47 protein-coding genes and 1 pseudogene (1 of these 48 running past the window's edge) are annotated in these 57,671 nt (G+C 65.9%); 32 read left to right on the top strand and 16 right to left on the bottom strand.

The window, feature by feature from the left end:
• Positions 1–1,575 carry part of the coding region annotated (locus ON44_RS17755) for a cobaltochelatase subunit CobN (protein ID WP_040691421.1) on the top strand (this coding region is incomplete at its 5' end). 115 nt of the annotated region lie to the left of the window's left edge, so 1,575 of the 1,690 annotated nt are shown.
• Between the two features lie 172 nt (positions 1,576–1,747).
• Positions 1,748–2,278: a DUF8020 domain-containing protein gene (locus ON44_RS17750; protein ID WP_040691437.1), complete on the top strand. Its 531-nt coding sequence runs from the start codon at positions 1,748–1,750 to the stop codon at positions 2,276–2,278.
• Between the two features lie 113 nt (positions 2,279–2,391).
• Here ON44_RS17750 and ON44_RS17745 read toward each other — a convergent pair whose 3' ends face one another.
• Positions 2,392–3,366 carry a helix-turn-helix transcriptional regulator gene (locus ON44_RS17745; protein WP_040691419.1) on the bottom strand — a complete coding sequence of 325 codons (975 nt, stop codon included), beginning with the start codon at positions 3,364–3,366 and terminating at the stop codon, positions 2,392–2,394.
• 204 nt (positions 3,367–3,570) lie between these two features.
• Between ON44_RS17745 and ON44_RS17740 the strand changes: the two genes are divergently transcribed.
• From ON44_RS17740 to ON44_RS17725, 3 genes are all read left to right on the top strand, one after another.
• Positions 3,571–4,761: an alginate lyase family protein gene (locus ON44_RS17740; protein WP_040691418.1), complete on the top strand. Its 1,191-nt coding sequence runs from the start codon at positions 3,571–3,573 to the stop codon at positions 4,759–4,761.
• Between the two features lie 613 nt (positions 4,762–5,374).
• Positions 5,375–6,268, top strand: coding sequence for a class I SAM-dependent methyltransferase (locus ON44_RS17735; protein WP_040691417.1), 894 nt, complete (start codon positions 5,375–5,377; stop codon positions 6,266–6,268).
• Between the two features lie 492 nt (positions 6,269–6,760).
• Positions 6,761–7,906 (top strand): lipase family protein, encoded by a 1,146-nt coding sequence (locus ON44_RS17725; RefSeq protein WP_083897951.1) that lies wholly within the window; start codon positions 6,761–6,763, stop codon positions 7,904–7,906.
• A gap of 233 nt (positions 7,907–8,139) precedes the next feature.
• Here ON44_RS17725 and ON44_RS17720 read toward each other — a convergent pair whose 3' ends face one another.
• Both ON44_RS17720 and ON44_RS17715 read right to left on the bottom strand, forming a co-directional pair.
• Complete coding sequence (locus tag ON44_RS17720; RefSeq protein WP_040691412.1) at positions 8,140–8,943, bottom strand: SAM-dependent methyltransferase; 804 nt, start codon at positions 8,941–8,943, stop codon at positions 8,140–8,142.
• A 392-nt stretch (positions 8,944–9,335) separates the two neighbouring features.
• Positions 9,336–10,289, bottom strand: coding sequence for an SDR family NAD(P)-dependent oxidoreductase (locus ON44_RS17715; RefSeq protein ID WP_051182137.1), 954 nt, complete (start codon positions 10,287–10,289; stop codon positions 9,336–9,338).
• Positions 10,290–10,538: 249 nt separating this feature from the next.
• On the opposite strand from ON44_RS17715, the gene ON44_RS17705 reads away from it, so the two are divergent.
• The 4 genes from ON44_RS17705 to ON44_RS17690 all read left to right on the top strand — a co-directional run bounded on the left by ON44_RS17705 (position 10,539) and on the right by ON44_RS17690 (position 14,467).
• Positions 10,539–11,702: a sensor histidine kinase gene (locus ON44_RS17705; protein ID WP_245567208.1), complete on the top strand. Its 1,164-nt coding sequence runs from the start codon at positions 10,539–10,541 to the stop codon at positions 11,700–11,702.
• 22 nt (positions 11,703–11,724) lie between these two features.
• The gene (locus ON44_RS17700) at positions 11,725–12,369 is read left to right on the top strand and encodes a response regulator transcription factor (protein ID WP_040691407.1); all 645 of its coding nucleotides are present in this window, start codon (positions 11,725–11,727) and stop codon (positions 12,367–12,369) included.
• 444 nt (positions 12,370–12,813) lie between these two features.
• Positions 12,814–13,980, top strand: coding sequence for an epoxide hydrolase family protein (locus tag ON44_RS17695; RefSeq protein ID WP_040691406.1), 1,167 nt, complete (start codon positions 12,814–12,816; stop codon positions 13,978–13,980).
• Positions 13,981–14,089: 109 nt separating this feature from the next.
• On the top strand, positions 14,090–14,467 hold the full coding sequence (locus ON44_RS17690) for a PPOX class F420-dependent oxidoreductase (protein WP_040691404.1): 378 nt from the start codon (positions 14,090–14,092) through the stop codon (positions 14,465–14,467).
• A 1-nt stretch (position 14,468) separates the two neighbouring features.
• Here ON44_RS17690 and ON44_RS17685 read toward each other — a convergent pair whose 3' ends face one another.
• Positions 14,469–14,732: a helix-turn-helix domain-containing protein gene (locus tag ON44_RS17685; RefSeq protein WP_040691402.1), complete on the bottom strand. Its 264-nt coding sequence runs from the start codon at positions 14,730–14,732 to the stop codon at positions 14,469–14,471.
• A gap of 37 nt (positions 14,733–14,769) precedes the next feature.
• Positions 14,770–16,398 carry a hypothetical protein gene (locus ON44_RS17680; RefSeq protein ID WP_040691401.1) on the bottom strand — a complete coding sequence of 543 codons (1,629 nt, stop codon included), beginning with the start codon at positions 16,396–16,398 and terminating at the stop codon, positions 14,770–14,772.
• 197 nt (positions 16,399–16,595) lie between these two features.
• Between ON44_RS17680 and map the strand changes: the two genes are divergently transcribed.
• Positions 16,596–17,363: a type I methionyl aminopeptidase gene (map, locus tag ON44_RS17675; RefSeq protein WP_040691399.1), complete on the top strand. Its 768-nt coding sequence runs from the start codon at positions 16,596–16,598 to the stop codon at positions 17,361–17,363.
• Positions 17,364–17,369: 6 nt separating this feature from the next.
• Here the strand turns inward: map and ON44_RS17670 are convergent, their stop codons facing one another.
• Positions 17,370–18,092: a DUF8817 family protein gene (locus tag ON44_RS17670; protein ID WP_040691398.1), complete on the bottom strand. Its 723-nt coding sequence runs from the start codon at positions 18,090–18,092 to the stop codon at positions 17,370–17,372.
• Between the two features lie 109 nt (positions 18,093–18,201).
• Here ON44_RS17670 and ON44_RS17665 point away from each other — a divergent pair, with 109 nt between their 5' ends.
• Positions 18,202–18,750, top strand: a complete 549-nt coding sequence (locus ON44_RS17665) for a PadR family transcriptional regulator (RefSeq protein ID WP_040691397.1) — start codon at positions 18,202–18,204, stop codon at positions 18,748–18,750.
• A 44-nt stretch (positions 18,751–18,794) separates the two neighbouring features.
• Positions 18,795–19,178 carry a PPOX class F420-dependent oxidoreductase gene (locus ON44_RS17660; protein ID WP_040691395.1) on the top strand — a complete coding sequence of 128 codons (384 nt, stop codon included), beginning with the start codon at positions 18,795–18,797 and terminating at the stop codon, positions 19,176–19,178.
• On the opposite strand, the gene ON44_RS17655 is transcribed toward ON44_RS17660, so the two are convergent.
• From ON44_RS17655 to ON44_RS17645, 3 genes are all read right to left on the bottom strand, one after another.
• A complete protein-coding gene (locus ON44_RS17655) occupies positions 19,179–20,570 on the bottom strand; it encodes a metallopeptidase TldD-related protein (protein ID WP_040691433.1) in 1,392 nt (463 codons plus the stop codon).
• Positions 20,571–20,578: 8 nt separating this feature from the next.
• Positions 20,579–22,108: a TldD/PmbA family protein gene (locus ON44_RS17650; protein ID WP_040691393.1), complete on the bottom strand. Its 1,530-nt coding sequence runs from the start codon at positions 22,106–22,108 to the stop codon at positions 20,579–20,581.
• Positions 22,109–22,218: 110 nt separating this feature from the next.
• Positions 22,219–22,986, bottom strand: coding sequence for a glucose 1-dehydrogenase (locus ON44_RS17645; RefSeq protein WP_040691431.1), 768 nt, complete (start codon positions 22,984–22,986; stop codon positions 22,219–22,221).
• A gap of 87 nt (positions 22,987–23,073) precedes the next feature.
• Between ON44_RS17645 and ON44_RS17640 the strand changes: the two genes are divergently transcribed.
• Together ON44_RS17640 and ON44_RS17635 are read left to right on the top strand one after the other, a co-directional pair.
• Positions 23,074–23,397, top strand: a complete 324-nt coding sequence (locus ON44_RS17640; protein ID WP_218007596.1) for an ArsR/SmtB family transcription factor — start codon at positions 23,074–23,076, stop codon at positions 23,395–23,397.
• A gap of 76 nt (positions 23,398–23,473) precedes the next feature.
• Entirely contained in the window at positions 23,474–24,127 is a 654-nt protein-coding gene (locus ON44_RS17635; protein WP_083897950.1) for a TetR/AcrR family transcriptional regulator, read from the top strand.
• Between the two features lie 5 nt (positions 24,128–24,132).
• On the opposite strand, the gene ON44_RS17630 is transcribed toward ON44_RS17635, so the two are convergent.
• Positions 24,133–24,900: a TSUP family transporter gene (locus ON44_RS17630; RefSeq protein WP_040691389.1), complete on the bottom strand. Its 768-nt coding sequence runs from the start codon at positions 24,898–24,900 to the stop codon at positions 24,133–24,135.
• Positions 24,901–24,955: 55 nt separating this feature from the next.
• On the opposite strand from ON44_RS17630, the gene ON44_RS17625 reads away from it, so the two are divergent.
• The 10 genes from ON44_RS17625 to ON44_RS17585 all read left to right on the top strand — a co-directional run bounded on the left by ON44_RS17625 (position 24,956) and on the right by ON44_RS17585 (position 47,273).
• Complete coding sequence (locus ON44_RS17625; RefSeq protein ID WP_040691388.1) at positions 24,956–26,134, top strand: sensor histidine kinase; 1,179 nt, start codon at positions 24,956–24,958, stop codon at positions 26,132–26,134.
• 70 nt (positions 26,135–26,204) lie between these two features.
• Complete coding sequence (locus ON44_RS17620; protein ID WP_040691387.1) at positions 26,205–26,864, top strand: response regulator; 660 nt, start codon at positions 26,205–26,207, stop codon at positions 26,862–26,864.
• 84 nt (positions 26,865–26,948) lie between these two features.
• The gene (locus ON44_RS17615; RefSeq protein WP_040691384.1) at positions 26,949–27,425 is read left to right on the top strand and encodes an FxsA family protein; all 477 of its coding nucleotides are present in this window, start codon (positions 26,949–26,951) and stop codon (positions 27,423–27,425) included.
• A gap of 131 nt (positions 27,426–27,556) precedes the next feature.
• The gene (locus ON44_RS17610; protein WP_040691383.1) at positions 27,557–27,790 is read left to right on the top strand and encodes a ribbon-helix-helix protein, CopG family; all 234 of its coding nucleotides are present in this window, start codon (positions 27,557–27,559) and stop codon (positions 27,788–27,790) included.
• An 81-nt stretch (positions 27,791–27,871) separates the two neighbouring features.
• The gene (locus ON44_RS17605; protein WP_040691381.1) at positions 27,872–29,464 is read left to right on the top strand and encodes an amidohydrolase; all 1,593 of its coding nucleotides are present in this window, start codon (positions 27,872–27,874) and stop codon (positions 29,462–29,464) included.
• Complete coding sequence (gene lnt / locus ON44_RS17600) at positions 29,454–31,151, top strand: apolipoprotein N-acyltransferase (RefSeq protein ID WP_083897947.1); 1,698 nt, start codon at positions 29,454–29,456, stop codon at positions 31,149–31,151. The genes ON44_RS17605 and lnt overlap by 11 nt, the downstream gene beginning before the upstream one ends.
• Positions 31,152–31,536: 385 nt before the next feature.
• Positions 31,537–45,183: a non-ribosomal peptide synthetase gene (locus ON44_RS17595; RefSeq protein ID WP_040691379.1), complete on the top strand. Its 13,647-nt coding sequence runs from the start codon at positions 31,537–31,539 to the stop codon at positions 45,181–45,183.
• A complete protein-coding gene (locus tag ON44_RS50280) occupies positions 45,180–45,329 on the top strand; it encodes a hypothetical protein (RefSeq protein ID WP_157187204.1) in 150 nt (49 codons plus the stop codon). Before ON44_RS17595 ends, ON44_RS50280 begins: the two co-directional genes overlap by 4 nt.
• A 91-nt stretch (positions 45,330–45,420) precedes the next feature.
• Positions 45,421–46,407: a daunorubicin resistance protein DrrA family ABC transporter ATP-binding protein gene (locus tag ON44_RS17590; RefSeq protein WP_040691378.1), complete on the top strand. Its 987-nt coding sequence runs from the start codon at positions 45,421–45,423 to the stop codon at positions 46,405–46,407.
• A gap of 83 nt (positions 46,408–46,490) precedes the next feature.
• Positions 46,491–47,273 (top strand): ABC transporter permease, encoded by a 783-nt coding sequence (locus ON44_RS17585; RefSeq protein WP_040691426.1) that lies wholly within the window; start codon positions 46,491–46,493, stop codon positions 47,271–47,273.
• 24 nt (positions 47,274–47,297) lie between these two features.
• Here ON44_RS17585 and ON44_RS17580 read toward each other — a convergent pair whose 3' ends face one another.
• Entirely contained in the window at positions 47,298–48,227 is a 930-nt protein-coding gene (locus ON44_RS17580; RefSeq protein WP_040691375.1) for a zinc-binding dehydrogenase, read from the bottom strand.
• Positions 48,228–48,363: 136 nt separating this feature from the next.
• On the opposite strand from ON44_RS17580, the gene ON44_RS17575 reads away from it, so the two are divergent.
• A complete protein-coding gene (locus ON44_RS17575) occupies positions 48,364–49,011 on the top strand; it encodes a TetR family transcriptional regulator (RefSeq protein WP_040691373.1) in 648 nt (215 codons plus the stop codon).
• A 113-nt stretch (positions 49,012–49,124) separates the two neighbouring features.
• On the opposite strand, the gene ON44_RS17570 is transcribed toward ON44_RS17575, so the two are convergent.
• Positions 49,125–49,460, bottom strand: coding sequence for an RNA polymerase-binding protein RbpA (locus ON44_RS17570; protein WP_040691372.1), 336 nt, complete (start codon positions 49,458–49,460; stop codon positions 49,125–49,127).
• Between the two features lie 257 nt (positions 49,461–49,717).
• Between ON44_RS17570 and ON44_RS17565 the strand changes: the two genes are divergently transcribed.
• Complete coding sequence (locus tag ON44_RS17565; RefSeq protein ID WP_040691371.1) at positions 49,718–50,044, top strand: hypothetical protein; 327 nt, start codon at positions 49,718–49,720, stop codon at positions 50,042–50,044.
• A gap of 10 nt (positions 50,045–50,054) precedes the next feature.
• On the opposite strand, the gene ON44_RS17560 is transcribed toward ON44_RS17565, so the two are convergent.
• The 3 genes from ON44_RS17560 to ON44_RS17550 all read right to left on the bottom strand — a co-directional run bounded on the left by ON44_RS17560 (position 50,055) and on the right by ON44_RS17550 (position 52,552).
• The gene (locus tag ON44_RS17560) at positions 50,055–50,597 is read right to left on the bottom strand and encodes a YaeQ family protein (RefSeq protein ID WP_040691369.1); all 543 of its coding nucleotides are present in this window, start codon (positions 50,595–50,597) and stop codon (positions 50,055–50,057) included.
• Between the two features lie 28 nt (positions 50,598–50,625).
• A complete protein-coding gene (locus ON44_RS17555) occupies positions 50,626–51,702 on the bottom strand; it encodes a hypothetical protein (RefSeq protein ID WP_083897945.1) in 1,077 nt (358 codons plus the stop codon).
• Between the two features lie 163 nt (positions 51,703–51,865).
• Positions 51,866–52,552, bottom strand: coding sequence for a M23 family metallopeptidase (locus ON44_RS17550; protein WP_040691424.1), 687 nt, complete (start codon positions 52,550–52,552; stop codon positions 51,866–51,868).
• A gap of 183 nt (positions 52,553–52,735) precedes the next feature.
• Here ON44_RS17550 and ON44_RS17545 point away from each other — a divergent pair, with 183 nt between their 5' ends.
• Positions 52,736–53,059 carry an ArsR/SmtB family transcription factor gene (locus ON44_RS17545; RefSeq protein WP_040691422.1) on the top strand — a complete coding sequence of 108 codons (324 nt, stop codon included), beginning with the start codon at positions 52,736–52,738 and terminating at the stop codon, positions 53,057–53,059.
• Positions 53,060–53,069: 10 nt separating this feature from the next.
• Here ON44_RS17545 and ON44_RS17540 read toward each other — a convergent pair whose 3' ends face one another.
• Positions 53,070–54,056: a glycosyltransferase family 9 protein gene (locus ON44_RS17540; protein ID WP_040691368.1), complete on the bottom strand. Its 987-nt coding sequence runs from the start codon at positions 54,054–54,056 to the stop codon at positions 53,070–53,072.
• A 202-nt stretch (positions 54,057–54,258) separates the two neighbouring features.
• On the opposite strand from ON44_RS17540, the gene ON44_RS17535 reads away from it, so the two are divergent.
• From ON44_RS17535 to ON44_RS17515, 5 genes and pseudogenes are all read left to right on the top strand, one after another.
• Positions 54,259–54,669, top strand: coding sequence for a VOC family protein (locus ON44_RS17535; protein ID WP_040691367.1), 411 nt, complete (start codon positions 54,259–54,261; stop codon positions 54,667–54,669).
• Between the two features lie 68 nt (positions 54,670–54,737).
• Entirely contained in the window at positions 54,738–55,316 is a 579-nt protein-coding gene (locus ON44_RS17530; RefSeq protein WP_040691366.1) for an HdeD family acid-resistance protein, read from the top strand.
• A gap of 121 nt (positions 55,317–55,437) precedes the next feature.
• A pseudogene (locus ON44_RS17525) lies at positions 55,438–55,796 on the top strand (Rv2640c family ArsR-like transcriptional regulator).
• Positions 55,797–55,893: 97 nt separating this feature from the next.
• Positions 55,894–56,169, top strand: a complete 276-nt coding sequence (locus tag ON44_RS17520) for a hypothetical protein (protein ID WP_157187203.1) — start codon at positions 55,894–55,896, stop codon at positions 56,167–56,169.
• The gene (locus tag ON44_RS17515; protein WP_245567207.1) at positions 56,141–57,061 is read left to right on the top strand and encodes an SCO2523 family variant P-loop protein; all 921 of its coding nucleotides are present in this window, start codon (positions 56,141–56,143) and stop codon (positions 57,059–57,061) included. The genes ON44_RS17520 and ON44_RS17515 overlap by 29 nt, the downstream gene beginning before the upstream one ends.
• Positions 57,062–57,671 lie beyond the last annotated feature (610 nt).

Genomic DNA, 57,671 nt, shown 5'->3' with positions numbered 1-57,671 from the left:
CTCGACCTGGTCCTCGCCATGCTCCGCGCGCGCCAGCTCTGGGGTGGCGAATGGAATGTGCCGGGTCTGCGGGAGGCCTTGGGGCTGAACGAATCCGGTACCGAGGTGCGCGAACGGGTCGATGCGGTGGAGACCCAGGCGCGTGAGCTGCTGGCCGCACTGCAAGCCGCGGAGTGGTCCGTAGACGCCGTCGACGGACTTGTCGACTCACTGGACGCACCCGCCCCGACGTGTGCCGCGGTGCGAACCGTGCTGCGCTTCGCCGCGACCGAAGTCGTGCCCCGGCTGCGCCAGACCGGCATCGAAATCGACCGAATCCTGCACGCGCTCAACGGCGGTTTCATCCCCGCCGGGCCCAGTGGATCCCCATTGCGCGGCCTGATCAATGTCCTGCCGACCGGTCGGAATTTCTACTCGGTCGACCCGAAGGCGGTCCCGTCCCGACTGGCCTGGGAGACCGGGCAGGCCATGGCGGATTCCCTGCTCGATCGATACAAGGCCGATCACGGTGAGTACCCGCGTTCGGTTGGACTGTCGGTGTGGGGCACCTCCGCCATGCGCACCTCCGGCGACGATATCGCGGAAGTCCTCGCGCTGCTGGGCGTCCGCCCGGTCTGGGATGAGGCGAGCCGCCGGGTCACCACCCTGGAGGTGATATCGCTCGCGGAACTGGGCCGTCCGCGCATCGACGTCACGGTCCGCATCAGCGGCTTCTTCCGTGATGCGTTCCCGCATGTGCTCGCGCTGCTCGACGACGCAGTCCGTCTGGTCGCCGACCTCGACGAACCCGCCGAGTCGAATTACGTTCGCGCCCACGCCCAGAACGATCTCGCCGAACATGGCGACAAGCGCCGCGCCACCACCCGCATCTTCGGCTCCAAACCCGGCACCTACGGCGCAGGTCTGCTGCAACTGATCGACTCCAAGAGTTGGCGCACCGACGACGACCTCGCGCAGGTGTACACCGCATGGGGCGGCTTCGCCTACGGTCGCGACCTCGACGGCGCACCCGCCGCCGACGATATGCGCACCGCGTATCGGCGGATTACCGTGGCCGCCAAGAACACCGACACCCGCGAACACGATATCGCCGACTCCGACGACTACTTCCAGTACCACGGCGGCATGGTCGCCACCGTGCGCGCGCTGACCGGCAAGAATCCCGAGGCCTACATCGGCGACAGCACCCGGCCCGACGCCGTGCGCACCCGCACGCTCTCGGAGGAGACCTCGCGCGTCTTCCGCGCCCGAGTGGTGAATCCGCGCTGGCTCGAAGCGATGCGCCGCCACGGCTATAAGGGTGCGTTCGAAATGGCGGCCACCGTCGACTACCTCTTCGGCTACGACGCCACCACCAATGTCGTCGCCGACTGGATGTACGAAAAGCTCGCGGAGAGTTACGTTTTCGATGACGTGAACCGCAAGTTCATGGAGCAGTCCAACCCATGGGCGCTGCACGGCATTGCCGAGCGTCTGCTGGAGGCGGCGCAACGGGAGTTGTGGGAGCATCCGGAGCAGGCAACACTCGACCGACTGCGGCAGATCTACCTGGAGACCGAAGGCGAACTGGAATAGCTGGTAATGCAATACCCCAGTTCCTTGGGTATTTCGAATTATTTGATCTTGCAACGTATTTCGATTTCATGATTCCAGCGACGCCGAGTGTGTCGAGAGCGCATGATGATTGATGTCCGATGTCCGTTTCTCGGATACATCGATCGAATCGGCTGGATGATTGGAAATCGAAATGAAGATCAAAAAGTTGGTAGCGACAACGGTTTTGACCGTTGCCGCGACAGGCATCACCGCGGCCACCGCCTACGGCTCGCCCGAAGTATCGTCGGAAACAGTTCTCAACGGCGTGGATCACGGCGTCCAATACACCGCGGCGGTGGCGACGGACCGCTCCGATGCCACCATCACACTGGCCTCGGGCAAGTTCGTCCTGACGCCGGATGCCGGCATCACGGTGCTCGCACCCGACGGCTCCGTGGTCGCCACCGTGCCGACCACACTGCAGACGGTGGCGGGTCAGCAGGTGCAGGTCACGCCCGAAGTCGATGCCGCGGCAACGACATTGACATTGACGCCGGTCAACGCACCGGCACCGCAATCGGGTCCGGTGCAGTTCATCGGTGACGCGGGAACCACGGTCGCGGGTGTATTGATCGGATGCGCTGTCGGCGCGCTGATCGGGCTCCTGTTCTTTATCGTCGGATTCCTTCCCGGTTGTGTCATCGGAGGAATCATCGGCGGTATCGCAGGCGCCAATCAGTGACCAGGTAAATCGAGCTGTTCGACTAAGTCTCGAACGGGTACTCCCGGCCGGGCTTTCCGGAGAATTCGCCCGACCGGGGTTGCCGCTCATCGGAATTCAGGACATATCGCTTTTCAATTGTCGCCTGCGGCTTTCCGAAACCGTTCGGCGGTTGCGCGCAGCTGCGCGGATAGCTCCGGCGCGTCCAGGACTTCGAAATCGGCATCGAGCAGTCCGAGATACAACGTCAATGTATGTGGAGTGTCCGAACCGACCTGTATCACGCAGTGGTTCGGACCATCGGGTTCGACCGTGACGGCGGCGGGCAGCCGCGTACGCACGGCGGTAGCCGGGGCCGCCACCCGCACCCGGGCCCGGTAGCGCCATGTTGCCGCCCCGACGCCGCGCTGTATCCGTTCGGCCACTTCGGTTTCGGGAACACTGCGCGGGGTGAAGCGCGCGCCGTTCGGTGTCCGCGGCGTCATCCGGTCGACGCGAAAGGTGCGCCAGTCCGCACGCCCGATATCCCACGCCACCAGATACCAGCGGCCGTTCCAATGCGCGAGCCGATGCGGTTCCACCTCGCGCCGCGACGGTGGTCGTTGCTCGATTGCGTCGGAATGGGTTTCGTAATCGAACCGCAGCCGCTCGCTCGCCCGGATCGCCGCGGCGACGGCGGTGAGCACGCCCGCGTCCACATTCGACTGACCCGGATGCGGTACATGCACGGTGGCGGCGGTCAGCGCACGCACCCGATGCCGCAGCCGCGACGGCAGCACCTGTTCGAGCTTGGCCAGCGCCCGCACCGAGGTCTCCTCGATCCCGGTCACCGCCCCATTGGCCGCGGTCGCCAACCCCACCGCCACCGCCACGGCCTCCTCGTCATCCAAAAGCAATGGCGGCAGCGAAGATCCGGCCCCCAGCCGATACCCACCCGCAACCCCCGGCGTCGCATCCACCGGATACCCGAGCCTGCGCAACCGCTCGATATCCGTACGAATAGTCCGCGTCGAAACCCCGAGCCGCTCAGCCAACGCGGGCCCGGTCCAATCCCGATGCATCTGCAGCAACGACAACAACCGCAACAACCGCGCCGAAGTCTCCAACATCCCTCGATGATCCCAGCAATCGCGGAACAAAGCCTTCCGCGTTCGTGGAGTAGGCATCGATCGCCGTCGACGGACCCTGAAACCGGAGATTCCCGAATTGGGCACATGCGGCATCCCGCTGCGCGACGAGTTGGAGTTAGAGCGCGCTCGACCGAGTGCCCACCGGTGTGCAGCCGTTGCCGAGTCGCGGTACCGTCCGGCAACGTGAGACCGAGGTTTGGCATCGTCATCGCAGTTGCCGGGTTGGTTGTAGCCGCTTGCGGTGGTGTTACGGACGCGAATTCCGTACCGGCGAGCGCCAACCAATTCGTGCATCCGGGCGTGTTGGTCGACCAGGCGCAGCTCGAATTCGTTCGCGATCGGGTCAAGGCCGGCGCTGAGCCGTGGATCTCCGCGTCCCATGCGGTTGAGCAGAGTAAGTACGTGGATCTGTCCGCTGTACCCGTGCCGCGGCACGTCGTCGATTGCGGTTCGTACTCCAAGCCGGATAACGGCTGCAGCGACGAGATCCACGATGCTGTCTCGGCTTATACCGAGGCCCTTCTTTGGGCCTACACCGGCGACCCGCGCCGCGCGGACAAGGCCGTGGAGTTCATGGATGCCTGGTCGGCCACGATCCACGACCACACCAACAGCAACGCCCGAGTCCAAACGGCGTGGGCAGCCGAGATCTGGCCGAAGGCCGCCGAGATCGTCCGCCACACCAGCGACCGCTGGCCCGCCGACCATATCGCGCGGTTCTCGGACATGCTGCGCACCGTCTACCTACCCAAAATTGTCGACGGCGCACCGCGCGAAAACGGTAACTGGGAACTGTCCATGATCGACGGCGCCATGCAGAGCGCCGTATTCCTCGATGACAGGCACCTTTTCGAGCGAGCCGTCGCCATGTGGCGCAATCGAGTCCCCGCCTACATCTACTCGGCCAGCGACGGCCCCCTGCCGCTCGCACCACCCGGCGGCTTGCACGAGGGGCCCGACAAAATCACTCAATTCTGGTATGGACAAACGACTTTCGTCGACGGCCTGGCCCAGGAAACCTGCCGCGACCTGGCTCATACCCAATGGGGCCTCGGCGCCGCGATCGACGCCGCCGAAACCGCCCGCCATCAAGGCGTCGACCTATACGCCGCCGAACAACAACGCCTCACCGCCGCAATGGAATTCCACGCCCGCTACCTCACCGGCACTGCACCCCCGGACTGGTTGTGTGGCGGAAAACTGAATCGGATCACGTTCGAACCCACCTGGGATATGACCTTCAACCACTACCCCTCAGCCCTCGGCCTCGACCTCCCGGTGACCCGCCGACTACTCGACTCCCACCGCCCCACCGCAGTAGACCACTTCTTGGACTGGGAAACCCTCACCACCGCAGGCACCGAAAACCGTTGACACCGCGATTAACTCGCACCACCGGATGACAGACCCTTTCGCTATGCTCTGCGCATGCCCTTCAGCCGGGCATGCGGCCAAGTCGCCAGGGAGCCTTGGCAATCGGGGTGATCTCGACGTCCGATTGGCCGACGGCGGCGCGCTGATCGGCGAGTTTCGCTATCGCGGAATGGACACGATCAAACCCCGTGCGGTTGTATGACAGCCGTGATCCGGTTTCGATTCGGTCTGGTGCCTCTCGACGAGGTCACCCCATGGGGTGAGCGCAATGTGCTGCACTGGTTCGGCTTGGCAAACCTGGTTTCCTCGCGCGCTGAGCCGACGCATCTCCACGGACTGGGATGCCGTACGCGCCGGCGCCCGCATCATGGCCGGCCGAGGCATGGTGTGAATCGGAGGCTGTCGAGCTTCGAGCCCCTGGCGACCACCCGTGGCACGCGGTGGCCGTGCTCCCGAGACGCGGTCGTATGATCGAGTTCGTAACCAGCTCTACCCATCGACAGCAGCATATTTGCCACGCCGAACAAGAGGGCTCCCGCTTCCTCGCTCGAGCGTAATCCCGGATTCCGACTTGTCAGCCATGGCAATCAGGACACTTCGAGGGGACAGCATTATGCGTAGCGAAGGCGATACCTGGGACATTGTGAGCAGCGTCGGCATGACCGCGCTCGGCGTCGCGGCCGCTCGCGCTATCGAGACGAAACGGCCCGATGCTCTCGTCCATGACGAGTACGCCGCCCAGTTCGTGGTGGCATCCGGCGATTCGGATATGAACCGACTGATCAACGATCCGACGCTGTGGGCGCAGATCCCGTTCACCTCTGGATTCATCGGATATCGAAGTAGGTTCTTCGACGAATTCTTCCTGTCCATGGCGGCGGACGCAGTGACCCAGGCGGTGATTCTGGCTGCTGGGCTGGATGCCAGGGCCTACCGGCTGGATTGGCCGGCGGGCGCGGTTGTATTCGAGATCGACCAGCCCAAGGTGCTGGAGTTCAAACGTCAGGTGCTCACCGAATCCGGCGCCGTGCCGCGATCGGACCGGCGCGAGGTGGCCGTCGATCTGCGAGGCGACTGGCCCGCGGCGCTTGTCGAGGCGGGCTTCGATCCGAGCTCGCCCACCGCATGGTCGGCGGAAGGGCTGCTGCCATACCTGCCGGGCGCCGCACAGGATGCCTTGTTCGCACGGATCGGTCAGCTTTCGGTGCCCGGTAGCAAGGTGGCGGCGGAGACCGTCGGCAAGGGTGTCGATATCGCCCGCATCGCCGAGCAGGAGTCCGAACACTTGAAAGACACTCCGTTCGGCAAGGTCGACCTCGCGTCACTGTTCTACACCGACGAACGCACCGATCCGGCTGAATCGCTCGCCGCCCACGGCTGGACCACCTCATCCTTGCGCCTGCAGGAACTGGCCGAACGCTACAACCGTCCGATGGCATCGGTCGCGGAGCCACTGGCGGAAATGTTCGACAGCACGCGATATCTGACAGCTATCAAGCCATTCTGATTCGGCGGCGTCACCGCCTCCGGCCGCGTCCACATCTGTGAATTCGACCGGTTGCGAAGCGGCAGTTCATATTTGAACGATGCGATCTACCACGATCGCCGCCGGCGAACGGCCTACAGCTGGAGGTTCACCGAGCGGGTCTACGAGATCCGATACCTCGACAACTCGCCGCTGGTGGGGCTCACCGCCGGAAGAGAACGGACTGGGCATGGATGTATCCGACCCGTTTCGGCGAGCGACGAGCGGGCAGTGTCCGAGATCGACACGATCCCGCCCCGAAGCGTCATTTTCGGCGCATCCGGCTCTTTCCACATCGTGTCGCTGTAGATTTGCCGACGGTGGGATTTGGATTCAGCCTGGCTTGTCGACTAATACCGCGAACAATCCGTGGAGGTCAAGGTCGTGACTCGTCCGTTTCATCTTCGTTTCCTCGGCAGCAGGTTCAGCGGTTGGGCCGCTGTTATCGGTGCATTCGGCGTTGCACTCACGCTGATGCTGGCGACGACGGCCACCGCGGAACCGCTGTATCCGCAGCCCGATCCCGACCCGTTCTACGCCGCCCCGGCGGATCTGGGCGCGCACCAACCCGGTGACGTCCTCGACGTGCGGGCAATGCCGCCGGTGCCCCTCTTCCCCGGCGCCACCGTCACATTGGTCAAATTCCGGTCGACCGACTCGCACGGTGGGCCGATCGCGGCGACAACCACGATCCTCACCCCCTTCGGCCATCAGCCCGACGGGCCGCTGCTGTCGTATCAGCATTTCATCAACTCACTGGGCACCCGCTGCGCGGTATCGCACATGCTGTACAGCGGCGATGTGAATCTGTCGACGACGGCGTCGATGTTGAACGTCATGCTGCAGGAGGGGTGGAGTATCGCGATGCCGGATCATCTCGGACCGCAGTTCGCTCTCGGAGCGGCGCATTTGGGTGGCCACATCGTGTTGGACGGCATCCGAGCGGCGAAACGTCTGCCCGAACTCGCTGTGCAGCACAGCCCTGTCGCGATGGCGGGCTACTCCGGTGGCGGCTTGGCCACCTCATGGGCGGCAGTGCTGCAGCCGTCGTACGCGCCTGAGCTGCAGCTCGCGGGCGCGGCCATCGGTGGTGTCCCGGTGAATTTGGTGACGATGGCGCAGACGCTGGGCCTCGAGCCGCACCCGGCCTTCGGCCTGGCCATGGCGACCGCAATCGGTCTGGAGCGGGAGTATCCGGAGGAAATGCCGACCAGCTTATATCTGAACCCGCGTGGTATGGCGCTGCGTGACGCCATGGCCAATCGCTGCACCAATGAGATCCTCGTCATCGGAGCCAACGGCAGTGCGCGTGAGTTCGTCACCACCACTTCGGTCTTCGACAAGCCCGAAGCCCGGTCGGTGGTAGAGGACAACAGTCTGGAGATCTACCCCGGGGTGCCGGAAATTCCCATGTTCGAATGGCATTCGCCGAGCGACCCGCTGATTCCGGTCGATGCCATCAACATAACCAACCGCCGCTGGTGCAATGCCGGGGTGCAGCTGCAGACGCGGCTGGTGTCGGTGCCCGAGCATTTGTCCGCGGCGGTAGCGGGCGCTCCTGAGGTACTGGGGTGGCTCAACGGCCGCGTTCACGGAGAGCCCGCGCCTGTCGCCTGCTGATATCCGTATCAGATCCTGACGGGGCCTTGATCTTGATATCGACCGTTCATCCCGATCTTCGTGATGAGCCGCAGCACACCGGCGTGAGGCCGCGTGGATTGCCTCGACGGTTTCCTCGATGATCCAGGGGATGGCCAAGGCGAGGCTTCCTCGGGCCTGGGTGCCCCGGATGCGAGATTACTGAGCGCTTGCCGGGCCTTGTCCCGGGTCGGTGTCCTGGGTGCGGGGTTGTATTACTTGCGTGCAACGCCCGCGTAGGCGGACACTTGCGCGTCCATTTTCTTCGGGGGTGCGACACCGTCGAGGTGCCAGCGGTGCGGCACCTCTATACCTGGATCGACCAGCTCTAGTCCCTCGAAGAATCGCATGAATTCGTGTCGGCTTCGAACTTGGCATGGCAGGCCGCTGCGGCGGTAGATATCGACCACGGTAGCTATTGCCGTCGGATCGAAGTCTGGCGTGACGTGTGTCATCACTAGATACGAGCCAGGAACGAGCCTGTCCATCAGAGCATCGACTATTCCGTAGGGATCCTGCTCGTCGGGGACGAAATGCATAAGGGCGTTGAGACTGAGCGCGACCGGTTGGGTCAGGTCCAGTGTCTCGAGCAATCCCGGGGCGTTGAGAATCTTTTCGGGTGTAGTGACGTCGGCGGAGACGTAGTTGGTACGCCCGTCAGGTGAGCTGACCATCAATGCCCTGGCGTGGACGAGCACGATCGGATCGTTGTCGACGTAGACGACTCGCGCGTCAGGCGCGACCTGCTGGGCCACCTGATGCAGATTCGGCTCGGTCGGGATACCGGTTCCGATATCGAGGAATTGACGAATGCCCGCGTCTACGAGGAATCGTGTCACGCGGTGTGTGAAGGCCCTGTTCTGCTGCGCGGCCGCCCGCACTCCTGGCCAGATGGCCACGACCTGTTCAGCGGCTTTCTCGTCCGCGCTGTAATGGTCCTTGCCGCCGAGGTAGTAGTCATACATTCGGGCGGTGTGGGGCTGATTCTGCCGCAGGTCGACAGGAGAGCCGGGTTCCACGTCGGAGTCCTTTCGTGGTCGAGGTAACGTCAAGGTAGCGAGTGGGCGGTAGGTGGGCGTGTCGATTCAATCTCGTTGGGGGGGTGCATCTTGCGGCCCACTACAAGCGTGTGAACGCGCCGAGCACTTGTCGGCGGCGACGTCGGGTCGGCGAACAGGACTGGTCCCATGCTTGCCACGCTAGCCTATTCGGCACCTTTGATCTGGCCGCCGGTCCGCCCTACCGTCGGATCCGAGATCGCAAGCGTTGGACCGAGTTTCGAGCCTTCCCGCAGTCATTTGCGTCGGCGCTGGCCGGGCGAGAAGTTGTATGTGATCGTCGATTCCGAGTATCTTTGTGCGCCGCCACCAGCGCCTAGCACTCGCCGCGAGCTAAGGGCCGTACCTCTGTGTCACGCATGGGCCGTCTTACCCCCATCGATCACCAGTTGCGCACCGGTGAGGTACGGGTGCTCGTCGGACGCGAGAGTCAGTGCGAACGAGGCGATCTCCTGCGGGGTGGCGAGTCGTCCGAGACCGGGGATATTGGATTTGGCCCACTGCTTCATGAAGACCTGCCATGCGTCGTCGGGAATGGCTTCCATGCCGGCGGCGCGGCGGATCAGCTCGGTATCGGTGGTGCCGGGGATGAGGGTGTTCACGCGGATGCCGTCGGCGGCATAGTCGGGCGCCACCGACTGCACGAGTCCGGCCAGGCCGCGCTTGCTCGCGGTATAGGCACCACGGCCCGCGTCAGTGGCGATCGCATTGCTCGACGAGGTGACCACGATCGTCCCGCCACCAGCCCGAATGAGGTGCGGCACTTCGTATTTGATGGCCAGGAAGGTGCCACGCAGATTGGTGTGCACGACCCGGTCGAACTCTTCGGCGGAGTACTCGTGCAACTTCTTCTGAATGGTGATCCCGGCATTGTTGAACGCGACATTCAATCCACCGTAGGTCCGCACCGCGGCATCGACGAACCCGCGCACCTCATCCTCGATCAGCACATCGGCTCGAAAGTAGGTCGCCTCGCCACCGGCCGCCCGAATCTCCTGTTCCACAGCCTGCCCGCGATCAACTCGCCGGCCGCAGAACGCGACTCGTCCACCCTCGGCCGCGAATAATCGCGCCGCCGCCGCCCCGATCCCGGAAGTCGCCCCGGTGATCAACACCACCTTGTTCTCGAACCGCCGCAATCCGATGGGCTGAAACCGCGGCGGATTCGAATCCGCCCCCAGTGCAATGCCTCCGGCCAATCCGGCGGTCGCGCCGATCGCCAGCCCGGAGGCGGCCGCGATCCCAAGGATTCGGCGTCGGCTGGGGGCCGGTTTGTCGGGCCCAGGTTCGATCTCATCGTGCGTCATGGCTCTACCGTCGCTGTTACCGGACTTAGCCGAATCCGCCCGGAGGCCCACAATGCGGCCGCCGGGAGGATGGCCATCCACCACGGGATGGAGCCGGTCGGGGAGTTGCCTGAGGTCACCTACCGGTTGCCGACCGAGAATCGAAGCCAGAATGCAGTTCGTATGGCAGCGGCAGACCTGGCCTGAGGGAGGATGCTCTCCTCCAGGAGGAGGAGTCACGGCGAGTGGCTGCGGGGCATCATGGTTTGCGTGGCGGAATCGGCAGGTGTGACAAGGGGCATGGATTGGCTGCTCGATGTGCGCGCCTTGCCGGTTCGGATGGGTTTGCTGTTGGCAGCGGCAGTCGGCTGCCTGTTTTTGCTCTCGGATGCGCCGGAGCCCGTGGATTGGGTGATCGGCATGCTCGCGGTAGTCGCGACCGCGGGCGGCGTTAGATGGCCGTTCGCTACATCGCTGCTGGTGACCGGGCTGCTGGTGCTCGGCTTCGAGATCGGCGGTACCGGACCGCTGGTGCCCAAAGTGGGTGCGGCCATTGCGCTTATCGAACTCGCGGCGCGCTGTCGTGGATGGCAGCCGTGGGTGGCGGCGGGCGCATTGGGCGGGGCGTACCTGCTGCACCCGGCGGGGGAGGCCGCCGCGACCGGCTACCGGGCGCTCGTGATGGCGGGCGCGCCCATGCTGATCGGGAACCTGCTGCGCGCGGCGCGTGAGGGTGCGGATCGAGCCAGGCGGGAGGCGGGGGAGATCTCGCAGCGGCGTGAGGCCGATATCGCGGCCGCGCGGGCGTTGGAGCGGACCGCCATCGCCAGGGAGTTGCACGATCTGATCGCCCATCACGTCTCATCGACGGTGCTGCGCGTCGGGGTGGCCCGGCATGCGGTGCCGGATGCGCCGCCAGTGGTGCGCGAAGTACTCGACGACATTCATGCCAGCGGCACCGAAACCCTCGCCGATCTGCGGTTGCTCGTATCGGTGCTGCGGGATCCGGCGATGGCGGGCGAATCCTTCATCGCACCGACGGATCTGCCCGCCGCGGTTACTGCCGTGGCGGAACGAGCGCGGCAGCTGGGTTGCTTCGTGGAGGTGAAGATCGAGGATGCTGTCACCGACGTAGACGCGTTGCGGGCGTTGACATTGCTGCGATTGGCCCAGGAGGGCGTCGCGAATGTCGTGCAGCACGCGGGTTCGGGCGCGGCGGCGTGGCTGACCATCACGGCGCGTAAGGATCGGACCGTCGAATTTATGTTGTGCGATAACGGAATACGGTCCGCAACCGGATCCGGACATGGCCTCGGGCTGATCGGATTGCGTGAGCGGGTCGAGCTGCTCGGCGGTGAGTTCGTCGCCGGACCAGGCGATTCCGGATGGCGGCTCGACGCGTCCCTGCCGCCGGCGATTCGAGTGGCCTCGTGATAATCCGGGAAAGCGTGCGGCCATGACCATTCGTGTGCTGATCGTCGACGACCAGCAACTGGTCCGTGCGGGCCTGCGCATGCTCTGCGAAACCGATGCCGAACTCGAAGTGGTAGGGCAGGCAGCCAACGGCGGCGAGGCCGTGCGGCTTGCCGAACGGACAACTCCCGATGTCGTGCTGATGGATCTGCGCATGCCGGGCATGGACGGAATCCGTGCCACCGAACGGATTCTCGCGACCAGGCCGTCGATCCGCGTCGTTGTACTGACCACCTTCGACGATGACGACCACCTGTACCCGGCGCTCGCCGCGGGCGCATGTGGGTTCCTCGTCAAGGACGCTTCGCCCACCGATCTGCTCGACGGCATCCGCCGTGCCGCCGCAGGAGAGTCGCCCTTCGCGCAGAGCGTGCTGCGGCGATTGGTGGATTCAGCGGTGTCCGCACAGAAGAGCGCAACGACCGAGCGCGTTGTGCCGCAAGGACTTACCCAACGTGAAGCCGAAGTGCTTGCGCTGGTGGCGGCGGGCCTGTCGAACGCGGAGATCGCCGACCGTCTGCACCTCGGCGTCACCACCGTCAAAACCCACATCGGCAATCTGATGACGAAAACCGGTGCCACCAACAGGGTTCGACTCGCGGTCCTCGGCGCGACGAACGGGCATTGAAGCCGACTCGGTGCGGATACTGCGCCGCATAGCGCGCGCGTTCGAGGTACTGGCGGCCGAGGGACAGGCACCGCCGTCGCGGTCCCGCGCGGTGCGTAGCCACCGTTCGGTGCTCGTCGTCACCGTGCCCGGCTGGATGCGCCCGGATGTTCGGGTGGATAGCTGTGTTGCCGGGTATGGGGCCCGGTGCGGGGCGGGGTCGCCTGCAGGCGGTGCATCTCGATGTTCGTGTGACCGGTCGCGGTGCACCGCACACCCTCCGGCTGGCCCTCGCCGGAGGCGGATGCGTCGCGAGTAGCTAGATAGATATTTATATATGCGCATCAAATTATGTGAGTCGATCGCCGAGGTCAAGGTGCTATGCGCTCGCGAATCTCGACGAAGTCGGAAGAATCTTGATATTGCGGAAGCAAGTCTTCCGCAATGGGGTCGAGAGTGGTTCTCATGACGAACACAGCGACCATCCGCCCCTTCCGGATCGACATTCCGCAGGCCGAGCTCGACGAATTGCGCACGCGGCTCGCGAGCGCGCGGTTGCCCCATCCGGTGCCCGGCACGGAATCCGATTGGGGGCGTGGCATTGCGCCCGATTACCTGCGGGAGCTGGCCGAGTATTGGCGGGACGGGTTCGATTGGCGGGCGCAGGAGGCGAAGCTCAATGCGTATGACCAGTTCACGACCGAGATCGACGGGCAGATCATCCATTTCTTCCATGTCCGGTCGCCCGAGCCGGATGCGGTTCCGCTGCTGATCACGCACGGGTACCCGAGTTCGGTCGTCGAGTTCCTCGAGCTGATCGGGCCGTTGACCGATCCGCGTGCGCACGGTGGGGATCCGGCGGACGCGTTCCATGTCGTAATACCGTCGCTGCCGGGTTTCGGGTTCTCCACGCCGCTCGCATCGACCGGATGGGAGTTGGCGCGTACCACCGAGGCTTTCGCCGAACTCATGGCTCGGCTCGGCTACGAGAAGTTCGTCGCTCAGGGCGGTGATATCGGTGCGGGTGTGACGGGGCGCCTGGCCGCCACGCATCCGGAGCGGATCATCGCGACGCATGTGAACAGCGACCGGGGCTCACTCGGTCTGGTGGGCGAGCAGCTGCCGATGCCCGACGGTTTGACCGAGGACGAACTCGCCGCCATCGAGGCCGCGCGGGCTCGGTGGAACCAGCAGAAGGGCTACCTGGTCCTGCAGTCCACCCAGCCCAATGCCATTGCCGCCGCGCTGACCGATTCGCCGATCGCGCAACTGGCGTGGATCGCGGAGAAGTTCCAGGTCTGGACCGATCCGTCCCGCGCAACCGGCGAGGCGGTGGACCGCGACCTGCTGCTGACCAATATCAGCATCTACTGGTTCTCTCGCAGTGGCGCTTCGGCCGCGCAATTCCTCTGGGAGACAGCGCATTCCGGTATGGACTGGGTCGCGCCGTCGGGTGTGCCGCAGGGGTGGGCGGTATTCAATACCGATCCACTGATGCGTCGGGTGATGAATCCGGACGGGTATATCGAGCACTTCAGCGAGTACGCCGAGGGTGGTCATTTCGCTGCGCTGGAGCAGCCGCAACTCCTCGTGGACGATATCCGTACGTTCTTCCGTACCTATCGCGGCTGATCAGCTGTAATGGGGCGGGCGTCGGCTCGCCCCATTACGTCGTCATGCGTACGCGCGAGTCTGTCCGCATACGGATGTCGCGGCCGTCGCCCCGACCTACCGTTCAGGTATGACTTGGAACGAAGTGAGCACGAGCAGTTTCGCCCTGCTGACCACCTACAAGAAGGACGGCACGCCCGTCGGCGCCCCCGTATGGGTGGCTCCGGACGGTGAGCGGATCGTGGTGTGGACCAATTCGAAGACCTGGAAGGTCAAGCGGATTCGCCGCAATCCGGCGGTGACCCTGCAGATATGCGACGGTCGTGGCCGCCCGAAGAACGAGGAGAAGGTCGCGGGCAAGGCCGAGTTGCTGGATGCCGCGGGAACGCAGCGGGTGCGCGATCTCGTCTCGCGCAAATACGGGATCATCGGCACTGTGCTGATCCGTCTGCACAAGCTGTTCAAGGGCGCGGACGGATCCGTCGGGATCGCGATTACACCGGCGTAGGTCAGGCCGATTCCGCGAGCGCCGCCGAGCGCCAGGTATCGGCGAGTTCCTGCAGCGGAATCTCCAGGGCCGCCGCCAGCGATACGATCGTGCCGAATGCGGGCGTCGGCAGCCGTCCGGTCTCGATCTTGCGCAGCGTCTCCGGTGAAATTCCGGCGGCCTGGGCGATCCGAGCCGGGTCGCGGTCGGCGCGTGCGGCCCGCAGCCGGGCTCCGAGACGGCGACCGGCCTCGACCTGTGCGGGAGTCAGCGGAAGTCGGACCATGCGTCCACACTATGGACGGTATTTAAATACCGCAAGCTCAACCGTCGTACTTCACCCGGAACGGTCCGCCGATACTGTTGAACAGCAGATCCCCATTCGGAAAGAACTGGACCAGCGCGTAGGCACCGTTACCGAGATTGCTCTGCCCGAAGATGGTGCGGTGCACCGTCGTTCCGGACTTCCAGTCCAGGCCGGTCACCTCCCATCCGTTGGTCTTGGTGTAGCCGTTGACGAAAACCACGCCGGATTTGCTGCTCTCGGTGGGCACCATGCTGGTAGAGACGACATCGGCGCGCGACCACACCGATGACCAGCTGTGGTTGACCGGATCCCATTGGAACCGCTCGATACCCGACGGCGGCGCGAAAACCGGACCGCCCGCGAGCACATCGACGAGCCGGTCGGGTGCACCCTGCGGCCGGGCATTGTTGACCACGAATGCGCCGTAGCCGTCCACGACGACCGACTGCTCGCTCTGGATGAATTCGGGCTGCGGAGTCAGGCCGGCCGTCACCTGGATCTGGTCGGCGATCCGATTGGATTTGGTGCCCGGCCTCGGTTGGAACCCGTCGGGGATGGCGTCGCGCCAGAATGCGACCAGTTTCATCCGGTCGGCGCCGTCGGTGAGCACCACGAGCCGGTCGTCCTTGCCGTATCCCATCAGCGTGGGTGTCGATCCGGTGCCGATGCCGAACTTCACCGCGGGCGGCTGCTGTCCGAAATCGTAGGGTGATGCCCAAGCGCCGTCGTCGGCGGCGGTAGAGAGTTTGGATCCGGTCCAGACGACCTTGCGCATGATCTTGTCCGATGCGGCGTAGATCCCGCCCTTGTCATCCACGGCCATCGCATTGGAGACCACCTCGTCGGCGCCGAAATGGACCTGCTGCGGTTCGCCCTGCAGGCTGCGGTCGATGATCGACAGCCCACGGGTGCTGAGCACGGCCAATTTGCCGTCATAGGTCATATTCAGACCGACGATGGACTCGGGTTGACCGCCGAGGCCGGGGCCGCTGCCGAGCCAGGGTTTGAAGTCGAGGGTGCGCAGAACCCGTACGCCCGCTTCTGGATTGTTCGCATTCGTCAAGCCGAACACGACGATCTGCGCGTTCTGCGTGACGTAGTAGACCCGATTGTCCTTGTCCGCCAGGCTGTAGACGCCATTGGCGATGCGCGTCCAATCGACGCCCCAGTCGTTGTGCACGGCGGCCTCCACCTGACCCGGGTCGGTGAAGTTCTGGTCGAGCACGTGGTCCAACGGTTGCGACGGTATCGGTGTCACGCCCGGTGCGTCCGCACGCGCGATCTCGTGGAACATGCCGTTGCCGACCTGGACATAGACCACGCCCTGGGTGGAGGAGACCCACATGTGGTCCGGATCAGTGGCGGCGAGCGTCATGATGTTGACCGGTCCCGAGGTGATGCGCTGCTGCTGCTTCGGGTCGATATGGAACTCGCCCTGCGGCGTTTGGTACGGGAAGGTGTCGGACTGGCCAGGATCGATATGGGTGAGCCCATAGGTCGCGGCGGCGAGGTAGGGATTGCGTGCGGGGCCTGCGGCGGTGCCCGACTGGTTCTCGTCCTTCGCCGAATCGCCGCCGCAGGCGGGGATGGCAAGGGTCGCGGCCAGCGCGACGGCGACGACGAGTGCCTTGCGGCGGGGGCTCATCGCTTGCTCCTCTACGTTCGCTATCGGGGAGTCGATCGGGCGGAACGCATGCCGCTCGGAGCGGCGAACAACCAAACAAACCAATGCTTTTTCGCGTTCGCGAACATAACACATCGCCTGGTCACGCGGGGTGATTGGTATTTTTATACCGGTCGCCGCTATGCTTGGTATTAAAATACCGAGGTGGAGGTTTGGGCATGGTGGAGTTGAAGTCGCCGGGAGAGATCGAACGCATGCGGGTGGCGGGGCGCTTCGTCGCCGAGATCCTGGCGGAACTGCGCACGCTGGCCCGGGTCGGGGTGAATCTGCTGGAGCTGGAAGAGCATGTGCGGCAGCGTATTCGGGAGCGCGGCGCGGTGTCGTGCTATTGGGACTATGCGCCGTCGTTCGGGCGTGGTCCGTTCCGCAATACGGTCTGCCTCTCGGTGAACGATGCTGTCCTGCACGGACTTCCGTTCGATTATGCGCTGCGCGACGGTGATGTGTTGAGTATGGATCTGGCGTTGGGCATCGACGGGTGGGTCGCCGATTCGGCCACCAGCATGATCGTCGGCGCCGCAGATGTGGAGGATCTACGGCTGATCAAGGCCACCGAGGACGCGCTGGCGGCTGCGATCGCGGTTGCGTTGCCGGGCAACCGGATCGGCGATATCTCCGCCGCCATCGCGGCGGTCGCGCGGGCGAACGGCTACCCGGTGAATACCGAATTCGGCGGGCACGGACTCGGGCGGACGATGCACGAGGATCCGCATGTGCCGAATGCGGGACGCGCCGGTCGCGGATATCCGCTGCGACCAGGCTTGACCATTGCGATCGAGCCCTGGTTCGCGCGCACGACCGACCAGATCTACACGGATCCGGATGGTTGGACGCTCCGCTCGGCGGATGGCTCGCGGACCGCACACTCCGAACATACGGTCGCGATCACCGCGGATGGGCCGCGGGTGTTGACCGCCGCCGCATAGCCTGTCTCAATCCGTTTCGGAGAGCCAATCCGCGAGATCGGCGGCGGCGCGCAGCTCGGCCGCGACGCTCGCGCGTTCGGCTTCCGAAAGTGGTATACCCCTGAGTTCGGCGCGCACCTTCTCGGCTCGCTCGGAATCGCCGGTGGCGACGGCCAATTCGGTCAGTGCCGCAAGTGCCCGAGCCCTATCGACGGCCGAGGCTTCCACGCCGTAGCGACGGAGACCGACCTCGAGCACCCGGATCGCGGTCGCATCGTCATTCTTGAAATCGCGCAGGATGCGGACATTGTCCAAAACCCGTGCCAGGCTGTCGAGTTCGCGGGAGCCGCCGTAATCGACATCCTCGGGCTCGTCGCGCTGGATGTAGATGATGGTATTGCCCACGGGGTCGACCACGCTGAATCGGCTTTGACCGGACCGGAATCGGGTGATGCGTGGGCAACCCTTTGCGGGGACCTTCCCGTAGCGGGTGCGCAGCGCCGCGGTGAATGCGCCGTGTCGCTCGGCGACGTCGTCGAGCATGATCAGGCAGCCGACCTGTTCGGTGGGGAGTTCGGTGCCCGGCGGTGCGGCGGCGAAATGGACAGCACAGCCATTGGCCTCGATCGCGCCGTAGGCGTATGGCCGGGTCTGCTCGTGGGTCACCGCGTAGCCCAGTGCTCGATAGAAGTCGAGGGTGTCCTTCAGATCGCCGCTCCACAACACCGGAACCGCCGTATCGCTTGTCATCGCCCTGCCTCGCCGCCAGTAATCAATTTTGACTACCCGAGGTTAAGGTGGCGAAATCTCGGAAGTCAAATTTGAGTAGTATGGCCGTTTCGAGAGAAGGGAAGCTTGGATGTCGGCTGTGCGCTTGCTCGTCCTCGGCGTGATGCGGTTGCGTCAGCCCACCTACGGCTACGCCGTGCGTCGCGAACTGCTGTCCTGGCGTGCCGAAACCTGGACCAATGTGAAGCCCGGGTCGATCTATCACGCGCTGAAACAACTGACGCACGAAGGGAAATTGAGCGCGTTCGGCACCCAGGGCAGTACCCAGGGGCCGGGGCGGACCCTGTTCGAACTGACCGAGGCGGGGGAGGCCGAGTTCCGCAAGCTCATGGACGAGGCGCTGGTGAGTGTCGATATGGAAGAGCTCGGCGCGGGTATCGCGTTCATGGATGCGCTGCCGCGCGCGCACGTCATCGAGAAGTTGCGCGAACAACGCCGCAATGCCGCGGCGGTTCGTGACGATCTGATCGCCATGATCCCGACCTTCCCCGGCCGGTACGAACCGCCGCATGCGACCGATCTACTCGAGCTGTGGAGCGGCGTGTTCGACAACCTGTCGAACTGGACCGGCGGCGTTCTCGAGCGCCTGGAGGCGGGTGAATACCGGATGTCGGACTGATGGCAGGGCGCACCCGCCGGTCCGATGGCGGATAGGCTGCCCGCATGACGAACACACTGGGTGCGGTCGGCAAGGCCGACTACGTGCTGCTGACGACCTTCCGCAAGGACGGCACACCGGTTGGCACCGCCGTCTGGGCCGCCGAGGACAACGGCAAGCTGTATGTGTGGACCGAAACCAACAGCTGGAAGGTCAAGCGGCTGCGTAACAACCCCGCCGTCACCCTGCAGCCGTGCAACCCGTCGGGTAAGCCGCGCGGTGACGTCATCGAAGGCACCGGCCGGGTGCTCGATGCCGCCGATACCGAACGGGTGCGCAAGCTGATCAAGAAGAAGTACTGGCTCCTCGGCCCGATTCTGGTGACCGCGAGCAGTATTCGCCGCGGCAAGTCCGGCACGATCGGCCTCGAGATCACCCCGACCGCATAGTCAGGTCGCCTGGCTCACCGAGGACATGTGGAAGTCCGGAATTCGCAAGGACGGCATGGCGGTTCGGGTGAACCAGTCCTTCCATTCGCGGGGCAGCGTGGTCTCGGTGGCACCGGCTTCGGTGGTGCGGCGCAGCAGGTCGATAGGGCTTTCGTTGAAGCGGAAGTTATTGACCGCCGCGGTGACTTCGCCGTTTTCGACCAGGTAGACGCCGTCGCGGGTGAGGCCGGTGAGCAGCAAGGTCGCGGGGTCGACCTCGCGGATGTACCAGAGCGTGGTCAGCAGTAGGCCGCGCTCGGTGTTCGCGATCATCGCGTCGATACTCGCGCTCGATCCGCCGGTCAGCAGTAGGTTGTCACCGGGAACCGTGGTGGGAGCGTCGAATTCGGCGGCGGTGGCACGCGGGTAGACCAGCGATTCGATGACCCCATCGCGCAGCCAGTCCACGCGCCGGGCCGGCAGGCCGTTGTCGAAGACCGACACCGATTCCGACGACGACGAGGTCGCCACGAACGGACGATATTCGAGTCCGCCCGCGCTCGGATCGGAGTAGAGCGTCAGTGGAATATCGCTGAGCCGCTCACCGATTCGGGTGCCGCCCGCCTTCGCGAAGGCACTGTGCCCTTCGTGTGCGCCCCGGCCCTCCATGGACCAGGCCAGGTAGATCATCAGGTCCGCGACCGCGGAGGGCGGCAGCAGGGTTTCGTAGCGACCCGCGGGCAGCTCGACCCGGCGCTTGGACCAATCCAGCCGCCGCGACAATTCGGTGAGCAGTCCGGGTACGTCGACGTCGGTGAAGTCCGCGGTGCCGACACCGACCCACGCACTCGCGAGATCCGCACCCTCGCCGCGCTTTCCATTGATCTCCACCGAACCGGTGGGCTGCACGAAGCGGCGGCGGATACCGGTCGAGGTGCCCAGCCAAGTCGTATGCATCTGGTGGTAGGCGAAACCGTAGAGCCGATCCGTGCCGTCGAATCCGCCCGCCAAGTCGCGTGCGAGGTCGGTGAAGACCTCGATCCCCGTGCTGCCCGGTGCGGACGCCCAGTCACTTCCGGCATCCGGCAGACCATCCGAATCCGGATTCAGCAGTGGCATCGCATCCTTGGCCGGTTCGGCGGTGCGGGCCGCCGCCTCGCTGGCGCGGACCACCGCCTCGATCTCGGCCGGATCGACGCTGGTGGAGCTGAGGCTACCGACGCGCGCGGAGTTCGGGCCGTCGCGGAAGATCGAAATGACCGCCCACTCCCGGGAAATCGAGGAGCCATTGGTGGTCATCGAGTTGCCCGCCCAACGCAGCGACGCCTCGTGCGCATCGGTGACGATGACCATCGCCTCGTCCGCATGCGAGAGCGCCAGCGCCTGCTCGACGACCGCACCCGCGGGGATCATCACCTCGATCACTGACCTGCCTCCGTCCGGGTGTTGAGAATGTTGATGCCGCGCACCAGGATCGAAGGGCAGCCGTGGCTGACCGCGGCGACCTGGCCGGGTTGCGCCTTACCACAGTTGAACGCGCCGCCGAGGCGCCAGGTGGACGGTCCGCCGACCGCCTCCATCGCACCCCAGAAGTCGGTGGTGGTGGCCTGATAGGCGACATCGCGCAGCTGGCCGTCGAGTCGGCCGTCGCGAATGCGGAAGAACCGCTGACCGGTGAACTGGAAGTTGTAGCGCTGCATATCGATCGACCACGACTTGTCGCCGACGATATAGATGCCGTTCTCGACCCGGGCGATGAGTTCGGCGGTACTGGTGTCGTTTTCGCGATCCGGTTGCAGCGAGACATTGGCCATGCGCTGGATCGGCACATGGTGCGGTGAGTCCGCGTAGGAACAGCCGTTGGAGCGTTGCAGCCCCAGACGCGGGGCGAAGACCCGGTCGAGTTGATAGCCGACCAGTACGCCGTCGCGCACCAGATCCCAGCGCTGTCCGGCGACGCCCTCGTCGTCGTAGCCGACCGAGGCCAGCCCGTGCACCTCGGTGCGGTCACCGGTGACGTGCATGATCGGCGTTCCGTACTTCAGCGTGCCGAGCTTGTCCGGGGTTGCGAACGAGGTACCCGCATAGGCGGATTCGTAGCCGATGGCGCGGTCGTATTCGGTGGCGTGACCGATGGATTCGTGGATGGTCAGCCACAGGTTGGTCGGGTCGATCACCAGGTCGGTGGGTCCCGCGTCGACGCTGGGCGCCTTCACCTTCTCGGCCAGCCATCCCGGGATCTGCGCGAGTTCCTCGCTCCAGTCCCAGATTCCGTCCGCGCCGGTGACGTACTCCCAGCCGCGGCCGGCCGGTGCGGCGAGGGTGCGCATGGTCTCGAAGACACCCGCCGCCGCGTCCACGGTGATCGCCTCCAGTTGCGGGTGCAGGCGCACGCGCTGCTGAGTGATCGCGGAGCCCGCGGTGTCGGCGTAGAAGGTCTGCTCCTTGACCTGCAGCACCGAGGCGGTGACGTGATCGACGCCGTCGGCGGCGGACAGGCGGCCCGAATAGTCCTGTAGCACAGCGACCTTGTCAGCGGTCGGCACCGTGAACGGGTCCAGGTCGTAGGCCGAAACCCAATGCACATTGTCGTATCGCGGCTCGTCGGCGAGTTCGACGCGCTCACGATTGAGCGCGCGCAGGGTTGTCGCCACCGTGACCGCCCGCCGCGCCACCTCGGCCGCGGTCTCGGGAGTGAGCGCGGCATGCGAGGCGAAACCCCAGGTGCCGTCGACGATCACGCGCACGGCGAAGCCGAGATCGGTGGCATTGCTGATCGCCTCGACCCGGCCGTCACGCAGCCGGATCGACTGGGTGACCAACCGATGCACCCGCAGATCGGCATGCTGCGCGCCCGCCGCCCGTGCCGCCGACAGTGCGGCGTCGGCGAGCGCGTGCAGTGGTAACGCAAGGAACTCGGCGTCCACATCTTTGGAAGTCGCGATGCTCACCCGACCAAACTAGCCGGTCGGGCCGGCGAGCGCCGCTTCCGCTGCGCTCAAGCAGACCTTGTAGGCATGCATCGACTGCAATGCCGCACGAAATGCCCAGCGTCGCAGTTCTAGACCATGGCCGCAGGGGTGGCGGCGACGAGACCGCCGTCGATGAGCAGGTCTTGGCCGTTGATATAGGACGCCTCGTCGGAGGCGAGAAAGGCGACCGCGGCGGCGACATCCTCCGAGGTGCCGATGCGTCCTGCGGCCACCGTGCCGACGGCGGCGGCCTGCACTTGCGGTGATGCTTCCGCATAGAACGCGGGTGTCCCGGTGTAACCCGGGCTCACCGAGTTGACCCGGATTCGCCTAGGTGCCAGTTCGGCCGCCAGCGTGCGGGCCAGGTTGTGCACCGCCGCCTTGGTCGCCGAATAGAGTGCTGCGCCGGGCCCACCGCGATGCAGTGCGAATGATGCGTTGATCACGATCACGCCGCCATCGGCCAACAGCGGGAGGGTCTGCTGGATAGTGAAGAACGCGGCCTTGAAGTTGATATCGACCACCCGGTAGAACTCGGCCTCGGTGACATCGCCGATCGCCTGGAACCCGCCGACGCCCGCATTGGCGAAAACCACGTCGAGACGTCCGTAGCGGTCCTGGATCGCAGCCGTCAACGCGTCCAGATCGGCGAGATTCGCTGCGTCACCGGGGATGCCGAGGACACGATCGCCGCCGTTCAGCTCTTCGACCGCGGCGTCCAGACGGGACTTGTCACGCCCGGTGATGACAACCCGCCCACCCTCGTCGAGCAACCTGCGTGCGGTGGCCGAACCCATACCGCTGGTTCCGCCGGTGATAAGTGCGATCTTGTCGTCGAATCGGGGATTGCTCGCCATGGCGCGACCTCTCATACAGTTGGATAGTTCAAGAACATATGAACAGTTCGACTGTATGTCAACAATCGAGCTATTCTGGTCGGTGTGATGACGGCACATCCCGAGCGGGACCGGATCGAGTTGGCGAACGTGTTCGCCGCACTGGGAAATCCATTGCGCCTGCGGATCGTTCGCGTGCTCGCGGATGGGGCCGAGCACACCTGCGGTTCGATCGTGGACGGTGTGCCCAAATCCAATCTGACGCACCACTATCGAGTGCTGCGCGATGCGGGGATCATCTGGCAGCGTGCGTCCGGCCGAGAAACCTTGCAGTCGTTGCGCCGTGACGATCTCGACGCCCGTTTCCCGGGTTTGCTGGATTCGGTGATCGATGCGGCCCGCCGGGAGCACTCGCACGCGACCCGAATTTGATCACGGTTTGGCAGCATGGCGCGCGCGAAAGTCGTGGTTACCGTACCCAAGTCGGGTTATGCCGTACTGTGCCCGCGTGCCGCCATCCGCCCTCCGCGATCGCAAGCGAGAACGTACCCGCCGTGCCCTCCTCGAGGCAGCCGTCGAGCTTTTCGAGAACAGAGGCTATGAGGAGACCACGGTGGCCGATATCGCCGCCGCTGCCGAGGTCGGTACTCGGACCTTCTTCAACTACTTTGCGAGCAAGGAAGAATTGCTCTTCCCGGAACAGGACGAGCGGGTGCGCGCCGCGGTGGCTGCCATCGCGAGTCGTCGCCCCGGCGAGCGGCCCGTGGAAGTGCTGCTGCGCGCCTTGCGAGCGGCGGGCGACAATCCGGGCGAACACCTCGTCGATGATCTGAATGCGCGCATTGCCGCACTGCGCGCGCAGGTTTCGCGCACCGTGCCCGCGGTGAGCGGGCGGGCCGCGCATGCGCAATTGGTCGCGCAACGCGAGATCGCGCGACAGTTGCATATGGCATTTCCCGCCGAATTGGACGATGTCGGCGCCGCCGCATTGGTCGGTGCCGTGGTCGGCGCGGTTTCCGGTGCGTTGACGGTGCTGTTCCAGAGTCCGGTGGCCGGAGTGGACGGCGAGCGGTTGCACCGCCAGATCCACGAAACGACCTCACGGGTGCTGCAGCCCTGGCTCGCCTCGAATGCCAAGATGCACGCTGGACCCGTGCACTGATCGCCTCAGCCGAATTGCTGCCAGCCCAAACGGATCACCATGCCGATGACGACGACCAGCAGTACGACGCGCACGAACTCCGCGCCCTTGCGTAATGCCATGTGCGAGCCGATGATCGCGCCCGCCACATTGCCGACCGCCATGGCCGCGCCCAGCGCGAACATGATGTGGCCGGTGACACCGAAGTAGATCAGCGCACCGAAATTGGATCCGCAGTTGATCACCTTCGCCATCGCGGCCGCGCGCACGAATTCGGTACCGAGCAGGGTGGCGAAGGTAATGATCAGGAAGGTGCCCGTGCCGGGGCCGAGTAGTCCGTCGTAGAAGCCGATCAATCCGGCGGCCAGGGCGATCACGAGCACGAACTTGCGCCGAGTCGGTGGGTGCGTGGCCAGGGTGATGCCGATCGACGGGCGCAGCGTGACGAAGATGGCGACGCCGACCAGCACGACCATCACGATCGGGATGAACAGGTCCCGATCGATGAGGGACACCGCCGCCGCACCGGTCGCCGCGGTGACCGCCGCGATCGCCGCCGCGGGCAGCAGCGTGCGCCACTGCATGGGAACTTTGCGCGCGAACGTCATGACCGACGCGCTGGTGCCCGCGACCGCGGCGAGCTTATTGGTGCCGAGCGCGGTCTGTGGCGCGATGCCCGGTGCGACGAGGAACAGTGTCGGCAGGATGATCAATCCGCCACCGCCGACTACCGCGTCCACCCAGCCCGCGGCGGTCGCGGCGATTAGTAAGGCCGCCCAGTCTGCAAAATCCACCCGGCCAGCCAACCAGATGGTTGGATCGGGCCCGCTCCCACCTAGGCTGATATTCGTGCGCCGGTTCAGTCTGTGGCTTCGCGGCAAGCCCCTCATCTCGGATTCGATGCTGGCCGCCGTCCTGATGCTGCTCGAGATTCTCGGGGTCAGCAATTCCGACAGCAAACTGGCATACCTGGGAATCGGTGTGCTGTTGCCGGTGCCGGTCGCATTTCGGCGGCTGTATCCACGGGCGATGGCGGCCGCGATGCTCGGACTCTCGATCGCCTCGACGCTGGTGAGCTACGCGTCCGAGGACAAGGCCGACCATATCGCGCTGTTCGGGCTCGGCATCATGCTCTACACACTGGTCGCGTATGTCGGTCGCAAGGAAGGAGTTTGGTACGCACTCGGCCTTGTCGCCGACTGCACCAGCTCATTTCTGTTGCTGCACAAGCCAGCCGGTTCGGATCTGATCTTCACCGCGATGTTCTATGCGCTGTGCTGGACGCTGGCCGAGTTCATCGGCGCGCGCCACGCCTACGACCAAGAGGTGGCGGCGCGGCTCGCGGTCGCCGACTACGACCGGGAACGCCGTGCGCACGATGCCGTCTCCGCCGAGCGCACCCGCATCGCCCGCGAACTACACGACGTCGTCGCCCACGCGGTGAGCGTGATCATCGTGCAGGCCGACGGCGCGAAGTACGCGCTGCGCCGCGATCCGGACGTGGCCGAGCGGGCATTGACCACGATCGCGAGCACCGGTCGCGAGGCCTTACGGGAATTGCGCCGAACCGTGGCGCTACTGCGCATCGAGCACGCCCCGGATCAGTTGCCGCAGCACGGAACCGCGGGTCTGGCGAAGGTGGTCGAGATGATGCGCGATACCGGACTCGCGGTGGAACTCGAAATGACGGGGGAACTCGACGATATCGCCCCCGAGGTGAGTCTCGGCATGCACCGCATCGTGACGGAATCGCTGACCAACACGCTCCGGCATGCGGGTTCGCACCCGAAGGCGTGGGTGCGGGTGCAGCGGCGGGAAGCCGATGTGGTCATCGAAGTCACCGATACCGGGGGAGTTCCGGTGCAGGAGCAGGCGGCGAGCCCGATCGTCGGCGGCGGTATGGGACTGGTCGGCATGCGCGAACGCATCGCCGTACTCGGCGGCACACTCGAAGCGGGTCGCACCTCCGATGGCACGTGGCGGGTATACGCGACCATCCCACTGGTGCGCGGCAACGAAAGCGGTTAGCCGCAGGCTTCTTTCGAAGCCGCGCGCACGGTGCGAAAAACACGCTGGACGGGGCCGATAGATTGGGGGCGTGCCGATTACCGTTCTCGTTGTCGATGATCAGGAGCTCATGCGCATGGGTTTGAAGATGGTGCTCGGTGCGCACCCGGACATCGAGGTGATCGGCGAGGCCGAGAACGGGGCCGCCGCGATATCCCGTGCCAAGGAGTTGCGGCCGGATGTGGTGCTGATGGATGTGCGGATGCCGGTCGTCGACGGAGTATCCGCCACACAACGCATCGTCGAGGCCGGTGACGGCTGCAAGGTGCTGGTGATGACGACCTTCGACCTCGACGAACATGCGTTGGGCGCGCTGCGAGCGGGTGCGAGCGGGTTCCTGTTGAAGGACACACCGCCCGAGGATCTGGTCTCGGCGATCCGGAGTGTGGCGGGCGGTGATGCGGTGGTGTCGCCGAAGGTGACCAAGCGACTGCTGGACCGGCTCATCGCCGACGACCCGGGTGGTATGCGGGATCCGGCGGTACTCGAGGTGCTGACCGCCCGTGAGCGTGAGGTGCTCGAGCAGATCGCGGCGGGGCGGTCCAATGCCGAGATCGCCGAGCAGCTGTACCTGTCCGAGGCCACCGTCAAGACGCATGTCGGGCGGGTGCTGACGAAACTCGGTCTGCGCGACCGGGTTCAAGCGGTCGTGCTGGCCTACGAGACCGGGTTGGTGCGACCCGGCGGGTGAGATCTCAGCGAGCTATCAGGGTGGGTCGGGAGAAAAATCGGACCGTGCGACGTTGAAGCGGGTAGATCGTCCGAAAGGATCGCCATGCCCGTCGTACTGTTCGTGCTCTACGTCATCGTCGAGATCGCCGCGCTGATCGGCGTCGGCCAGCTCATCGGTGTGATGCCGACCATCCTGCTGCTCATCGCCGGGTCCGCGGCGGGCATGCTGCTCATCGGTTCCCAAGGTCGTCGCGTCTTCGAACAATTCCGGCGCGCCGGACGCGGGGAGATCAACCCGGGCACCGCGGTCGCGGACGGCGCGCTCGTCGCCACGGGCGGGTTCCTGATGTTCATCCCGGGCCTGGTCACCTCGTTCTTCGGGCTGCTCCTGCTGCTGCCGCCGACCCGCTTCCTGGTCCGTCCGCTGGTTGCCGCGGTCGCCGCGCGCCGCTTCAGCCGTCTGGCCGCGGCGATGCCGTATCGCGGCGTGATCATCGACGGTGACGATGTGGTCGACGGCGCGGTTGTCAGCGAGTGGTACGACGACCCTCGCCCCTCGACTCGCCCGGCTCTTCCGTAGCGACTGCTTGGCAGGTCGTTCGAAAGTGTCGGCCGGCTGATCGGGTTCACGCCTGGCCTCTTACATAAACCGTGCCAACTATCACCCTCGTGCCCATTTCGTGAGACGGATCAAAGGACTAGGGTGGCCGGATGGCGACCGAAGAGCTCACCGTCACGGTGAGTGAGGAGCTGGCAGCGGCGGTGCGGCAGGCCGCGGCGGCTGCGGGACAGTCGATTTCCGGATTCACGGCTGCGGCACTGCGGCTGGAACTGATCGCGGTGGAGGCGGGTATGCGAGCCGCACCCGGCGGCGCGCCGCCGAAATACGCGGAGGTCATGGCGGTGCTCGCACAACCCGCGGACGTTTCGCCGCCGACCATTTAGAGGGACCGGCAAGCAGTCGCTACGGAGCAGAGGCTGTCCGACTCGGCGGACTGAAACACCCATACGGCAGACTGGTCTCTCGTGAGTACCCAGTTGCTGATCGGCGGTCGTTTCTACAGTTCGAGTTCACCCGACGCGACGGCAATGGCCGTGACCGACGGCACTGTGGTGTGGCTGGGCGCCGAGCAACCGGGACGCGCGCTGCATCCGGATGCGGAGATCATCGACCTCGACGGCGCTTTCGTTGCACCGGCATTCGTCGATCCGCACGTGCACGTCACGGCGCTGGGCTTGAAACTGACCGGCCTCGATCTGTCGGTGGCGCGTTCACTCGAACACTGCCTGGAACTGCTGCGCGCATTCGCGGCGTCGCATCCCGACGGTGCGATTCTCGGCGACGGCTGGGACGAGACCGGATGGCCGGAAGGTCGACCGCCGACGATCGAGGAGATCGACGCGGTGGTGCAGCCGGGGCGGCAGGTCTATCTGTCGCGGGTGGACGCGCATTCGGCGGTGGTGTCGTCGGTGTTGTTGACTGCGGCAGTCACCGCCGCGGCGGGTTTCACCCGCGGTGCGCCACTGCGCGCCGACGCGCACCATCTGGTGCGCACCGCAGTTCTCTCGGGATTGGATCGCGCACAACGGGATCGGGCGCGCAAGGCAGCACTGGATACGGCGGCCGCGCACGGTGTCGTGGCGGTACACGAATGCGGGGGACCGGAGATCGCCGGGCGCACCGATATTCGTGAGTTATTGGACTTCGAGCACGGTGTGGAAGTCCGAGCCTATTGGGGTGAGGCGGTGCGCACCGCGGATGAGGCGCGGGCGCTGGTCGCCGAACTCGGGGTGCATGCGCTCGGCGGCGATCTGTTCGTGGACGGTTCGATCGGCTCGCACAGCGCTCGGTTGCGCGCGCCCTATGCCGATGACGCCGGAACCGGTCTGGGCTACCTCGACGCCGACACAATCGCCACGCATGTGCGCGCCTGCACCGAGGCGGGCATTCAGGCCGGATTCCATGTCATCGGCGATGCCGCGATGGACGCTGTCGTCGCCGGATTCGGGCAGGTGGTCGACGAACTCGGCGGCCCGGCCGTCGCGTCCCGCGCGCACCGCGTCGAGCATGCGGAGATGGTCGATGCCGATCAGATCGCGAAACTGGCCGCCTGGGGCGTAATCGCCAGTGTCCAACCGGGTTTCGACGCGACCTGGGGCGGCCCGGACGGCATGTACGCCACCCGCCTCGGCTCCGAACGCGCCGCCACCCTGAATCCCTTCGCGGCCATGGCCGCGGCGGGCATCGCCCTCGCCATCGGCTCGGACGCACCGGTTACCGCACTCGATCCCTGGTCGGCGGTCCGCGCCGCGGTCAACCACCGCACCCCCGGCCACGGTCTCTCACCTCGTGCCGCCTTTGCCGCTGCCACCCGGGGGGCCTGGCGCGCGGGCGGTATCCGCGACGGCGTCGCGGGCACCTTGGTCCCGGGAGCTCCCGCCTCCTACGCGATCTGGGACGCCGCCGACCTCGTCGTCGCAGCAGCCGCCGACACCGTCCAGCGCTGGTCCACCGATCCGCGCTCCCGAGTCCCCGGCCTACCCCCGCTCGACGCCGACGCATCCCTGCCCACCTGCCTGCGCACCGTTCACCGCGGAGTCACCATCCATGAGGCCTGAAACACCCGGCACGGCTCTGCGCCGCGTGGCGGTCGCACTCGGTCGGTATTCGGTGCTGGGTCGGTCGGTCGCGGCGGTGATGTCGGGGCTGTTGATTTTCGGGAGTTTTCCGCCGAGGCCGTTCTGGTTTCTTGCGCCTATCGGGATCGTGGTGCTGACGCTGACCATACGCGGCGCCGCGCGGATGCGTGGGGGGTTCGGGTACGGGTTCCTGGCGGGGCTGGCGTTCTTCGTGCCGCTGTTGCCGTGGACCGGAATCTATGTGGGGCCGGTGCCGTGGCTCGCGTTGTCGACGGTGTGCTCCTTATATATAGGACTATTCGGGCTATTGGCGCGATTGTTGTTCTCGCTGCCGGGATGGCCGGTGTGGGTGGCGTTGACGTGGACGGCCACCGAGTGGCTGCGATCGAGCTTTCCGTTCGGCGGATTTCCGTGGGGGCGTTTGGCGTTCGGTCAGGCCGACGGGTGGTACCTCTCGCTGGCCATGGTCGGGGGCGCGCCGCTCATCGGATTCGCGGTGGCGCTCACCGGAACCGCGGCGGCGGCAGTGCTGGTGTACGTGTGGACTCGCGTGACGGTCGTGCCGACCGACGATCAGTCGCCCGCCGAGTCGGGTCATACCACCACGACTCGCATCGGAATTATCGCCGCGGCGGTCACTTTGGTTACCATCCCGGTCACCGGAGCGATCCTCCGGACCGCGCTGCCCGGCCCGGAGGAGGGCGACCGGACGATCACGGTCGCCGCCATCCAGGGCAGCGTGCCGCGGCTCGGGCTGGACTTCAATGCCCAGCGACGCGCTGTACTCGACAACCATGTCCGGCGCACCGAGGAATTGGCTCGAGCAGTCGCGCATGGGCAGGCGCGCAAGCCGGACGTGGTGATCTGGCCGGAGAACTCATCGGATATCGACCCGCTGCGCAATGCCGACGCGGCCGCGGAGATCACCGAGGCGTCCGAGCAGATCGGCGCGCCGATACTCGTCGGCGCGGTACTGGTGAACGGCGATCGGACGACGACGAACTCGGTCATCGTCTGGAACGGTGCGGCAGGTCCGGGGGAGCGGCACGACAAGAAGATCATCCAGCCGTTCGGTGAATACCTGCCGATGCGCAGCTTCTTCCGCCTGTTCTCCGAGTACGCCGACCGCGCCGGATTCTTCGTCCCGGGCCACGGCGACGGCACCGTCCACGCGGACCCTTTCGAGCGACCTACGGGCAGTCGCAACGGCGACGGCATCGATATCGGCGTCGCGACCTGCTACGAGGTCGCCTTCGACCGCGCCTTCCGCGATTCCATGCACGCGGGCGCGCAATTGCTGACCGTGCCTACCAATAACGCCACCTTCGGCGACAGCGAGATGACCTATCAGCAGCTGGCCATGTCCCGGGTCCGCGCCGTCGAACACGGCCGCGCCCTCGTGGTCGCCGCCACCTCCGGTGTCAGCGCCATCATCACCGCGGACGGCACAGTCCAGCAGCAGACACCCAAGTTCGTACCCGCCGCGCTGGTCGCCGAACTGCCGTTGCGGAGCGACACGACACTCGCGACCCGATTCGGCGCCGAAGCGGAACTTCTCTCGGTTATTCTGTCCGCTGCTGCCGTCGTGGTGGCAGTTATCCGGCGGCGAAAGACCCGCGGTAGGTACGCGAACAACCAGGCCACCATGGACCAGCCGGTCGGCTGAGCTCGCGAGATCGGTTGAGCGCGATGAGTAGGGCTTTTCCCTAACCAAACAATCGGTATGTTTCGGGGCTGCGAAACCATCTCCAGGTCTGTCCCGAGCGTTAGCGTGCAGTTCGCCAGCTTGCGATAAGAGCTGGCGTAGGTCGTCGTTTTCCGGTGTTTATGCCGCTCAAACCGCAAATTTGGAGAGTTTGCGGGAATGTAGCTTGTGAAAGTGCCTTGCTGCCAACGTCGTTCGAAGTGAAACAAATCCGCAACGCTGGCCATCCGTTGCATTCGATGCTCCGAATCTATGGGCGTGGATCACGTCCTACGGCTGGCGCGTGCGCGCCTGCGGTGGCGGTGCTCGGGGAGTTGTGCATCAACAGCGGCAGAAGGAGTGATTGATGAAGTCATTGGCCACGGATCGCGTCGACCAATGCTCTTCCGGTGAATTCTCGGCACAACCATTCGCACTGTCGCCGGCGCAAACAGCCCTCTGGTACGCCCAACGTATCCGCCCGGATGTCCCGCTGACCATTGCGCAGTATGTCGAGATCCACGGAGACCTGGACGTCGGACGCCTGCTGTACTCGATCGAACGTTTCGGTGTAGAAACGCAGGTCGGACATGTGCGTCTGATCGAGATCGACGGCGTCCCGCATCAGGTGATCGACCACACCCGCCGCCCCGGCTGGGGCCGGATCGATCTGCGTGACGAGCCTGATCCGCATGCTGCCGCGCTGCGCTGGATGAACGAGCACGCCAGTTCGCCGATCGACTTCGAGCGGGATCCACTCACTACGAACATCGTGTTGCGGACCGGCGAATCCGACTACATCTGGTATGCACGCGGCCATCACATCGTGATCGACGGCTACGGCGCGATGAACGCACTCACCCGCACCGCAGAGATCTATACGGCGGTGGAGAACCGCACCGAACCGGAGGCATCCCGAGCCACACCGCTGGCCAAAATCTATGCGGACGAATCCACATACCGCGACTCCAGCCGGTTCCGCAACGATCGCGACTATTGGCTCGAGCAATTAGCGGGCGCGGGTGGACCGATGACTCTGTCCAACGTGAACGGCCTCACCGCCGCCCCCGACGCGGGGCGGCGGCGTGCTTGCGCGGTCCTCGACGAACGCGCCGAGGGCGCCATGAACGCGGCCACGGCCGAACTCGAGACCCACAGCTCGACCATGTTCGTCGCCGCACTGGCCGCCTACGTGCGCTCGGTGACCGGCAATCCCGACGTGGTGCTGAGTCTGCCGGTATCGGCGCGGACCACGGTCGCGCTTCGCCGCTCCGCCGGCGTGGTCTCGAATGTGGTGCCGATTCGGGTGCGCTTCGATGCCGATACCACCGTTCGCGATGTGGTGCGCGCCGCCGAATTGCAGATCACCGGAGCGTTGCGGCACCAGCGTTACCGGCACGACGACATCCGCCGCGATTGCGGCTACTCCCGCGATGCGCGCGGGTTCTTCGGCCCGATGGTCAACATCATGCTGTTCCACGACGAGCTGAAGTTCGGCAGTCTGCTCGGCTCGCTGCATGTGCTGGCCACCGGCCCGGTCGAGGACCTGTCCATCAATCTGTACAACGGCGAGGGCGGTCGCATCCATATCGACTTCGAGGCCAATCCGCGGCTCTACGCGGAGTTCGAGGTCACGGCGCACCACGGCCGGTTCCTGGACTTCCTGACCCGATTCCTCGCCGCCGATCCCGATACGCACGCCGAGAGTCTCATCGCCATTACCGATGACGAGCGCGAGCGCGTGCTGCACACATGGAACGCGACCGAGACCGCGCCGCAACAGGGGACCCTGTCCGGCCTGTTCGCCGACCGCGTGATGATCTGCCCGGATGCGGTCGCGCTCGAATTCGGTGACGAGACACTGACTTACCGCGAACTCGATGAGCGTGCCAACCAATTGGCCCGACTGCTGATCGCGCGCGGCGCGGGCCCCGAGCAGGTGGTGGGCCTGTACCTGCGGCGCAGCATCGAACTCGTCGTGGGCATGTACGCGATCGTCAAGGCAGGCGCGGCCTACCTGCCGCTGGATTCGGATCATCCGGTCGAGCGGATCGAGCAGATCCTCGAACAGGCCGATCCGGTCTGTGTATTGACCACGGCCCGAGACGAACTCCCGCTGCCTGCGGGCGCGGACACGGTCGCGATCGATACCGTCGACCTCACGGATTTCGACGCCCACCCGATCACCGACACCGACCGTCGCTCCCCGCTGCGTGCCGATCATCTCGCCTACGTGATCTTCACCTCGGGATCGACCGGAAAACCCAAGGGCGTCGGTGTAACTCACGCCGCGATCGTCAACCGGCTGCGCTGGATGCAGCACGAATATCCGCTGGACGGCACCGACGCGGTACTGCAGAAGACCCCGGACACCTTCGACGTTTCGGTCTGGGAATTCTTCTGGCCCTTGCAGATCGGCGCGCGACTCGTCGTCGCGACGCCCGACGGACATCGCGATCCCGGCTACCTGGCCCGGACGATCGCCGAAAAGTCCATCACCGTAGCCCATTTCGTGCCGTCCATGCTTTCGGTGTTCGTCACCGATACCGATGTGCGCGGCTGCACCACGCTGCGCCGGGTGTTCTGCAGCGGTGAAGCGTTGCCCGCGGCCACCGTCCGTGATTTCCATGCCGCCCTGCACGGGCCGGAACTGCACAATCTGTACGGGCCGACCGAAGCTGCCGTCGATGTCACCTACTGGCCGTGCCCGGCCGACCCGGATAGCGTGCCGATCGGCTCACCGGTGTGGAATACCCAGACCTACGTCCTGGACGCGCGCCTGCGGCCGGTGCCGCCGGGGGTCGTCGGCGAGCTGTATCTCGCTGGTGTCCAACTGGCGCGCGGTTATCTCGGCCAATCTCGGTTGACCGCTGATCGTTTCGTGGCCAACCCGTTCACCCCGGGCGCCCGGATGTACCGCACCGGCGATCTGGCGCGCTGGCAGGGTGATCCGGATCTCGGTGGCCACCAAGGGAATTCGGGTCGGGGTGTCCTCGAATACCTGGGTCGCAGCGACTTCCAGGTGAAGATCCGCGGTCTGCGCATAGAACTCGGCGAGATCGAGGCGGCACTGCTTGCCGACGAACGGGTCGCCCGCGCGGTCTGTGTCGCCCACCACGGCCGTGCCGGCGACGAACTCGTCGCCTATGTCGTTGCTACCCCGGCCTTTTCGGACCACTTGGACAGCGCCGCGCTGCTGAATGCCTTGCGTCGCACGTTGCCCAGCTACATGGTGCCTTCGGTGCTGATGGTGCTCGGCGAACTACCGTTGAGCGCGAACGGCAAGATCGACCGCAAGGCGCTGCCAGAACCCATCGCTGCCCGCCCGTCCGGCCATCTCACCGCCGAGCCCCGCACCGAGGTGGAGCGGGTCCTCGCCGGCATCTTCAGTGAAGTTCTCGGCATCGACGGCATCGGTGTCGAGGACGGCTTTTTCGATCTCGGCGGCAATTCGCTGATCGCCGCCCGCGCGGTCGCGCGGATCAATGCCGCCCTCGGTACCGGGCTCACTATCCGCGACCTGTTCGAGGCATCGACCATCGCCGCGTTGATCGAGCGCTTCGCCGCCCACAACCCGGACGCGTCCTCCCCGAAGCTGGTACCGGCCGAACGGCCGCAACGGATTCCACTGTCGCTGGCTCAGCAGCGGCTGTGGATCCTCAATCGCTTCGCCGAACATGCCGCCGCCTACAACATGCCGCTTGCCGTCCAGATCGATGGACCCCTCGATCTGGCGGCGCTGCGTGCCGGACTCGTCGATGTGATCGAACGGCACGAATCCCTGCGCACCACCTTCCCGGATGCGCCGGAAGGTCCGTACCAGCTCGTGCATCCGGCCACCGATATCCCGCTCACCCTGGACCCGATCGACGCGACCGGCGCCGATGTGCAGGAACTCGCCGAGGAGTTCGCCGGATACGGTTTCGATCTGCGCAGTCAGGCCCCGATCCGGGTGGCCCTGTGGACCACCGGACCGGATCGGCACGTATTCCTCGTCGTGCTGCACCACATCTGCGGCGACGGTTGGTCGATCGCACCGCTCGCCAGGGATTTGATGGCAGCGGTAGCCATGCGTGCGAAGGGCATCGCACCGCAATGGAACCCGCTGCCGGTGCAGTACGCCGATTTCGCCCTGTGGCAGCGCGAACTGCTCGGCGACGAAGCCGATCCGGCGAGTGCGCTGAGCCGTCAACTCGCCTACTGGCGCGCGGCTCTCACCGGTCTGCCGGATCAGCTCGACCTGCCGCTGGATCGTCCGCGCCCGCTGCGTCGCTCGACCGACGGCGGGCGGGTGGAGTTCACCATCGCACCCGAGATCCGCCGCGCCGCAGGCGAACTCGCGGCCAGCGGGGGTGTCAGCATGTTCATGGTGCTGCACGCCGTACTGGCCACCCTGCTCGCGCGGCTGTGCGCGAGCACCGATATCGCGATCGGGACCCCGATCGCGGGCCGCTCGGATCCGGCGCTCGACGATCTGGTCGGCATGTTCGTCAACACACTGGTGTTGCGGACCGAGGTCGATCCGGCCGCCGGATTCGACCAGATGCTCGATGTGGTCCGCGAAACCGATCTCAATGCCTTCGCCAATGCGGATGTTCCGTTCGAGCGGCTGGTCGAACTCGTCAATCCCGAGCGTTCCGCCGCCAGGCATCCGCTGTTCCAGGTGATGCTGTCCTATGACCGCGCACCGGATCTGAGCATCGATCTGCCCGGTGTGCAGGCGCAGGTGCTGCCGATCGCCGCCGATATCGCCAAATTCGATCTGCAGCTGGAACTGCACGACGGTATCGCCGATGGCCCGCTGCACGCCGAATTCGGCTATGCCACCGATATTTTCGACAAGCGCACGGTCGAATCGTTCGCTCGCCGGTTCATCGCGGTGCTCAGTGCCGTCGTCGCCGAGCCGAACCGGCCGGTCGGCGATCTGGAGATCCTGGACCGGCGCGAGGCCGCGAAGCTCGCGCCGATTGCCGGTGCTCCGGGCGAGCCCTCGATCACCTTGGCGCAGCTGTTCACCGACATCGCCGAGCGGCTGCCGGACGCGGCCGCCGTGCGCTACGAGGGCGTCGACACCAGCTACCGCGAACTCGACGAGATGTCGAACCGCCTGGCGCGCACGCTTATCGAACACGGCGCCGGACCCGAGGTCGTAGTGGCGATCGCCTTGCCGCGCAGCCTCGATTCCATCGCGGCCATCTGGGCCGTGGCGAAAACCGGTGCGGCATATGTGCCGATCGATCCGAGCTACCCGGCCGAGCGGATCGGGCATATGATCGCCGACTCCGGCGCCATGCTCGGGCTGACCGTGCCGGAATCCCTGGCCACCATGCCCGCCTGGCCTGCCGCAGGCGGTAAGCACCGCAAGCACTATGTCGATTGGCTGGTACTCGGTTCCGACGAACTGGCCACCGAATCCGCCCGCTACTCAACCGATCCCGTCACCGATGCGGACCGTCACTACCCGCTGCGCACCGGACATCCGGCCTACCTGATCTACACCTCGGGTTCCACTGGAAAGCCCAAGGCCGTGATCGTCACCCACGCCGGTATCGCATCGCTGGCACAGGAGCAGATGTATCTGTTCGGTGTCACGGATTCGGCACGCACGCTGCACTTCTCCTCGCCGAGCTTCGACGCCTCGGTGCTGGAGATCCTGCTCGGGTTCGCGGCGGGCGCCACCATCGTCGTCGCACCCGCGGGCATGTACGGCGGTGTGGAACTCGCCGATCTGCTGCGCACGGAGCGGGTCACCCATGCCTTCATCACGCCGGCCGCGCTGGCCACCGTGCCGGAGGAGGGTCTCGACGAGCTCGAGGCCGTCATCGTCGGCGGTGAGGCGTGCTCGGAGGAACTGGTCGAACGGTGGTCGGCCGGGCACCGCATCCACAATATGTACGGACCTTCCGAGGCGACCGTCGCCGCCACCGCCAGTGGTCCGATGCAGGCGGGCCGTCCGGTGCCGCTCGGCATGCCGGTGCGCGGCATGCGCTTGTTCGTGCTGGACGGTCGACTGCATCCGGTGCCACCGGGCACCCCGGGCGAGCTCTACCTGTCCGGTCCGGGGCTGGCCCGCGGCTACCTGGGCCGATACGGCCTTACCGCACAGGGCTTCCCGGCGAACCCGCACGGTAGGCGCGGTGAAAGGATGTACCGTACCGGCGATCTCGTGGTCTCGGATCCGACCGGACAGCTGCGCTTCCTCGGCCGTGCCGACGACCAGATCAAGATCCGCGGCTTCCGCATCGAACTGCGCGAAATCGACCATGTGCTGCGTGCCCATCCAGGTGTGAGCGCCGCGCTCACCGTCGTGCACACCGACGAACACGGCCAGACCCGCCTGGTCGCCTATGTGACCGCGGACGAACCGATCGAGGCCGCCGCTATCGCCGAGACCGCGCGTCAGCGGCTGCCGGGCTACATGGTGCCTGCCTCGATTACCGTACTCGACGAGATGCCGGTCACCCAGGCCGGCAAGCTGGACCGAAAGGCCCTGCCCGCACCGGTTTTCGCGGCCGCGGGTACCTCGCGTGCGCCGAGCACGCTGCTGGAGCAGCGCGTCGCCGCCGCGTTCGGTGAAATCCTCGGCCACCCGATGACGGGCGCGGAGGACAGCTTCTTCGAGGTGGGCGGCAACTCGCTGCTCGCCACCCGCCTCGCCGCCGCACTGCACGCGGAATTCGGCGTCGACCTGCCGGTGCGGCTGATCTTCGAGGCACCGACGGTGGCCGGTATCGCGGAACGGATAACGGAAGCGCCCCGGACGCAACGGGCGGCGCTGGCTGTGCATGCCCCACGTCCGGGACGCATTCCATTGTCGCTGCCCCAGCAGCGACTGTGGTTCCTCAATCGATTTTCACCCGAATCGAGCGCCTATAACATCGCATTCGTCATTCGGATCGACGGCGATCTGGATGCGGCGGCACTGCGGGCGGCGCTGACCGATCTGGTCGAGCGGCACGAGGTGCTGCGCACGGTCTTCCCGCAGGACAAGCTCGGCGCCCAGCAGTCGGTGCTGCCGACCGCCAAGGCCATGCCGGTGGTCGAGCCGGTGGCGACCGACGAGAGCGCCGCCGAGCAGACACTGCGGGCCATGGCCCGCACCGGATTCGATCTCACCAAGGACATCCCGCTGCGGATCACCCTGCTGCGCACCGAACCTCGGCGTCATCTGCTCGGCATCGTGGTACACCACATCGCCGCCGACGGTTGGTCGCTCGGCCCGCTGACCCGGGATCTGGCCGCCGCCTATACGGCAAGGCGCGAGGGTGGCGCACCGAATTGGACGCCACTTCCGGTGCAGTACGCCGATTTCGGGCTGTGGCAGCGCGCCTACCTCGGTGACGAGGCAGATCCGGACAGCCTCGCGGGCGAGCAACTCGCGTACTGGCGCACCGCACTGGCGGATCTGCCGGACGAACTGCCGCTGCCCTACGATCGGCTGCGGCCGGCCACACCGACACAGGAGGCGGGTTCGGTGCGCTTCACCGTGCCCGAGCCGGTGCAGCGGGCGCTGGCCGAACTCGCGCGAGAGCAGGGCGTCAGCATGTTCATGGTGCTGCGCTCGGCCCTCGCGGTCATGCTGCGGTTCATTACGGGCGGTCGGGACATCGTGATCGGCACGCCGGTCGCGGGGCGCACCGATACCAAGCTCGACGAGCTGGTCGGCATGTTCGTCAACACGTTGGTGCTGCGCTCGGACGTCGACCCGGACATTCCGTTCGCGACGCTGCTGCGCGCGGATCGGGACAACGGGCTGGCTGCCATGGCGCATGCGGACATTCCGTTCGAGCGCATCGTCAAGGAGTTGGGGCGCGATGCGCGCGGCCTCAGTCGTCATCCGCTGTTCCAGGTGGCGCTGACGGTGCAGGACGGGCCGGTTCCCGCACTCGAACTGCCCGACCTCGCGCTGCGTGCCGAGGAACTGGATATCGCGCTGGCCAAATTCGAGCTGGAGCTGCGGGTCGATGTCGGCGCACGCGACGCCGGACCGCGCGGGTCGCAGCGTGGCTTCGAATTCGTCTACGCCGCAGAGCTTTTCGATGCATCGACCGTCAGGACGATGGCCGATCGCTTCCTGGCGGTGTTGGCGGCGATTACCGCCGCGCCGCAGGCGCTGGTCCGCGATATCGACGTACGCACCGAATTCGAGCGACGCCAGCTCACCCCGGCCACCGGCGGTGCGACCACGCCGCAGTGCACGCTGGCCGCGTACTTCACCGCCACCGCGCATATGCATCCGCAGCGCACGGCAATTCGCGCGAGCGGCACCTCGCTGACCTACACCGAGGTCGACGGGCACTCGAATCGGTTGGCACGCGCACTGATCGAGCGCGGGCTCGGCCCGGGGGACCGAGTGGCACTCGGCCTGACCCGCTCGGTCGACTCGGTTATCGCCATGCTCGCGGTCGCCAAGTCCGGCGCCGCATTCGTGCCGGTGGATCCGAACTATCCGGCCGATCGCGTGCGGCACATGCTGGTCGACTCCGGGTGCAAGGTGGGTGTCACGCTGTCCGAGCACGCCGATCGGCTGCCCGCGACCGCGGGCACCGACTGGCTACTGCTCGATGCTCCCGAATTCATCGAGGAACTGGACGAATTCGACGACTGCCTGGTCGACGACTACGAGCGCCATCGTCCTGTCGAGATCACCGATCTGGCCTATGTGATCTACACCTCGGGCTCGACCGGCAAGCCCAAGGGCGTGGCCGTCACGCACAGCGGTCTGTCGAACTTCGGCGACGAGGTCCGCGAGCGGATGCGGATCGACAAGGATTCGCACACGCTGCACTTCTCCTCCCCGAGCTTCGACGCGGCCATTTTCGATCTGCTGCTCGCGATCGGATCCGGTGCGACCATGGTGATCGTCCCGCCGGATATCTACGGCGGCGACGAACTCGCGGCGCTCATCGAGCGCGAACGCGTCACCCACACGTTCATCACCCCGGCCGCGCTGGCCACCATTGATCGGGAACGGTGGTCATTGCCGAGCCTGCGTGCGGTGATGGTAGGTGGCGAGGCCTTCGGCCCCGAATTGGTGGCCCGCTGGGCGCCGGGACGGCAGATGTTCAACGGATACGGGCCGACCGAAACCACGGTCGTCATCACGATCTCCGAGCCGATGGCGATCGGCGAACCGATCACCATCGGCACCCCGGTGCGCGGTGCGCGGGCGCTGGTGCTCGACGAGCGGCTGCGTCCGGTGCCGGTCGGTGTGCCCGGCGACCTGTACCTCGGCGGATTCGGTGTCACACGTGGGTATCTCGACCGGTTCGAGCTCACCGCGACGCGATTCGTCGCCGACCCCTTCGGACCACCGGGGTCGCGGGTGTACCGCAGCGGTGACGTGGTGCGCTGGAATGCCGCGGGCGAGATCGTCTACCTCGGTCGCAGCGACCATCAGGTGAAGGTGCGCGGCTTCCGCATCGAACTCAACGAGATCAGCAATGCGCTCGCCGCACATGAACACGTGCGGTTCGCACACACCGAGGTGCGCCATATCGCGGGTGCGGATCGGATCGTCTCGTTCATCCAGCCCGTCGAGGACACCACACCGGATGTCGAGGCGGTGCGCGCCCGTGTCGCCGAACAGCTTCCCGCACATATGGTTCCGGTGAGTATCACGGTGCTGGACGGGATTCCGCTGACCCCGACCGGCAAGTTGGACGTCGCCGCATTGCCGGAACCGCAGCTGACGGTGCGCACGGCGCAGCGCGCACCCGCGACCGATGCCGAGCGGCTGGTGGCCGAGGTGATGGGTGAGTTGGTCGGTGTCGAGGGCGTGAGCGCCGACGACAGCTTCTTCGATATCGGCGGAAATTCGCTGCTGGCAACCCAACTCGTGGCCCGGCTGGCCGCGGCGACCAGTACCCGGCTCGAGGTGCGCACCGTCTTCACCATGCCGACGGTCGCCGAACTCGCGACGCTGCTCGATTCCGGATCCGGTGCCGACGCCCGGCCGGAGCTGGTGCGCCGCGATCGGCCGGAGCGGATTCCGTTGTCGGCGGCGCAGTATCGACTGTGGTTCCTGAACCGGTTCAACCAGATCGGCGACAGCGCGGGTCATGCCACCGGGGCCTACAACATCCCCGTGGTGCTGCGGTTGCGCGGTGAGCTGGATGTCGATGCGCTGGTGCGGGCATTGCATGCGGTGCAGCGGCGGCACGAGACGCTGCGGACGGTGTTCCCGGAGATCGATGGGGTACCCGCGCAGCAGATTCTCGACCCGGCCGACGCGGCCGTCGCGCTGTTCGCCGCGACGCTGCCGCTCTCGGAAATCCCCGGTGCCGTACAGGATTTCGCGACTCCGGGATTCGATCTCGCGTCGACGGTGCCGATACGCGCCGCGCTCATCACGATCGGCCCGGACGGATCCATCGAAACGACACCGGGGGAGACGACCGAGCACGTTCTGGTGCTGGTCGTCCACCACATTGCGATGGACGGTTGGTCGCTGGCTCCGCTGGCCGCCGATGTGGCCGCCGCCTACGCGGCCGCATGCGAGGAAAAGACGCCGGACTGGCCGGAAGCGGAGATCCAGTACGCGGATTACACGCTCTGGCAGCAGGACACGCTCGGCACCGAGGACGATCCCGATTCGGTGGTGCACCGCCAGCTCGACTACTGGCGGCACACCCTGGACGGAATTCCGGAGCTGCTGAACCTGCCCACGGACCGGCCGCGCCCGCCCGCGCCGACCTATCGCGGCGGCATCGTCGAATGCCGGATCGACGCATTGACCCATCGGGAACTGCGGACGATCGCCACCAGCAATAACGTCAGTATGTTCATGTTGCTGCACGCCGCCCTTGCGGTACTGCTGCACCGGATGACCGCGACCGACGACATCACCGTCGGCACGCCGATCGCCGGTCGCGGCGGCCACCCCGAGCTGGATCGGATGGTCGGCATGTTCGTCAACACGTTGGTGCTGCGCACCCGGATCGATCCGGACGCCAGGTTCACCGACCTGCTGCACGCCGTGCGCGATATCGATCTGGATGCGTTCGCGCATGCGGACCTGCCGTTCGAGCGGCTCGTCGAGGTGCTGAATCCGTCCCGGTCGCAGGCACATCACCCGATGTTCCAGGTCATGCTCTCGGTGCAGAACCACCCGGTGCGGGTTCTCGATCTGCCCGGGCTGCGCATCGAGTCCGAGGATGTCGACACCGGGATCGCGAAGTTCGATCTGCAGTTCACACTGACCGAATCACACACCAGTACAAGGGAACCCGGCGGCATCAACCTGTCGGTCAACTACGCGAGCGATCTGTTCGACGAGCAGACCGCACAGCGGCTCGGCAGGCGACTGGTCCGGCTGCTCGCCGGCGTTGCCGCGAATCCGACCACCGCCGTCGGCGATCTGGAGCTGCTCGATCCCGCCGAATGGTCCGGGCTGGCTCCGGTGCGCGGGGCGGAAGCGGACCGGCCCGTCACCTTCCCCGAGGTGTTCGAGACCGCGGCGAATGTCGACCGCAGGGCCATCGCGCTGCGTTCGGGCGACACCCAGGTGAGCTACGACGCGCTCGACCGGTGGACGAACCGGCTGGCACGAGTGCTCATCGAACGTGGTGTCGGCCCGGAAACGCTGGTGGCGCTGGGGATTCCGCGCTCGGTCGAATCGGTGGCGACGATGCTCGCGGTGGCCAAGGCGGGTGCGGCATTCGTGCCGGTCGACCCGCTGTATCCGGCGCAGCGGATCTCTCATATGCTCACCGATTCCGATGCGGCACTGGGTATCACGCTGGCCGCGCACCGCGACCAGATGCCGGGCGATGCCGAGTGGATCGTGCTCGACGATGCCGAATTCCGTGGGCGGGTGCTGGATACGTCTGACGCGCCGATCAGGGTGGGCGAGCGGACCAGTGTGCTGCGGGTGGACAATCCGGCATACGTCATCTACACCTCCGGCTCGACCGGCACGCCGAAGGGCGTCGTGGTCACCCACGGTGGCCTGTCGAACTTCGCCGCGGAGACCGCGGAGCGGTTCGAGGTGCACCCCGGTTGCCGGGTTCTGCATTTCGCGACACCGAGCTTCGACGCCGCCATGCTCGACCTGCTGCTCGCACTGGGCGGTGCGGCGACGCTGGTGATCACGCCACCTGGTGTGGTCGGCGGGGCCGAACTGGGCAGGGTGTTCATCGACGAGGGGATCACGCACGCATTCATCACCACCTCGGCACTGGGCACGGTCGATCCGACCGGCGTCACCGAACTGGCGCATGTGCTGGTGGGTGGCGAGGCGCTGCCGCCGGAGCTGGCCGCGCGCTGGGCACCCGGACGCAATCTGTACAACGCGTACGGGCCGACCGAGACCACCATTGTCACGGTGATCTCCCAGCCCATGACCCCGGGCGGGCCGATCACGATCGGCGGGCCGATCCGCGGCGTCAACGCGACCATCCTCGATGGGCGGCTGCATCCCGCGCCGGTCGGGGTGACCGGTGAGCTGTATTTGGCGGGTAGTGCGCTGGCACGGGGCTATATGAACCGGCCGGGGCTGACCGCGCAGCGGTTCATCGCGAATCCCTACGGCAAGCCGGGTGAAAGGATGTATCGCACCGGCGATCTCGTGCGCTGGTTCGGGCACGACTCCGACTCGGCCCGCGAAATCGAATACCTCGGCCGCACCGACCATCAGGTGAAGATCCGCGGCTTCCGCATCGAACTCGGCGAGATCGACGCCGCGCTCGCGCGGCACGACGCGGTCGAGTTCTCGACGACCATCGGTTATCGGACCCCCGCCGGTGCGACGGCATTGGTGTCGTATGTGAAGCCGTGCGATGGAATTACGCCGAAGACGGCCGAGCTCACCGAACATCTCGCGGCGCGGGTGCCGAATTACATGGTGCCCCAATCGATCATGCTGATCGACGAGGTTCCGCTGAGCCCGGTCGGCAAGCTCGACCGAAATGCGTTGCCGGAACCGGTTTTCAGCGCGAGCGAAGGCTATCGGGCGCCGACTACCCCGACCGAGGTGCAGCTGTGCGCCGCCTTCGCGACGGTGCTCGGTATCGACACGGTGGGTGTCGAAGACGGATTCTTCGAACTCGGCGGCAACTCACTGCTGGCCACGAAGGTCGTGGCTGAGCTGCGCGCCAACGGGATCGATCTCCCGGTGCAGCTGATGTTCGGCGACTCCACCCCGGCTGCCATCGCGGCCCGGCTGGACGGGGCCGGTCACCCCGGCGCGGCCATTGCCGCGACGCTGGCGCCGGTACTGCCGATCCGGGCTCGCACCGCCGCGAGCCGGGCCCCGCTGTTCTGCATCCATCCCGCGATCGGACTGTCCTGGTGCTACTCGGGACTGCTCGCGCATCTGGCTGCGGATCGCCCGGTGTACGGATTGCAGGCACCACATGTCGCGGGCGAGGACGGGTTCGATTCGATCGGCGAGGCCGCGGAAAACTATGTGGCGCACATCAAGTCGATCCAGCCCGAAGGGCCATACCATCTGCTCGGCTGGTCGTTGGGCGGCCTCATCGCGCACGAGGTGGCGGTCCAGTTGCAGGAGGCGGGCGAGCAGGTCGCGCTGCTGTCGATGATGGACAGCTACCAGCTCACCGACGAATGGCTCGAGCATGCGATCCCCACGGTGGCCGAGATCATCGGCGAATTCGGCAATGACGCCGATGACGTCGAACTCGACCCGCGCATGACCCTGCGCGACGCCGCCGAACTGCTGAGCTCGCGTCCCGGCCCGTTCGCCGCCCTGACCGTCGAACACCTGGAGCGCCTCTACGCGGGCTACACCAATGGCACGGTCCTGGCCCACGGCTTCCGCCCCAGGGCCTTCGACGGTGATCTGCTCTTCTTCACCGCGGCCGATGACGAGATCAATCGCACCGACCCGACCCGCTGCGCCGCGGCGTGGGCGCCCTTCGTCACCGGCACCATTCACAACCACGACTTGCCCTGCAAACACTCGGCCATGGCGACACCGGAATCACTCGCCGTCATCGGTCCGGTGCTCAACGAGCACCTGGAAGACGCACCGGGGCAGGAGGCACGGTCGTGAAAGAGCGTTTCGAACAATCCATCGACACAGCACCCGCACGCATCGACGAAACCTGGTGTTACCGAGGCGGATTCGCGCGAGATATCGCCGACGACCGCGCGGGCCGGGACGCCGGTGCCGAGGGGCGGAACAGGAGCGAGTCGTGAACGAATACGGTGAATCGACAGGCCGTGAGCAATCGGTAGCGGGCCCGGCGAGAGTGCGGGCGCCGGGGGCGAGGGCTCGGCAGGTTGTGTCGTGAGTCTGGCGGTAGAGGTGCGCGGCCTGGTCAAGACTTACGGCCGGGTGCGGGTGCTGGACGAGGTCGACCTACAGATTCCGGCGGGCACGGTGATGGCACTGCTCGGACCCAACGGCGCGGGCAAAACGACGACGGTGCGCATCGTGACCACCCTGCTGCGGCCCTGTGCCGGATCGGTGCGGGTGGCGGGCATCGACGTCTTGCGCGATCCGGCGACCGCGCGGCGGCGCATCGGGCTGTCCGGTCAGTACGCGGCGGTCGATGCCAACCTGACCGGATACGAGAATCTGCGCATGGTGGCGCGGCTGTACGGAATGTCGCAGCGGCAGGCCACCTCTCGTGCGGCGGAGTTGCTGAGCACCTTCGGCCTGGACCATGCGGCGCACCGTCGCGCGGGTACCTATTCCGGCGGTATGGCGCGGCGGCTCGACCTCGCCGGCGCATTGGTGGCGCGGCCCGCGGTGGTGGTGCTGGACGAGCCGACCACCGGCCTGGATCCGCGTGGCCGTCTCGATATGTGGCGCGTCATCGGCGATCTCGTCGACGACGGCACCACGGTGTTGCTCACCACCCAGTATCTGGAAGAGGCCGACCAACTCGCCGACCGCATCACGGTCATCGATCGCGGGCGGGTCATCGCCAAGGGTTCGGCCGATGAGCTGAAGACCTCTATCGGCGGCGACCGGCTCACCGTCACGCTGGCCCCGGGCCAGGACGTGCTGCCGGCGCTGACGATCCTCGCGCAGGTCGGTATCGGTGAGCCGACCCACGATCTGGGCGCGGACGAAGTCTCCATCGTCGTCGCCGACGGCTCCCGCACCATGGTCGAAGCGCTGCGCAGGCTCGACGACGCCGGGGTGTGCGTGGTCGACGCCGGCGTGCACCGGCCCAGTCTCGACGATGTATTCCTGTCCCTCACCGGCACCGCCGCGCACGAACTCGAGCCGGAAATCGACGATGTACAAGAGGAGATCTTGTCTTGATGAGCACCGCAGTCGCGCGCGCCGAAGCGGAATCGACCGCGAAAACCGAATCCCCACCGGAGATTCGGCAGCCACACGTCCGGATCATCCGGGACAGTGCCATCGTGGCGTACCGGAATCTGCTGACCATCCTGCGGGTCCCGACCCTGCTGGTGACCGCGACGATCCAGCCGCTGATGTTCGTCTTCCTGTTCGCCTACATCTTCGGCGCGTCACTCGGCGGCGGCCAGTATCGCGAATTCCTGCTCGCCGGAATCTTCACCCAGACAGTCGCTTTCAACGCCGCCTTCACCACGGTCGGCCTGGCGGGTGATCTGGAGAAGGGCATCATCGACCGGATGCGGACGTTGCCGATGTCGCGGCTGGCGGTGCTGATGGGGCGCACACTCTCGGATCTGGCGGTGAATATCCTGAGCCTGGCCGTCATGGTCGGTTGCGGGTATATCGTCGGCTGGCGCATCAACGGCGGGATCGTCGATGCCGTACTGGCATTCGCGATAATTCTGCTGTTCGCGTTCGCTATGTCCTGGGTCGGGGCTATTACCGGCCTGTTTTCACCCACCGTCGAAGTCGCCCAGAGCGCGGGCCTGATCTGGCTGTTTCCGTTGACGTTCATCTCCTCGGCCTTCATCTCGGCGGAATCGCTGCCCGGTCCGCTGCGCACGGTCGCCGAATGGAACCCCATCACCGCGGTCTCCGCCGCCGGACGCAAGCTCTTCGACAACGGCGCACCCCCGAGCTTCGGCACCCCAACCGGTTGGCCCGCCGACCACTGCATCGCCTACGCGGTGGCGTGTTCTCTCGCCATCCTGGTGGTGGTCGTGCCGTTGGCATTGCTGCGCTACCGCAAGGTCGCCAGTAAGTAGTGCGCGCGTGGCGGTTCGCCGGCGTCAACGTAGATCGAGGACTGCCTTGCCGTGCAGGCGGCGGGAGAGGAGCGCGTCTATCGCATCGGCTGCCTGTGTCCAGTCGCCGCGCCAGGAGATGTTGGGGTCCAGGTTTCCCGCGGCGACTTGGGTGGCGAGCCAGTGCAGGTCCGGGCTCAGATTCGGGCACGACAGCAGGAAGAAGGTGACGATCGAGCGGTTGTCGCGGCCTTGATCGCCGAAGAGTGCGCCGAATGGGAACGTCTCGTCCTGACCCGCGGAGTGGCCGAGCGCGACCAGCGTGCCGCCTTCGGACAGGCGCTGATAGGCGTCGACCAACTGACGACCGCCGACCATATCCACCACTCCGTCAACCGGAGTCCGCAGTGCCGCGGGCTCGGCGATGACTTCGGCCGCCCCCAGTGCCTCCAGGCTCGCACCATGGGCGGCTGGATTTCCGGTAGCCGCGATGACGTGCGCGCCGCCCATCCGCGCGAGCTGGACCGCATACCGTCCGACGCCGCCCGCGGCACCGGTGACCAGCACTCGCCGACCCAGAATCGGTCCGAGCCGATGCAACGCCCGCAATGCGCTCGCACCCGCTACCGGAATGGTGCTGATCGCACCCGGGTCCGCGTGGGCGGGGACGGCGCTGATCAGGTCGGTATCGACCGCGCGCAGTTCCGCCCATGCCCCGTCCGCACCCAGCGTCACCACCAGCGTGCCGACCGCCGGACCCGATCCATCGGCGGCGGCGCGTTCCACGATTCCGGCCGCATCCCATCCGAGAACCGCGCCGTCGGGGGCATCGGCCAGCCCGAACCGGACCTCCCCGTAGTTGAGCGAGGTTGCCGTCACTCGGATCAGCGCCTGATTCGGGGTTGGTCGCGGGTCGGGAACCCGATCGATCCGCAAACCGGACGGAGCGGAATGGTCGACAACCAATGCGCGCATGGCACAACGCCTTTCGAGCAGAGAACGGGGTAGTGGGTCACCGCGATGGGCGATGAGACCTAATTTGCCACTGAGTGGCAAAAGCTGTCAAATGGCAATAGCCGCTAATCGGCAATAGTTCGGTAGGCTGGCGACCATGGCTGATGCTGCGACCGACCGGCTGCCGCTGCGCGAGCGCAAAAAACTGCGGACCAGGCAGGCACTGATCGACACCGCACTCGACCTGTTCACCGAACGCGGATTCGACAACACCACCCTCGACGAACTCTGCGATGCCGTCGACGTCTCCAAGCGCACGTTCTTCCGCACCTTCACCAGCAAAGAAGACGTCGCCATGGCGCCGCTGCAGGACCTATGGGGGGCTTTCCTCGCCGACCTGTCCACCCGTCGGCCCGGCAGCGGCACCCTGCTGCACGTCTTGCAGGAAACCTTGTGCGTGGCACTGGACCAGATGCCGAGCGACGGCTGGGCCGACCGCGCCATCCGCAGCCATCGACTCGCCCAGAGCACTCCCTCGATGGCCGCACACAACCTGCAATTCTGCGACCGAACCGTCCGCGAAGCCCTCGCTCTCCTGACCGCCCGCTTCGCCCTCGACCCCGCCGATCACCGCCCCCGACTAGTCCTCGACATCCTCATCGCCGCATTCCATCGTGCCCTCGACACCTGGAGCTCCCGCTCCGACCCCATCGACACCCTCACCCTCACAACAGATCTCCGCGCTGCCTTCGCAGCCATCCCCAGCGCCCTCACCCTGACCCCGAAACCCCGGCGTTCTCTCTGAATCTTCGCTCCTGCGGAAATCCGTTGCCCGCCACGGGTGCTCGGGTACGAGAAAGGCCGCCCGCACCAGTTGGTGCAAGCGGCCTTCTGTTGTCTTCGGAAACCCTGCCGGAACTAAACCCGACGCCGCGTCTTGAGCAGATCCAGCCGCTCCTTCAGCAGCTCCTCCAGCTCTTCCTTGCTGCGACGCTCCAGCAGCATGTCCCAGTGGGTGCGCGGCGGCTTGACCTTCTTGGTCTCCTGGGTGGTGCCCTCCATGAGGGTGCCCTCCTGGCCGTTACGGCAGAGCCAGGTCGGGGGGATCTCGGCGTCGTCGGCGAAGGGGACGTCGAACTCCTCGCCGTTATCGGTCCGGTACCGAGCAATCCGTCGCGGGGCCAGGTCGTGGTCGCGATCGGTTTCGTAGCTCACCGCTCCGAGCCGACTGCCCCGGAGTACGCGATCTGCCATGGTGTGCCTCTCCCTGTGTGCTCGAGTCTTGTTGCGCCGCGACCGCGTCCTTCATCGGTCACTACCGGATGAACGCGTGACGCTCGCTGGACCTTAGATGTAACGATCGTGCCTGCGCCAATAGTTCCCCATCGGCGTACTGGCGAACCGTTCCATTGTAGTCGGTGTCCCGGCCACCTTCCGCCACGCCCACGCCGCGCCGATAAACCGGGGTCGCGAGTCCCATTCGGTCGGCACAACCATTAGGGTTCTGCGTCATGTCGCGCCGCTTGCTGTCCTGCTGCCTGTGGTGTGGGCGGGAGATCGTCGAATCGGAGGCCGGACGTCGTCGCCGGTACTGCCGTCAGTCCTGTCGTCAACGCGCCTACGAACACCGCAACAGCTTGAAGGGAACCGGAATTCCGGCGGATTCGGTGGTGCTGAGCGCCCAGGAGGCGGCCGATCTGGCCGACCGCTGGTTCGCCGCCCGCTGCGCCGCCGAGGACGTCGCCACCGCCATCGGTGAAGGCGCCGACACCCAAGAGTTGAAGGCGTTGAGCGCCACACTGTTGACCCTCACCCGCGAGGCAGAACGGCTGCGGTGAGCGTCGACCGCTAGCCGAGCCTGCGCTCTTCGATCGACGTGCTCAGGTTCGTCCCGTTGAGATCCAGGTACAGCAGTCGCTCGGTAATCGATACCGTGACCGTGTTGCGGCGTTCGATCGCGGCTACCGCGGAATCGATGAAGTCGCGATCGAAGCTGTACAGCGGAATCGCTTCGGCACGGTGGATCCGCTTACCGCTGAGCTGTGCGAGCACCTTGGCCGGGTCGCGATGGGTGTAGATGGCAACGCGCTCAGCCGATTTGCTGCCGCGGTGCACGCGATCGGCATCGGGTGCACCGATCTCGATCCAGGCGGTGAGCCGTCCGGTGAGATCGCGCACCAGCACCGCGGGCTCGTCGGTGGACGACACACCGCCGTCGCTGAAGGCGATGCCGTCCTCGTACTCGAGGCAGTAGGCGAGCAGTCGCGTCAGCATGAACTCGGCGGTTTCGGATGGGTGGCGCGCAACCCGCAACTCCAACTCCTGATAGACACCACGGTCGACATCGGCGAGTTGGACGGCGAAGTTGTGCAGTGTTGCGCTTAGGGCCATAGGAGCAGGAGCTTAGTGAACGCCGCTACTACCCGTGGGGGTGCGTGCCTGCAGCGAACAGTCGCACGGCACTCGGGGCGTTGCGGCCGTTGGCGCGCGCCCGCCAGTAGACGCCGAGGGTCAGTAGAGCAACCATCCAGATGAGCACACCGAAGGCGAACAGCGTCCGACCGTCCGGATGCACCAGCGACTGGGCCCGCATCGCCTGCCAGAACACGATCGCGAGCAGCCCGGCATAACCCGATGCGAGCACACCGATCAACGCGGCGCGTGTGCGTTCGGCCCGCAGCCACGGGTAGCGCGGCGCCAGCCAGGTCAGTGCGACAACAGCGAGCAGCAAGACCTGAATGGCGTGCAGGCCGAGGAAATGCGGAATTCGCAGATCGCCGCCGATGGTGCTCCAGTGCGTGATCGGCATGCCGCCGACACCGTCACGCGCGTCCAGCGACGGATTGTCCAGGACGGTATGTCCGGCCACCAACTCGACCACATTGCCGTCGGCGTCGCGTACCAACTGTTTCCCGGTGAACCCCATCAGGTACCCGAGCGCCATCCCGACGACGGCGAGCCCGAGTCCGGCGTGAATGGCCCGAGCGGTCGGCCGGTCCACGAGCCGCTGCCACGAAAGGATCAGCACGATAACGAGATTCGCGAAGAACAAGCCGGGCACGCCGGACGCGAACACCATCTGACCGATCGAATTCACCGCATCGGCCTCGCTGTTGAAATGGCTGTAGGTCCCACGCGCGGCCTGCACCACAATGAACCCGACGTCCACGAATCCGGTGATCGCGAACACCGTTCCCATCCACCAGGTGACCCGACTCCCCTTGTGCGGCAACGACAGCAGCCATGCCAGGGTGATTCCGTAGAGCACGAATGCGAGCCCGAACTTGAACGGTTTGAGCCATACGGATTCGTCGAGCAGCGTCCGGTCGTCGAACACCATGCCACCGACCGAGAACACGACGAGCGCACCCATCGTGGCCACCATCCACAACAGCGGGCGATGGAGGCGTCTGCCGCCCGGCAGGTCCGGTACGACGGCGGTGCGGCGGTGGCGCGCGGAATCACCACGGGCGGAAAGGGTATCGATCGTCGGCATGATCCGACGGTAGGAATCGACGACGCCCGGCCACGTCCCGCTGCAGCGCCATTCGCGGGTAATACCGAGGTACTAGAAAATCGACCACCGGACGCACACGCAATTCCCTCATCGAATCGCGAATGCGCCGGTGGCCGAATCGAACGCGGAGCGGCGGGTCCGCTTACTCCGGGGCGAAACCGACGGCGATACCGCGCGCGCCGAGCCAGGGCATCGGATCGATCGGTGCGCCGTTGCCCGAGTGGATTTCGTAGTGCAGGTGCGGGCCGGTGGAGAAGCCACGGTTGCCGACGGTGGCGATGACATCGCCCGCGCGCACCTGCTGACCGACGGTGGCGAGAATATCGTTCACGTGGCCGTAGATGCCGATGGTGCCGTCATCCTGCTGCACCCGCACCCACAGGCCGAAGCCGGAGGCCGGGCCCGCCTCGATGACGGTGCCGTCGGTGACCGCGGCGATCGGGGTCCCGATGGCGTCGGCGAAATCGAGGCCGGCGTGCAGCGCACCCCAGCGCATGCCGAAGTTGGATGTCAGCACGCCCTCGATCGGACGAACGGTGCGCGGTCTGGCCGCCTCGGTGGCGATGCGGTTCTGCTCCCAGATCACGGCCTCGGGAACGGTCTGCGGTATCTGGGCCTCGCGCGGGGTGAACGCGGTGAAGGCGACGGCGCCACTGGTCCGGTCGGCCGACTGGTCTGTCTTCCCGGCCAGTGCGTCGGGTTCCACGGCGGCCATGACGCCGAGTGAGGCGCTGACGACGGCGGCCGCGGCAACCACGCGGGTTGCGGCGCGGTTGCGGCGTGCGCGGGTCGCGCCGAGACGATAAGGTAACGGTACGGTCACGGGCATGGCTAGAACGTACGGGACGCCCATGTGGGTTCCGTAATCCTGTGCCAACCGTCACAGATCGGCAAAAGCCCAGTTGATTGGTTACATCTCGATAACGACACGGTGTGTATGCATTGCCGACCTGGCGTGATGCCGTATTGCGCGGAGTTGACCGGCAAGCCTCCGGTCGACCACACTGTTTCAGTGGCGACTAATGGAGTTCAGGCCATCGAGGCGCTCGCGGACCCGACCCGCCGGGCCATTTTCGAGGCATTGCCGACCGCGCCGCTGTCGGTCGGCGATCTCGCGAAACTCGTCGGCGTCACCAGCTCGGCGGCCTCCCAGCATCTGCGTGTACTGCGCGAGGCTCGGCTGGTGATGATGCGTCCGGACGGCAATCGGCGGCTGTACTTCCTGGATCCGCGCGGACTGGGCGATGCGCGCGACTATCTCGAGCAGTTCTGGCCCAGCGCGTTGGCGGCCTATGCGGCGGCTTTGAGCAACGCGCGCGCCGAGGGCAACTCCTGAATGCTGGCGGTCAACCCACGCGGCGATACGCCGTTCGCGCGCGATTGTTTCCGTTGGCAGGCCACGCCCGCTTGGCGAGTTGCTTATCAACCGCGCTGATCACCTCGGTGACGCCGATTCGCAGTAATCCGGGATCGGGCGTATCGGCCATCGGATCGCCGAGCTGACCGGCCCACAGCACCGCATGCCTGCCGAGGAGATGCGGTGGCGGCCCACCCCAGCGCGGCGGTGTCGGTCCGAACAGCAATACGGTGCGGGTTCCGAAGGCGGTGGCCAGATGCGCGACGCCGGTATCACCGGAGATCACGAGCGCCGCCTCGGCGACAGTAGCGGCGAGTTCGATGAGGTTCTGCTCGCCCGCGAGCACCCGGCCACCCGGTAGGCCCGCGCGGGCGGCGATATTCAGGGCGATATCGCGCTCGGATTCGTCACCGGTGAGCACTACCTCGCGACCGAGCACCAGCAGATGACGCACCACCGCGGCGAACCGGTCCGGCGGCCAGCGGCGCGCCGGTGCGCCCGCTCCCACGTGCACCACGACGCAATCGCGGCGACTGGTGGTCGCGACCGGCGGGACGAGTCCGAGATTGCGGCGATCGGCCACGACGCCGTCGGATTCGAGCAGATGGCACCAGCGCTCGACATGATGCATATCCGTTTGCCATTCCGGGCCCTCCAGCTCGGGAAAGGCGGGATTTCGGTAGGAGAGGATGCGTCCGGGATCGGTCTTGGTGAGTGCGACGATGCTCTCGGCGCTCGGGCCGTGCAGATTCACCGCCAGTGCGGGTTCGGGAGCGTCCCAGCGCAGGTCGCTGAGGTCGGAGGTGGGGATCATGGAGTCGACGGAGGCGATGAGGTCGACGATCGGCTTCAGGCGATGCGGAGCGGCGAGGACGATCTGATCGTGCGGTTTCGCCCGTCGCAGCGCGCGCAACGCGGGAACCGCGGTGAGCAGATCACCGAGGCCACGTGCCTGCAGCACGAGAACAACCGCCACCCTCTTCTCCTAGCCACCCGAGACTCGCGAACCCGACCCACCCGCTTCACCCCATGGATGCACACGACGAGAGCCACTTAGGGATGACTACCCGAGCCCCCTCGGCGATAAACGTGAGCGAGTAGCTCGTTATCGAGCCCACTGTCCGAGTCGGTGGACTAACCTCGGCGATGGCGGCCAACTACCACCAAGGAGCGTTCCTATGACCTCCCGACTCAACCCGTACATCAGTTTTTCCGACTCGGCGCGCACCGCGTTGGAGTTCTATCGAGATGTATTCGACGGCACGCTGGCCATGCAGACCTTCGGGGATATGGGGGATAAGGACGCGCCCGGCGCGGATCTGATCATGCACGGCATGCTGGAAACGCCGAGCGGGTTCACGCTGATGGCTTCGGATACCCCGCCAGGTATGGAGTACAAACCGGGAAGCAGCATTTCGATCAGTCTCAGCGGTGACGACGCCGATGAGCTGCGCGGCTACTGGGACAAGCTGTGTGCCGGTGGCACCGTGACCGTGCCGTTGGAGAAGCAGATGTGGGGCGACGAATTCGGTATGTGCCTGGACCGCTTCGGCATCGCGTGGATGGTGAATATCGCGGCACCCGCCTAGGGCGCGGCCGTTCGAAGCGTTCGAGCAAATATCCAGAAAACCGCTGGCGCGAGGCCTAGCATCATGTTATGACGACAAACAGCGTGCTAGAGGGTCCTCTGCAGTCGCTTGCGCGCAGTGCGTGGCAAACGGTGCTGGTCACCGGCATCCTGTCGGTGATCCTCGGTGTGATGATCCTGGTCTGGCCCGATGTGACACTGGTGGCCGCAGGCATCATCTTCGGCATCTATCTGGTGGTGAGTGGCTTCCTGCAGTTGGTGGCCGCATTCGGCACGCACACCAGCACTGGAATCCGGGTGCTCGCGTTCATCAGCGGTGTGTTGTCGATCATTATCGGTATCTTCTGCTTCCGTGACGAGTTGGCCTCGATTCTGTTGCTCGGCCTGTGGATCGGTATCGGCTGGCTGTTCCGTGGTGTCGCGCTGCTGATGGCGGCGATCTCGGAGCCCGCGCTGCCGGGTCGAGGCTGGGAGGCCTTCTTCGGAATCCTCACCGCGATCGGTGGTGTGGTGCTGATCGTGTGGCCGGTCGCGTCGGTGGCGACGCTGGCATTGGTCGCCGGGTGGTGGCTGATCATCCTGGGCATCATGGAAGTCGTCACCTCGTTCGGTGTCCGTAAGGACGCGAAGAAGCTCGCCGAGATCTGAGATCTCCGACTCCCTGCGGCCGTCGCTTACTGCGGCGGCCGCAGGCGTTTTCTGCTGGGGGACTGATGTTTTCGTTGTGGCGGCGCGGCTCGGGGCTTTCGATGTATGCCACGATATGAGGATGCCGAAGACACTGCCCACGCTGGATGTGTCCGCGCCGATCTGCTGCGCGCCGGTGGCGGCGGCGCCGGTCGACGATCGGGTCGCGCTGGAAGTGGCGTTGCGGTTGAAGGCGCTGGCGGATCCGGTGCGAGTGAAGTTGATGTCGCTACTGCTGGCCGAGCGCGACGGCACGGTCAATATCCAGAGTTGGCCGCCGCGGTGGCGCTGGCAGAGTCGACGGTGAGCCATCATCTGGGACAGTTGCGCGCCGCCGGTCTGGTGGAATCGGTACGTCAGGGGATGGCCGTGCAGCATGCGGCGCGCCGGGATGCGTTGTCCGTCTTGTGTTTCGTACTCGACCCGGAGTGCTGCCGCTAGCAGGAATCGGCCGCGGTAGTTGGCCTGCCGCGGTCTGCGGGGCACACTCGAGATATCGACGTTCGGTGCTCTGATCGAATGCGGGGGTGCGGACCGGATGCGGATTCGACCGAGGCAACAGCTACTTCAACTGTGGCGCACGGTACTCGACCGCTGCTATCGGGACCAACAGTGGCATTGGGGCGGCCGGGACGGCGCCAATTCGATCAGCGATGCCGAACAGCTGCTCTATCTGCTGTATCCGGCGACCGAGATTTCCGCCCGCACACCGGACCGAACCGGCGATATGGCTCCCGACGTCGCGGCGGTGCTCGCTCCGCGCGGACGCAACATCGTGATGGTGCGTGGTGTTGGTCTTCTGCGCATCCGATAAGGGCGGCGCCGGACGGTCGGTGACCGGCGTCAATATCGCCTACCGGCTGTCCGTGTCCGGGCATGACGTCGCCTATGTGGATTTCGATTTCGGGTCACCGCTTGCCGGTGCTTTATTCGAAGTCGGGAAAGCCGAGTGCGGCGTGGCGGACGGCGGCGTGCACTCCTACCTGCTCGGCGAGTGCGGAACCGCGGCCCGCATCGACATCGGCGCTGCCAGTGATCGAACGGGACTGCGGCGCGCCGGTCCGCGCGCGGGGCGGTTGGTGCTGGTGCCCGGAGATGAAGGTGGCGCCGGATTCGTCATCTGCGACTCCGCGGTGGTGCGGCGATGCGCGGAACTGTTGGTGGCGCTGGATCGGGAGTTCCGCGTCGTATTCGTCGACCTCAGCGCGGGTCGCTGCGCGGCACTGGAGATTGCGCTGCGGGCGGCCGCGCTGCCACCGTTGCGCCGAAGTACGATGCGCTGGTTGGTCTTTCACCGTTGGAGTCGGCAGCATGTCCTGGCGGCCGCCGGATTGGTGCACGGTCGGCACGGACTGCTGCAAGCCGGCGCCGAATGCGGGCATGATCCGGATGAGCTACTCGGCTCGATTCGCTATGTGCGCACGGCCGTCTCCGGTGGTGCAGAGCACCAGGCAGGTCGGCACCCGGCACAGGCGGCATGGCTGCAGGAACAGGATGCCGCACTGCGTAGGTTGGCCACGGCCAACCGGCTCGGCGCATCAGCGGTGCTCGGCGCCGTCCCATGGGAGCCGGTATTGCATTGGCGCGAACAGATCATTCTCGACGCCGACGTGCACGCCCGCATCGCCAATGATGCGACCGCGCACGCCTACACCGAGCTGGCGCGCCGTCTCGTCGACAGCCCCACTTGGGAGAGGTTCTGGTAGGACTTTGTCAGGCCGGGAATGTTGCGTGGCATCGTGGGCAGGTGCCGATCCAGATGGCAAGTGCACGTTGGGTTTTGCGGATGATGCCGTGGGTTCACCTGCGTCGGTGGGTCATTCGGTCAGCAGTCGGCCCTCGGGCAGGCTGCCGTCGGGGTTGCGGGTGATGTGGCGGCTGGCGGGCCGGATTCGGCGCGCCGTGAGCTCATGACGGCGGTGGAATGTCGGACCCGGACTTGGTGCCGTGGCGCCAGATCACCGGAATCAGAGCGGTACGTGCGGCGGTGGTGACACCGATCGGTTCCCGCCACCACTGCGGGGGTGCCTGCGAGTATGTCGATCTCCTGAAGCTCAGTTTGCCCTCCCGGAAGTAGGTCCACGAGAACTCGTCATCCCGGCCGTACAGCGCGGCGCGGGCGCGATGGGCCTTGGGACGAGATCGCCGATGAGCCCCGCAAAGGTTGTGGATCTAGATGTGGCCGACCACCGCGGCAGATGCAGACGTTCGCGAGATCGACTGCTGGCTAACGTTTGTGCCTGATCGAACGCGTGGGTCGCGGTATAGGACGTTCTGAGCCGCAGCAGTCTCGGGCTGTGTGATCGTGAGCGGGTT

Origin of the sequence: Nocardia vinacea NBRC 16497, assembly GCF_000308835.1 — a bacterium.
GTDB lineage: Bacteria > Actinomycetota > Actinomycetes > Mycobacteriales > Mycobacteriaceae > Nocardia > Nocardia vinacea.
This window is presented reverse-complemented; position numbering and strand designations above follow the sequence as displayed.

What these genes read in the sequence shown, in the direction of transcription:
- ON44_RS17750 (WP_040691437.1), top strand. Translation starts at nt 1,748, where the DNA reads ATGAAGATCAAAAAGTTGGTAGCGACAACGGTTTTGACCGTTGCCGCG.
- ON44_RS17745 (WP_040691419.1), bottom strand. Translation starts at nt 3,366, where the DNA reads ATGTTGGAGACTTCGGCGCGGTTGTTGCGGTTGTTGTCGTTGCTGCAG.
- ON44_RS17735 (WP_040691417.1), top strand. Translation starts at nt 5,375, where the DNA reads ATGCGTAGCGAAGGCGATACCTGGGACATTGTGAGCAGCGTCGGCATG.
- ON44_RS17725 (WP_083897951.1), top strand. Translation starts at nt 6,761, where the DNA reads ATGCTGGCGACGACGGCCACCGCGGAACCGCTGTATCCGCAGCCCGAT.
- ON44_RS17715 (WP_051182137.1), bottom strand. Translation starts at nt 10,289, where the DNA reads ATGACGCACGATGAGATCGAACCTGGGCCCGACAAACCGGCCCCCAGC.
- ON44_RS17700 (WP_040691407.1), top strand. Translation starts at nt 11,725, where the DNA reads ATGACCATTCGTGTGCTGATCGTCGACGACCAGCAACTGGTCCGTGCG.
- ON44_RS17695 (WP_040691406.1), top strand. Translation starts at nt 12,814, where the DNA reads ATGACGAACACAGCGACCATCCGCCCCTTCCGGATCGACATTCCGCAG.
- ON44_RS17690 (WP_040691404.1), top strand. Translation starts at nt 14,090, where the DNA reads ATGACTTGGAACGAAGTGAGCACGAGCAGTTTCGCCCTGCTGACCACC.
- ON44_RS17685 (WP_040691402.1), bottom strand. Translation starts at nt 14,732, where the DNA reads ATGGTCCGACTTCCGCTGACTCCCGCACAGGTCGAGGCCGGTCGCCGT.
- ON44_RS17680 (WP_040691401.1), bottom strand. Translation starts at nt 16,398, where the DNA reads ATGAGCCCCCGCCGCAAGGCACTCGTCGTCGCCGTCGCGCTGGCCGCG.
- map (WP_040691399.1), top strand. Translation starts at nt 16,596, where the DNA reads ATGGTGGAGTTGAAGTCGCCGGGAGAGATCGAACGCATGCGGGTGGCG.
- ON44_RS17670 (WP_040691398.1), bottom strand. Translation starts at nt 18,092, where the DNA reads ATGACAAGCGATACGGCGGTTCCGGTGTTGTGGAGCGGCGATCTGAAG.
- ON44_RS17665 (WP_040691397.1), top strand. Translation starts at nt 18,202, where the DNA reads ATGTCGGCTGTGCGCTTGCTCGTCCTCGGCGTGATGCGGTTGCGTCAG.
- ON44_RS17660 (WP_040691395.1), top strand. Translation starts at nt 18,795, where the DNA reads ATGACGAACACACTGGGTGCGGTCGGCAAGGCCGACTACGTGCTGCTG.
- ON44_RS17655 (WP_040691433.1), bottom strand. Translation starts at nt 20,570, where the DNA reads ATGATCCCCGCGGGTGCGGTCGTCGAGCAGGCGCTGGCGCTCTCGCAT.
- ON44_RS17645 (WP_040691431.1), bottom strand. Translation starts at nt 22,986, where the DNA reads ATGGCGAGCAATCCCCGATTCGACGACAAGATCGCACTTATCACCGGC.
- ON44_RS17640 (WP_218007596.1), top strand. Translation starts at nt 23,074, where the DNA reads ATGACGGCACATCCCGAGCGGGACCGGATCGAGTTGGCGAACGTGTTC.
- ON44_RS17615 (WP_040691384.1), top strand. Translation starts at nt 26,949, where the DNA reads ATGCCCGTCGTACTGTTCGTGCTCTACGTCATCGTCGAGATCGCCGCG.
- ON44_RS17610 (WP_040691383.1), top strand. Translation starts at nt 27,557, where the DNA reads ATGGCGACCGAAGAGCTCACCGTCACGGTGAGTGAGGAGCTGGCAGCG.
- lnt (WP_083897947.1), top strand. Translation starts at nt 29,454, where the DNA reads ATGAGGCCTGAAACACCCGGCACGGCTCTGCGCCGCGTGGCGGTCGCA.
- ON44_RS17595 (WP_040691379.1), top strand. Translation starts at nt 31,537, where the DNA reads ATGAAGTCATTGGCCACGGATCGCGTCGACCAATGCTCTTCCGGTGAA.
- ON44_RS17580 (WP_040691375.1), bottom strand. Translation starts at nt 48,227, where the DNA reads ATGCGCGCATTGGTTGTCGACCATTCCGCTCCGTCCGGTTTGCGGATC.
- ON44_RS17575 (WP_040691373.1), top strand. Translation starts at nt 48,364, where the DNA reads ATGGCTGATGCTGCGACCGACCGGCTGCCGCTGCGCGAGCGCAAAAAA.
- ON44_RS17570 (WP_040691372.1), bottom strand. Translation starts at nt 49,460, where the DNA reads ATGGCAGATCGCGTACTCCGGGGCAGTCGGCTCGGAGCGGTGAGCTAC.
- ON44_RS17565 (WP_040691371.1), top strand. Translation starts at nt 49,718, where the DNA reads ATGTCGCGCCGCTTGCTGTCCTGCTGCCTGTGGTGTGGGCGGGAGATC.
- ON44_RS17560 (WP_040691369.1), bottom strand. Translation starts at nt 50,597, where the DNA reads ATGGCCCTAAGCGCAACACTGCACAACTTCGCCGTCCAACTCGCCGAT.
- ON44_RS17555 (WP_083897945.1), bottom strand. Translation starts at nt 51,702, where the DNA reads ATGCCGACGATCGATACCCTTTCCGCCCGTGGTGATTCCGCGCGCCAC.
- ON44_RS17550 (WP_040691424.1), bottom strand. Translation starts at nt 52,552, where the DNA reads ATGCCCGTGACCGTACCGTTACCTTATCGTCTCGGCGCGACCCGCGCA.
- ON44_RS17535 (WP_040691367.1), top strand. Translation starts at nt 54,259, where the DNA reads ATGACCTCCCGACTCAACCCGTACATCAGTTTTTCCGACTCGGCGCGC.
- ON44_RS17530 (WP_040691366.1), top strand. Translation starts at nt 54,738, where the DNA reads ATGACGACAAACAGCGTGCTAGAGGGTCCTCTGCAGTCGCTTGCGCGC.
- ON44_RS17520 (WP_157187203.1), top strand. Translation starts at nt 55,894, where the DNA reads ATGCGGATTCGACCGAGGCAACAGCTACTTCAACTGTGGCGCACGGTA.